This window comes from Microbacterium sp. MMO-10 (assembly GCF_037148715.1).
GTDB lineage: Bacteria > Actinomycetota > Actinomycetes > Actinomycetales > Microbacteriaceae > Microbacterium.
Map to the genome: position 1 here is coordinate 396,100 of NZ_JBBCSV010000005.1, position 46,487 is coordinate 442,586.

A 46,487-nucleotide genomic window follows, 5' to 3' on the forward strand; every position below is an offset into this window, starting at 1 on the left:
CACTTCCTGCTGATCGGGATGCTCTACTTCTGGGGCGTCCTCGGCGTCGACCCCTCGCCGAGACGCGGCGGGAACCGCATGGGCGCGGCTGCCGGCCCCGTCGCACGCATCGCGGAGATGGCGATCCCGGTCCCGTTCCATGCCTTCTTCGGCGTCGTGCTGATGATGGCGAGCACCGTCGTGGTGAGCTTCTACGCGGCACCGATGGCTTTCCTCGGGGTGACCGCCCTCGGCGACCAGCAGACCGCGGGCGGGATCGCCTGGGGCTTCACCGAACTCCCCACCCTCCTCGTGCTCACCGTGCTCTTCCTGCAGTGGCAGAGCAGCGATGCGCGACACACCGCAGCGGCGGAGCGCAAGGCGCTACGGGACGGTGATGCGGACCTCGTGGCCTACAACGAGCAGCTGCAGCAGCTGGCAGCGCGAGATGCGAGGCGAGGACGATGACGGGCGGAGTCGTCGGGTACGCGTTCGCGCTGGGGATGATCGGCCTGCTGAACCCCTGCGGATTCCCCCTGCTGCCGATCTACTTGACGGTGTTCGTGGAGACCGTCGATCGCCGCTGGGGTTCTCGCTCCCTTGGCGCGCTGCGGGCAGGCGCCGCGTTGACGATCGGCTTTCTCGCGGTGTTCGCCGTGGCGGCGGCGGTGATCGCGTCGCTGCACGGCCTCATCGAAGCCACGGCGCCGTGGATCATGCTCGCCGTCAGCGCGGGCATCATCGTGTTCGGCGGGTGGGGACTGGCGGGCAGGACGTTCTCGATCCGGAGCGCGCCGCGGTTCCGTACCGGAAGGGCCTTCCTCGCGATGATCGGCTTCGGCATCGCCTACGCGATCGGGTCCCTGAGCTGCACCCTGCCGGTCTTCGTCGCCGCGGTGAGCGGGGCGCTCGCGACATCGTCCACGCTCGGGATCGCTGCGACGGTGACGGCCTACGGGCTCGGGATGGGGCTTTTCGCCGTCGTCGCGGCACTCGTGGTGTCGTGGGCGGATGCGGCAGCGCTTCGCGTGCTGCGCCCGATCGCGTCCTTCATCCCGAGGGTCGCCGGCGGCCTGTGCATCCTCATAGGGGTGTACCTGCTCGCGTCCTGGGGCAGCCGGATCGGCGCCCCCGACATCGCCGCTCCGGTCACCCGCGTCCTCGACCGGCTGCAGAGCGCGGCCTCCTCGCTGATCGAGGCGGTGTGGATGCCGCTCGGAGCAGCACTGGTCGTGATGGTGCTGACGGTTCTGATCGTGGCGGCGGTGAGAGCGCGGACAGCGGCCGCCGTCGTCCTGCCGGCAGAGCAGGCTGAGGAAAGGAAAACGGGTGGCATCGCAGAATGAGAAGGAGCGGTCTCACGGGATCCGCGGCTGGGTCGTGCTGTGGATCCTGTCCGGGCTGCTGATCGTGGTCGTCGTGCTGCTGGTCGCGGCAGGAACGGGAGCGCCGCAGTCGACCTCGACACCGGCCGGTTCGCTGCCGCAAGGGCTCAACCAGGAGACCGCCGACCTTCTCGGAGTGGTGCCGGTACCGGGCGATTCCGTACCCGCCCCGCATTACACGCTCACCGACCAGAACGGTCACGCCTTCGACGAGCGAGACCTTCGGGGCCGGGCGGTGGTGCTCACCTTCAACGACGACGAATGCGCCGACCAGTGCGCCATGCTCGCCGCCGACATCGTCGCCGCCGATCGGGATCTGCCCGCCGCGGCACGCTCCCGGGTCGCGTTCGTCTCGATCAACGCCAACCCCTACTACCCGAACGCTTCCGACGTGAAGGCATGGTCCGACCAGCACGGACTGGGCCACCTGCCCAACTGGTACTTCCTCACCGGCACCCCGACGCAGCTCGCCAGCACCGCGAAAGCCTATGACGTCCCCATCCAGCTCGATCCTGCGACGCGCTCGGTCGCGCACGGCAGCCAGATCTTCGTCATCGACCCGTCCGGACGCATCGTCCAACAGGCGGCATTCGGCGTCGAATCGGCCGACACCGACCCCTTCGGGCACGGCCTCGCGACCCTCGCGAACGACGCACTCCCGGCGTCTGAGCGGGGAACCATCGCCGGAGCCGACCTCGTCAAGGCGATCCCCGGCGGAACCGAGATCGGCGACACCCCCGCCCCGCTGACCGGCCAGAGCCTCATCGGATCCGGCACCAGCAGTGCCGCGTCACGAGGACGGTTCACCGTGCTCGACTTCTGGTCATCGACCTGCACCGCCTGCAGCGTCCAGCTCCCCGACACGCAGGCCGAAGCCAACAGCCTCGGCACCGCCATCGCCTTTCTCGGCGTCGACGTCGGCGACGCCCCCGCGACCGGGCGCGCGGCGGCCGTGGCCAATCACTTCACGATCCCCACCGTCAGCGACCCGCAGGGAACACAAGCGGCCCGGTTCCGGGTCAGCGAGCTTCCGTACACCGTCATCCTGTCGCCGACCGGGAGCGTGCTGGTCCGCCATCCGGGCCTTTTCACGACCGAAGAACTCGACTACACCCTGCACAGCCTCGATCCCGCGCTTCCCGACGCCCACTGACACCCCGAAAGGACCGACAGTGACCGAGCACATCCTCGTCATCGGCGCCACCGGCTACCTCGGCCGCCACCTCGTCGCAGAACTGAAACGGCGCGCCTATCGCGTGCGCGTCCTGGCCCGCTCCCGAGAACGCGCCCAGGCCGACGGCCCCTTCGGATCACCCGCCCTCACGGACCTGGTCGACGACTGGATCATCGGCGACGTCACCGACCCCTCGACCACCGCGGGCATCTGCGACGGCGTGGATCGAGTCGTCTCCTCCCTCGGCGTGACGAGACAGAAGGCAGACCCCTGGGACATCGACTTCCACGGGAACCTGGCTGTGCTCCGTGACGCGGAACGCGCGAAGATCCGCTCCTTCGGCTACGTGGGCGTCCTGCACTCGGAAACAGGCACATCCGCCACGATGCGCGCGAAGACGGCCTTCTCCGAAGTCGTCCGGCGCAGCAGCGTCGCCGCGCAGATCATCAACCCCAGCGGCTACTTCTCCGACCTCACCGATCTGCTGACCATGGCCCGGGCCGGCATGTCATTGCACCCCGGGACCGGCGAGACGAAGCTGAACCCCATCCACGGCGCCGACCTCGCGCACTTCATCGCCGACCGAGTGCCCGATGCTCCCGGCCGATGGGACGTCGGAGGACCCGACACCCTCACGTATCGGCAGCTCGAAGAGCTGGCCTTCGATGCCGTCGGCAAGAAGCCGCACAGCATCGGCGTTCCTGGGCAGGTACTGCGATCCGCCGAATGGATCGCCGATCGGATCAGCCCGCGCATCAGCAACCTGATCCGCTTCTTCGGTGAGGGACTCGCCACCGACGCCGTCGGGCTCCCGACCGGCACCCACCACATCGCCAAGTACTTCCGCGAACACGCGCAGGTCGGTCGGACGACCACGAGATCGTGACCATCCTGAACCAGAACCTTGCCCTCGCGGCCTAACCAAAACCGACACCTCCGCGCAGCAGCCCCACCAGGTTCGTCGCCGACATGGCTAACAAGCCAGATGACCCTCAGTTCTTAGCCTCGGACCGTGAAAGGGACGCGCGCTCCGAGCGGGCCGCGAGATCCTACTCGAGAGGTCTCGGCGTACCTCGCCTTTTCAGGTACAAAGGTGCCACAGCCGCGCTGAGCTGGTCAGCGGAGTATCCGGCGGCCTAAGCGCGGTGTCGTCGCCGAGCGGCAACATATCGACATATAGGCCTAGTCCGCATCCCATATGTTGGTTTCGGAGTCCTGGATCCTGGATTCCGTACGACGGTAGCAGCGCGCCTAAGCCTGTTCGGGCGCGATGATCAGCAGAGGGGGGCTCATGGTCGAGGAGTTGGAGCAAGCCGGTTCGATGGACCGCGGGCTGTCGCGGCGCAGGCTGATGAAGGGCGCGGCGTGGTCGGTGCCCGCCGTCGCGATGGCCGCCGCCGCGCCGGCCGCCGTGGCGTCGGGCTGCGAGGGCGGCACGATCACGATCAGTGCGGACGCCACCGGCGCCGGGACGGGCGTCGTGACGATCCCCGCGTGCGCGACCGCGATCGCGTTCACGGTGATCGGCGGCGCGGGAGGGAACGCGGCTCAGTTCGCCGGTCACGGCGCACGGGTGACGGGAACGATCGTGCCGACCGGTCAGGCGATGGCGCTCAGCCTGGTCGCCGGTCAGGGCGGATGGGGTCGGGGCTGGCCGCTGGCGGACTACGGCGCGCCGCCGCAGGGCTACGGGGCCGGCGGCCTGGGCGGCAGCCGCACCCTCGACGGCGTGGCGACGAACGATTCCGGCGCTGGCGGCGCCGGGTCGGCGATCCTCCTCGCGGGCAGTCCGCTGGTCGTGGCCGGCGGCGGCGGTGGCGCCTCGAACGCGCAGGCGTCCTTCTTCGGTCCCTCCGGCGGCCCGTTGGAGGCCCAGTCGACGGCGTCGGCCGCGGCCGGCGGCAACGCGGGCCCGTCTCCGCTGAACGGCGCCGACGGGTCGGCCGCCTACCTCCCGATCAGCGGGAAGGAGGGCTCGGGGACGGCCGGCGGCGGCCGGAGCGCCGCCGGCGCCGTGCCCGGCGACGGCGGAACGGCGACCGGAGACTTCACGAAAACGCCCGGGAACGGCGGCGCGGGCACCGTCGGCGGCACGGGCATCACGGTTCCCGGAGACTCGGGCGCGACCTCCGGCGGCGGTGGCGGTGGCTACGCCGGAGGCGGCAGCGGCGCCGTGGTCTCCGAGTTCGACGACCACCCGGGCGCGCCGAACGGCGGCATGTACTTCGGCGCGGGCGGGGGCGGCGGTGCCGGATCCAGCTATGTCGACACGGCGCTCGCGGCGGGCGCCGTCGCCAGCGCGGGCAACCGGAGCCAGTCGTCGATCCCCGGAAACGGCAACCTGGGCGGCGGCCACGGCTCGGTGACCATCACTTGGAGCTGAGCTGAGCTGTGGCACTAGGCCGTGTTGCTAAACCCGTTCTGGTGGCTCTCGGCGATTCTGAATCTTGTGTCGCGTGATGTGATCTCCGATGAGGCTTGGTCTGTGATCGGCCCGTTGTTCTCGACCGTGAAAGCCTCGGGTCGGCCACCTGTGGATCGTCGCATGGTGGTCGAGGCGACGGCGTGGCGGTTCCGGACGGGTGCGCCGTGGCGGGACGTCCCGGAGCGGTTCGGGAACTGGAACACGATATACAAAAACTTCAACCGGTGGTCTGAGCAGGGTGTGTGGGCGCGTGCGCTGGAAAAGACGCAGACGCTTGCGCAGCAGTCCGGGGATCTGGACTGGGTCGCGTCGATCGACTCAACGATCGTGCGCGTGCATCAGCGCGGCGCGACCCTTCCCCGCACCACAGGGGGCGCTGTCGAACTACAAGAAGTTCGGTGACGAACCACCCGATCACGCGATCGGCCGCCCCCGCGGCGGGCTGACGACGAAGAATCACCTGGTCTGCGACGGGAAGGGACGTGTTCTCACGTTCATCCTCACGCCCGGTCAAGCCGCGGACACCAGCATGCTGACAGCCATGCTTGAGCAGATCCGTGTCCCGGCCGGTCGCGGCCGGCCTCGGACTCGTCCGGACCGGGTGATGGCAGACAAGGGCTACCCGTCCAGAGCGAACCGGGCATGGTTGCGTGAGCGCGGCATCGCGGCGACGATCCAAGAGCGTGAGGATCAGGTCGCGCATCGTCGGAAGAAGCAAGGCCGCCCGATTTCGGCGGCCAGCAGCGCGAACGCTACAAAGGCCGCAACGTGGTCGAGCGGTGCTTCAACAAGCTCAAGCAATGGCGCGGTATCGCGATGCGTTCAGAAAAGACGGCACGCAACTACCACGCCGGCCTCTGCCTTGCCGCAGCCCTCCACTGGGTCTCCAGCACCCCGAAGCAATAGTTGCTAATCGCCGAAAACTTCGGCTTTCGTGGTTTCAGGATCCGCAAGGCCGATCACCACGCGGCTGTAGGGTTCACCAGACAGCTCGATCCGCAGCCCGCGTGGGGTGTCGGAGTGGACAAGAGCGAGCGTGATGCCGCGGCCTTCACCCGTGCGAAAGGTTCCAACTGCGGTCGTGTTGGGAACATATCGGCCGGCGAGCTTGAAGTCTCTTCCCCACCCTTTGACCTGCTCATGAGCGTCGTCCACAACCTCTACGGAGATGACGTTACCCAACGAGAAGCGAGTCGACGCGAGCAATCCTTCGACCCTTTCGAACACCGACAGAGTGACCACGGCTTCGGAGCCATGACGGGTTAACTGCGCCATGCAGCCAGCGTAACGCGGGCGGAGAGTGGATGCCGCATGCCCTGCTCCGCCAACATCGATGCCATCGACATCTGCGCCTGCGGCGGGCGGGCGAACCGCGCTTAGCAACACAACCTAGTGGGCATTCCGGTTTTCCGGCAGTCATGACAAGAATGGGCGGGATCCGCGGATTCGGTCAGCGTTGAAGAGGCTCCCAGCCCGCCAACGTCACAAGTTCATCGATGCTGTGGCCCGTTTATCGTCGCCCTTCGAATGGATCGATGAAGGAGTTCACACCGTGGTCTGGGCAGACGAACGCGATCCGAATGCCAGCGTCCTCGATGTCGGTCGGCTCGGGCAAGCAGTCCGCCCCGCATTCGGCACATGTCCGGTAACCCTCGTTCTTCGGGACGCGGATCTCGAGGCCGTCGGCGCCGTCGAAGTACTCGTACTCCATTCGACGACTCTACGCAGAAGCTGGGACCAGTTCGCGTCTGTCGACCGACCGGGAAGATGGACCCCACGGATCAGCACCCCAGGTGCGGTCACGTCGTGCACCCCAGGAATCTGGGGCTCGAGCATCGTCGAGGTCGGCGCCGGCTCGGGGTCGATGGGCTCCAAGTATTCACGACCGACGGACGCCCACACGCGTGTACCGCTTGCCAGTTCGAGGATCGGCCCGATACGAAAGGGGTGGTCCGGCACCTCGGCATCTGCCTGTGTCATCCAGATGTTGGCCTTGGTGAGTTCGTCCCATCGGTCACGGACTTCGATGCGCTGATATCGCTCAGGAACCGACCACGGTGCGAGCGCTGCACGAGTCGCGCCGACCACGAAGGCGAGTCGTTGACCGTCGACGAAGTCCGGCGGCGTGTACTTCCAAGGTGCACGATCTGTTTCGCCCGGAAGTCGCGCTTCGGGTGACGAATGGCTTTCTGCGGTTTCGGCGGTACGCCAAGCGATCTCGCCGTGCAGGGAAGTCTTCCACTGCGGAACACCGGCGTCGGCGATGTAGGTGTCGTCACCGTGGCACCACACGCGAAACTGTCCGGCTCCGAGACCTGCGTTGTCGCCTGACGCGATGGCGAAGGTGAATCGAATCGCCTGTGATCGCGCCATGGGGTCATCATGTTGCAGAAGTCAGGACTGTGCAACATTCGCTCGGTTGTGGTCGAGAACGAGAACGGCACGGTTGTCGTGTCGCCCAGCGACTCGAGTTATGCGGGCCAGACTTCACCGTCGTACTGTCCGACTTGCTCGACGCGTGATGCGCGATCCTCGAGCCAGGCGGCAACGCTCGGGTCAGTCGCCGCGTCCGCAGCATGGCGGAGCGCCGCGGCGGCAATCTCCGCGGCGAACGCTCCATTGATCGCATTGAGGCGCGCATGGTGCTTGTGCTCGATGTGCTGTTGTCCGCCGCGCGAACTCCGGGAGCTTTTCGGCTGCCACGGCTCCGGCGCCCCGCGCCACCCGCATGCGCATACGGGCACGAGGTCTCCCTCGATCGCAGCGCGCCGTTCATTGAGCTCCTCCGTGGCCGCCAGATCGAAGTGCGGTCGCTGCGACTCGAGCGCGACGAGGATGTCGCGTTCTTTGGCTGTGAGTTCCCGAGTCGGCACCCATCCGCCGAAGCTGTGGGCGAGGATCTCGGAGTTGCCAGTCATCTAGATATTCTCGCAGTCCTGATGCCCGTGATGCTTGGACCGAGAGCTGCCCGCTACTGAGAGGACTTTGTCTTGATCACTCCGCAGCGATCCGAACCGCCCGTCGCCACGTACTGAGATCAGCCGACCGGGTTAGACAACGTACTGCCCGGTTGGATCCTCGATGTCGCCAGAGAGCGCGCTGACGAGGGTGAGATCCGAGTGGATCCGGGCCGTGTTCATCCAGTCCTCGAGTAGGTCGAAGAAGGCGTCGTATCGGCCTGCGGTCATGCACGACGAGAAGATCTCCGCCGACTCTTCAAGGAGGCGTGCTTTCTCCTCGGTCGGGAGGGACGCGGTCCATGAGGTCGAGTTCTTCATCGTCGTCCTTCGTGAATCTGCAAGCGGTGCGGGAGCGGCTTGGCGGGAGGGAGCTGCACGTTACTCCTCGGTGTTTGGATGCTCCAGTGCTTTCCGGTGGGCTCCGTCGTAAAGGTGCCGGGCGATCTCTGCAGTGACTGCGGCTGAACGCTCGATCGTTTCCTGAGGGATCGGCCTACTGGCGATCGCGGTGCGGGCGGCCTTCCGCGTCGCGTCTTCGTGTTGGTCGGCTGAGTCGAGGCTGGTCGCATCGGGAGGGTTGGTGTTCTGATGGTGATCTGCGGGGGAGCGGAGCACGTGCCGTGCATTCATGAACAGACGTTACCGGAAGCTATAACTACCTGGAAGTGATCGTTTCCTCACGAAAGCCTGAATGAGTGGGAGCGACGCTCAAGAAGGTTCTCGGCGCACGCGTGCGCGACCTTCGACGTTCCCGGGGTCTGACTCAGGAGAAGCTCGCTGAACAGCTCGCTGTAACGCCCCGATACCTGGCGGGTATCGAACGGGGAGAGCGGAACCTCACGCTTGACTCGGTTGACGCACTCGCAAAGCAACTCGGCGTTGCCTCCTTCGATCTCTTGACTCCTTCCGCTGGTGCCGCGCACTGAGTCGTAGGCAGACCCCGGCTCCCTGGGGCGCACTGCGTCTCGGTAACCAAGGTTGCTTGCCGCCCGTATCCCACTCGCTCGGAACGCGATTGCGTAAGTCAGTTCGCTTCAAATGTCGTATGCAATCCGAGCTTGCATTCGTCTAGGTATTCGACATAGGATTGAATTAGCGACTCGATCTATCACATATAGTTTCGAGGACCACCCGGGGCCGGCAAGACCATGCTGGCGCGGCGGCTTGCCGGCATACTGCCCGATCTGGACGAGGGACTCGCGCTGGAGGCCGCGTCGATCCGGTCGCTCGCCGGCGAGACGCTGAGCCGCTTGGAGCTGCGTCCGCCGTTCGTGGCCCCGCACCACAGCGCCTCCGCGGTGGCGATGATCGGCGGGGGCTCGCGCACCGCACGTCCTGGCGCGATCGCGCGGGCGCATGGCGGACTGCTCTTCCTCGATGAGGCCGCCGAAGCCCCCGGCGCGGTGCTCGATGCCCTGCGTCAGCCCCTGGAGTCGGGATCCATCGAGATCCACCGCGCGGGTTTCACAGCACGGTTCCCCGCCCGTTTCCAGTTGGTAAGCCATTGTGTACGTCTCGACACTGTCCAGTAGTCACTCGGCGACCACGGCACGTCGGACCGGCGAGCAACCTCGAACCCAGACGCAGAATCAACGAGGACGGAGCGCACTCCGGTGTCACAGCCTGCGGAAGGTTGCATGCGTCAAGCGAGCGAGAAGGCGCCCATCAGTCGGCGAAGCGGGCCGTTCTGCGGGTGGACGCTGCTCGGCGACAACGCGTCTCTGAGATCTACTGCGAGCTCTGCTTCGTGGAGTGCGTTGAGGTCAGACGTAGACTCCGCGGTCTTCCATAAATTGGATGGGGTTGGTGTATCCGCCGTCGATGTAGACCTCGAAGTGCAGGTGACATCCGAAGGAGCGTCCGGTGTCGCCGGCGTAGGCGATGACCTGCCCCGAGCTGACCTGCTGACCGCTGTCGACGATGATGCCGCCATCCATGATGTGCGCATAACCGGTGCTGATGCCTGCGCCGTGCTGGATCCGGATGTAGTTGCCGTAGTTTCCGTTGCGGCCGGCGTAGTCCACCGTGCCGGAGTTGGCGGCATAGATGGGGGCTCCGCACCCGTTCGCGAGGTCAGCGCCATAGTGGTAGCTGGAGGAGCAGCCCTGTGGACCGCAGTCGGGTGTGCGGGGGCCGTAGCTCGAGCTGCGTGCGCCGCCGTGGGGTCGGACCCATCCGCCTGATCCGGCTGCCGCGCCACCTCCGTTCGCTGCGGCTTCGGCCGCTTCGCGTTCACGTCGTGCCTGCTCTTCCGCCGCTCGGGCAGCAACGCCAGCCTGGTACCCCGCGACGGTGTTGGTCGTCGTGTCTTTCAACGCCGCGAGTTGCGCCTTCAGGGTCTCGACATTGGAAGCCTGCTCGTCCAGGGCCGCCTTGGCTGCTTGGGCTGCTGCCTGCGCGGCCTTCATCTTCTCTTCCGCGGCCTGCTTGAGCCGGTCTCTCTCGTCTCGGGCGACCTTCGCCTGGTCGGCGAGCGATTGCGCAGTATTCCGCGTCGAGACTGCGTTTTCGTAGACAGACCGGCTGTAGTCGAGGAACTTGTCCATCGTGCCCAGACGGGTGAGCAGGTCATCGGTGTTCTCCGCGTTACCGGCGAAGAAAAGGCGGAGGGAGGGGTCGTTGCCCTCGTCGCGGGCCAGCTGCGCGGCGACCTGATTCGCTTTGCGTGCCGCCTGGTCTGCGGCTTGTGCACTCGAGTCAGCTTGCGCCTGCAGGAGATCTGCTTTGGTGATCGCGGCGAAGAACTGTTGCTGAGCGGCATACAACTGGTCCGAGGCTGCGGCGGCGGCGGATTGAGTGTCGGCGACCTTCTGCGTCAGGTCGCTAATGAGCGCTTGGATGCGAGCGACCTCTGTTGCCTTGGCGCCCTCGTCGTTCATTGCGCGCTGTACGTCGTCCCAACTGGGATACGACGATGCGAACGCGGCGGGGATACCCATGCCGAGCGAGGAGAAGGCCGCGAGGCTCAGTGCTCCGATTCCCAGGGCCCCGCGTCGGCTGACGTGCAACTTCCAAACAGAGTCGCGTGCCGTCGTCGTGGAGCCGAATCCTCGCGGCTCAGCTTCCCGTCGGGGGTGTTTCGGAGTCTGGTCGTTCACTTTGCCCTTTCGGTGGGCGATTGGAGCGGCGTGTCACGTCGGGAGGGAACGGTGCTCGGTGTTCTGGCAGCCTCCGACGATTCCATAGTCCCGGGCATCGCGAAGGCTCGCGGTCGGCACGCCCAAAGGTGGTGCTTTCCCAGCTCGATGAAAGAAATGTCCCACGCTCCCGCCGTGGCACCGCAACACATCGCGTTGGGTCGACATCTGTGCGATGAGCCCTCGGAGGCTGGCCGAATCACGGACCCGCAGCCGGGGGCGGCTATTGCACGTCGACACTATCCGTGGCAAGCCTCGGCGACAGTTCGGCGAGCGGTGACATCCGGCGGTCGGGCTTGGGGCGGCGGGCCGCTCGAAGGCCATTGAGGATGATCACGATCTCTGCAAGCTCGTGCACCAACACCACGCCGGCGAGCCCGACGATACCGAGGAGCGCGAGCGGGAAGAGTCCGATGATCACGGCCAGGGCGAGACCGATGTTGGCCGTCATTATGCGGCGGCCGCGGCGGGCATGGGCAAGTGCGTCGGGTATGAGGCGGAGATCGTGTCCGGTGAATGCGACATCGGCTGACTCGATTGCGGCGGCCGAGCCGTTCACGCCTATTGCAATCCCGACCGTCGCGGCCGCGAGGGCGGGGGCATCGTTGATGCCATCGCCCACCATGGCGGTCGGCTGCGTCTCGGCAAGAGTGTCGATGGCCGCGGCCTTGTTGGCGGGGAGCTGCTCAGCGCGGACATCGATGATGCCTGCCTCCGATGCGATCGCCCGGGCGGTGCGGGCGTTGTCACCGGTGAGCATGACCGCATCGATCCCCAGCTCCTGCAGCATTCGGATCGTTTCGGCCGATTCCGGGCGCAGTTCGTCTCGCACGCCGATCAACCCGGCGATGACTCCGTCCGCTTCGACGACGACGACGGTCATGCCTCGTGCGGACATCGACTCCGCGACGTCGCGAGCAGGACCGGGATCGATCCATCGCACGTTCCCGATCCGGATCCGCCGCCCGTCCACGGTCCCGGATACACCGCGCCCGGCGTCTTCGACCACCCCCGTCGCCATTCCGGGGCAGGAGGACGCTTTGGTGATCGCCGCGGCCAGCGGGTGGGTGCTGCTCGCTTCGACGGCCGCCGCCCATGCGAGGAGCTCGTCGTTGCTGACACCGGGAGTGTGGAAGATCTCGGCGACAGCGGGCTCGTTGCGGGTCAGGGTGCCGGTCTTGTCGAAGGCAACAGTGCGGATCGTCCCGAGCTGTTCGAAGGCCTCCCCGGATTTGACCACGACACCGAACTTCGACGCGGCTCCGATCGCACTGATCACCGTGACCGGGACCGCGATCGCCAATGCACAGGGTGAGGCCGCGACGAGAACGACGAGAGCACGTTCGATCCACGTCCACGGGTCGCCAATCAGGATCCCGAACAGTGCAACGAGTGCTGACGCGACCAGAACGGCCGGGACAAGAGGTCGGGCGATCTTGTCGGCTAGACGTGCCCTGTTGCCTTTGCGAGCATGCGCCTGCTCCACCAGGGACACGATCTGGGTCAAGGAGTTGTCACGACCGTCCGCGGTCGCTTCGATCCGCAGTGTCGCCGCCCCATTCACGGATCCGGCCATGACCGAGTCGCCGGGTCCTGCCTCGACCGGGATCGACTCACCGGTGATCGCCGAGGCGTCCAGGCTGGAGCGCCCCTCGACGACAACACCGTCCGTCGGTACGCGTTCACCGGCACCGACGACCAGAATGTCCAACTCTCGGACATCCTGGGCAGGGACCGTCAGGTCTCCGCTCAGCCGGGAGATACGGGCGGTGTCGGGAATCAACGAAAGCAGGGCGCGCAGGCTCTCTTCGGCGCGGTCCATCGCCCGGTCCTCGAGTGCCTCGGCGAGGGAGAACAGGAATGCCAAGGCTGCGGCCTCACCGACGCGGCCGAGCAAGACCGCACCGATCGCGGCGATCGTCATCAGGAGGCCGACACCAAGACGACCACGCATCAGACGACGTATCGCCCCAGGGGCGAACGTGTAGGCGCCGACGAGCAGACCCGCCCATTGCAACACCAACGCAGGGATGAGCAAGCCCGCCCACTCCAGCCCGTACCCCACGGCCAGGAACGCCCCCGACAGGGCAGACGGCAGCAGCGCGGAGTCGCGCCACCACGACGGGCGGGCCACATCGGCCACCGCAGCAACCGCGGCCCCATCCGGACCACAGCAAGCATCGGCCTCAGACGACCTAGAGGCGAGATCGACGCTGTCAGTCGCCGAGCTCACCGCGCAGCAGGCGTCGCCTCCTGCCTGTGAGCGTCGCAGCTCGACACGTTTGCGCCCAACGGTTTGCCGTTGCTCATCAGAACCACAGCACTCTTCGCTCATGCGCAGCACTCGCAGTTCTCGTCGACGCAACTGACCCCTTCATCGACGGCAACCACGGCCTCGAGGAGGTGCCGCAGTCCGATCGTCAGGTGCGGGTCGGCGATCTCGTACCGGGTGCGGCGCCCCTCCGGCGCCGCGACGACCAGACCACAGCCACGCAGGCACGCCAGGTGGTTGGACACGTTGGTGCGCGTGAGGTCGAGGTCCCGCGCGAGCTCCGCGGGATACCCGGGGTGGTCCAAGAGCTCCAAAAGGATTCTGGCTCGGGTCGGGTCCGCCATCGCCCTCCCCAGCCGGTTCATCACATCTAGACGGGAAGCAATAGTCAGCATGCACTGACTATACAGCGAAGGGTGAATTCTGGATGGTCGAGATCCTGGCTGCTCTCTCACGGGAAGCCGCCGGGTGCTCGACGCAGGTCGCACGGGCGGTCTCAGCGCCGCTGCCCGTCCGATTATCGGCTCCTTCATCAGGTTCTCGTGGGACGACCGGGTATCATCTGGCATGTGACCCTCTCGGCTGGAACCCAGTGCGAGCAGCGGAGTCACGCGGCGCTGATAATGCAAATCATTAGCATCCTCGGCCTGGCGATACTGCTCGTCACCGGCATCGCCGCAGCATCGCACCTCGAGGGCGGCCAAGCCCCCTCAAACACGGCGACCAGCAGCGCACTCCCGAACTCGGCGATGACGCACGCCGCGGCGGCGGAATCGTCCTCGGACGCTCCTGCAGCGTCCGAGCGAGAGTACGGCTCCCTCAGCGCCGGGGCATTGTGCATTCTGGGGGCGCTGGGCGGCCTCATCCTTGCCCTCGCGCTGAGGGGGCTGCTGCGACGGCGTACGCTCGTCGGTCTTCTCGCCCCTCGGCGAGAGCTTCCGTTCCGTCTGTCGATGATGCGCTACCTTCTCCCGCGCACGACCGGTCCGTCCCTGTCACAGCTGGGTCTTTCCCGAACCTGAGTACGGCCATCATCCTCTGCCGATGATGCCTCGAACCCCGGAGCTTCCTCCGAGGTTTCTGCCGCCGTACCTGTGTTTGGAGTACCCCGAATGAGAACGTCCGTCAAAGCGACGATCGTGACCGCCGCCGTGATCGTCGTCCTGTTGATCATCGTGCTGGTCTTTGCCCTCACACGCCCGTCAGCTCAGGCCGCCCCGGATCCCACGGCCGGGCCGCCCCCAGTCCAGAGACCCAACTCGCACGTCCTCGACGAGGGCGGAAAGGGGGCGGTCACGCTGGTCGAGTTCCTCGACTTCGAGTGCGAGGCGTGCGGCGCCTGGTACCCAGTCGTCGAAGAGCTTCGAAAGACCTACGCCGGCAAGATCACCTACGTCGTCCGCTACTTCCCCCTGCCCGGCCACCTCAACTCGACGAACGCCGCTGTCGCCGCCGAGGCGGCTGCCCAGCAGGGACGATTCGAGGACATGTATCGCCGTCTCTTCGCGACCCAACCCGACTGGGCCGAAGCGAAAACGTCGCGCGCTGACGTGTTCCGTGGATATGCGACCGAGCTGGGCTTGGACATGGCGGCCTATGACAAGGCCGTCGCGGACCCCGCCACCATCACGCGAGTGGAGCAGGACCTCAACGACGGCCAGAACCTCGGCGTGAACAGCACCCCGACGTTCTTCCTTGACGGCAAGCGGTTGGAGCTGCAGAAGCAGAACGACCTGGAGAACGCCGTCGCCTCCGCGACGAAGAACAAGAACTGACCTCAACGTCCGGGGTGGCGAACCGTCGCCACCCCGGCCCGATCCGCCACCTGGTGAAAGGAAACCATCATGGGTGCAGGACACAGCCATGACGCAGGCGAGACGACCCCACGCAAGCGCCTCCTCATAGCGTTCGGGATCACGGTCTCGTTCTTTGTGGTCGAAGTCGTCGGCTCGATCATCACGGGGAGCCTGGCGTTGCTCGTCGACGCAGCGCACATGCTGACCGACGTCATCGGTCTCGCTCTCGCCGTCACAGCGGCGCATTTGATGAACCGTCCGCCATCCCAGAAGCACACCTGGGGTCTTCGACGGGCAGAGGTCCTTGGCGCCCTGACCCAGGCGTCGCTGCTGCTCGCGGTCGGCATCTTCGCTCTCGTGGAGGGCATCCGGCGCCTGTTCGAACCGCCCGAGATCGCATCGGGCAGCCTGCTTTTCTTCGGGATCATCGGCCTGCTCGCCAACGTGGCGTCGCTGATCGTGCTGCTCGGCGGCCGGAAGCACAACCTGAACATGCGGGCCGCGTTCCTGGAAGTGGTCAATGACGCGCTCGGCTCCGTCGCCGTGATCATCAGCGCCATCCTCATCGCCGTTTTCGGCTGGTACCAGGCGGACGCGGTCGCAGGAATCCTGATCGCCGCGCTCATCATCCCCCGGACTCTGATCCTGCTGCGCGCCTCAGCGAGCGTTCTTCTCGAAGCAACCCCTCCGGGGCTGGACCTGGACGAAGTGCGCCGCCACCTCAAGGAGCTCGACCACGTCGCGGAGGTCCACGATCTGCACGCGTCCCAGGTGTCCACCGACCTGCCCACGCTCACCGCACACGTCGTCGTCGACGACGGGCTCACCGCCCAGCAATCCGCCGATCTGCTGCGTTCCTTGCAGGAATGCGTCGCGGAACACTTCCCCGTCAGCGTCGAGCATTCGACGTTCCAGCTCGAGCCCCGCTCACACCCGGAAGAACACGTAAGCCACGCGTGACTGGCACCGACCAGGACGCGCAACCGGAAAAAACGAAGGAGTCACCATGAAATGCCCCATTGACGCCACCGACCTGCTTATCGCAGACCGGTCAGGCATCGAGATCGACTACTGTCCACAGTGCCGCGGGGTCTGGCTCGATCGCGGCGAGCTGGACAAGATCATCGAGCGCAGCACAGGCTTCACCGAGCCCGCACCGCCGGCGAGCAACGGCTACGCCCCACCCATGCCCACCTACGACCGAGGGCAGAACCGGGGCAACGGTCATCACGCCAGCCGTGAAGGGCACCATGGCGGGCGGCGGCGATTCGGTGACCTCTTTGATTTCTGAGAGTCACGCGTCGCCACGAGCGCACTCGTCCCGCCGGCAATGGCCTCGACGTGTCATTGCCGGCGGGACGGCGACGCTGCTCGGCGTCGCCCTCGCCATGTCGGCCGCCCTTCCCGCAGCCGCGGAAGACGGGCTGGAATCATCGACACCTGCCGCGGGCACCACAATCGACGTCGCACCGGCCGAGATCTCCCTGACGTTCACCGGACTCATGCACGCCCTCGACAGCAACATCGTCGTCGAAGTGACCGATGCGGCAGGTCAGGAGCTCGCCGACGGTAACCCCAGGATCCAGGATCGAACGGTCATCCAACCCGTCCGCAAGACCAGCAGCACCGGTGCCTTCACCGTGCGTTGGCGAATCATGGGGCGCGATGGCAAGACCGTCACCGACTCGTTCACCTACGACGTCACTGCGGCAACGAACACCGTTCCCGCGGCGGACGAATCACCGACCCCCTCTCCTGAACCAGACGACGTCCCCTACCAGGAGGCCCCGCCGCGGGAGGACCTGGGGCAGATCGGTGTGCTCACCGTTCTCGGTTTCGGGGCGATTCTCGGGGCCTCAGCCGGCGTCGTGATGTACGCGGGATGGCAACGCCGCAAACGAGACCGTGCCGAACAAGTCGACACGGACACACCAGCGAAGGCACAGCAATGACACACGGACAAGCACGCCGGTTCTTCATCGTCTGCGTCGTCACCGGCCTTGTCGCCGTCATCGATCAGGCCACCAAGGTAGCCGCGATGACATGGTTGAGCACCGAACAGAGGATCCCTCTGCTCGGTGACTTCCTCGGGCTGACCCTGGCTTTCAACCCGGGCGCCCTGCTCTCCCTCGGATCGGGTGTCACCGGTCTTCTCACCCTGCTCGGCGCAGGAGTCACCGTGCTGTTGTTCGTCGCAGCTCTTCGCACCCGCACACGGGCCCAGGCCATCGGCATCGGGTTCCTGCTGGGTGGAGCGATCGGGAATCTGATCGATCGTGTCTTCGCGCCCCCCGCGTTCGGCCGCGGGTATGTGACCGACTTCCTCGCCTACGGGACATGGTTCATCGGAAACCTCGCGGACATCGCGCTCGGCGTCGGCTTCTTGGTGATCGGCGTCGGCGCCTGGCTACGACGCCGATCAAGGAACCAGGCGGTCAGCGCCGCGCTCGAGCACCGTGCCACGTCCCCGAACTCAGGCCAGCGTGTATGAAACCCCGTGACCCGGCACCTTTCCAACGCAACGCGCTTGCCCCGTCCCTGATCGCGGCGGTGGTGCTGTTCCTCTCGCCGATCCTGCCGGCTGGATCCTGGAAGTTGGTGGCGCTGTTCGCGACGGCGATCCTGGCGTTGATCGTCGGATGGTTCGCATTCCGAGCCCGACAGTGGGCATGGGTGTTGATCTTCGTCGCGATCGCGGTGGTGTGGAACCCCGTGCTGCCGTTCCCGTTCTCAGGCATCGTCTGGGACATCGCTCAACCTGTCGCCGCACTGGTGTTCCTCGCCGCGGGCGCCGTGATCAAGACGAGGCACCCGTGAGTATTCGACGAGCAGCCGCGGTTGCCGGAGCAGTTCTCCTGTTCGCCCTCACCGGCTGCGCAGCAAATGGGCCGCTGACGGAGCAGTACCGCGGCGGCAACGAGAAGGGGTACATCGCGGGCAACTTCCAGGTCGTTGAGATTCCCCGTGCCGAGCGAGGAGACCCGGTCACCTTCGAAGGGAGAACCGAGCGCGGAGAGACCGTTTCCAGCCGCGACTTTGAGGGACGAGTCCTCGTCGTCAACTTCTGGTACGCGGCATGCGGTCCGTGCATCGTCGAAGCGCCGCTGCTGGAGAAGGTGTGGCAGAAGTACAAAGAGCAGGACGTGGGGTTCCTCGGCGTCAACACCTACGACCAGCCCGCCACCGCGCTGTCGTTCGCCCGCGACAACGGCATCACGTACCCCAGCGTCATGGACGTCGATGAGGGAACCGTCAAGCTCGCCTTCGCCCGGGTGACACCCATCCAGGCGACACCCACGACGGTCGTCCTCGACCGGCAAGGGCGGGTCGCCGCCCGCATCATCGGTCAGCTGCCGAGCTCCTCGATACTCGCCAGTCTGGTCAAAGACACCCTCGCGGAGTCGCGGTGAACTCCGGTCAGATCATCGTCGACGGTGCCTTGTGGATCGCACTGCCGCTCGCGGCTCTCGCCGGTCTTGTCTCCTTCGTCTCGCCCTGCGTGCTGCCGCTCGTGCCCGGATACCTCGGATACGTGGGTGCCCTCGGCGGCGACCCCTCGCCCCGAAGCTCCACCGCACCGGCAACCAGCACGCGCTCACGAGGCAGGCTTCTGCTGGGCGTGGCGCTGTTCATTCTCGGGTTCGCGGCGGTGTTCATCACCGTGACGATCCTGGGCGGCACAATCGGGCTCCTGCTGCAGCAGTACACGGCCGTGCTCGTCCGCGTTCTCGGCGGCGTGGTGATCCTGCTCGGCCTCGTCTTCGTCGGCGTGTTCGCGACCGCGCAGCGAACCATCCGACCGCGACTGCCGAAGAAGATCGGGCTCATCGGAGCGCCCCTGTTGGGTGTCGCTCTCGGCCTCGGCTGGACCCCCTGCATCGGCCCCACTCTGGCCGCGATTCTCTCCATGTCCTGGAACCTTGGCGATCCGTGGCGGGCCGGTCTGCTGGGACTGTCGTACTCTCTCGGGCTGGGCATCCCGTTCCTGCTGCTCGCCGTCGGGTGGGGATGGACGACCCGCTCCGCGGGCTTCGTGCGCCGCCATATCCGCGTTGTCAACCTCGCTGGCGGGGTCATGCTCATTCTGCTGGGCCTTCTCATGGTGACCGGCGTGTGGACGGCCCTGATGTCGGCTCTGCAACAGGTGGTGATCCGTGTTCCCCTCCCGCTCTGACACCGAAGTCGGTGTCGACCCGCACCGGCCGGACGACCACCTGGACAGCGCCCCCGTCGACGTGACGCAGCCCCAGATTGGCCTGCGGGGGATACCGATCTGGGCCTGGCGGCAGCTGACCAGCATGCGAACCGCCCTGGTGCTGCTGCTCTTCCTCGCCGTCGCAGCCGTACCCGGCTCCCTGTTCCCCCAGCGCAGCGCCGACCCGAACGGCGTCACCCAATGGAAACGGGACACCCCGGACCTGTTTGCGTTCGTCGACGGTGTCGGGCTGTTCGACGTCTACGTGTCGCCGTGGTTCTCCGCGATCTACCTGCTGCTGTTCACCTCACTGGTCGGCTGTGTCGTGCCTCGCGCCCGCCACCACTACACAGCGCTTCGGTCGCGCCCGCCACGAACTCCTGCGCGGTTGTCACGCCTCAGCGCCCACACGCAGACGACGCTCCCCGTCACCGCGGGTGAGAACGACAGCACGGAGCGGGCCATGACACTCGCCGAGGGTCTTCTCCGCAAGGCCGGCTATCGAGTCGAGCTGTACGCCGGGCCCGGGTGGAGCTCAGTCTCCGCCGAACGTGGATACCTCCGCGAAACCGGGAACCTGGTCTTTCACGTCGCGCTGGTCGGCATCATCGTCTCCGTCGCTATCGGCGGATCTTTCGCGTACACCGGCCAACGGGTGGTGGTGGAGGGGACGACGTTCGTCAACGCCCTCAGCGACTACTCCTCATTCAACCCGGGACGTTTCGTGGACGGCGCCGGCCTCACCCCGTACTCGCTCAGGCTCAACGACTTCAAGGTCGCCTACCAGTTGCCTGGCGCGCCCGGCGCCGGTCAGGCGGGGGACTTCTCGGCGAATGTGACGGTGCGGGGCGACGATACGGCCAAGAAGCAGGACCTGTCCGTACGGGTGAATGCTCCGCTGACGATCGCCGGCGACCGGATCTACTTGCTCGGCAACGGCTATGCGCCCACCCTCACAGTCCGAAACGCCCGCGGGGACGTCGTCTACCGAGACTCTCAACCGTTCCTGCCGCAAGACACGAACATGACCTCGCTCGGTGTCATCAAAGTCGTCGACGGGATGCCGGAACAACTCGGATTGGTCGGGTTTTTCTACCCCACGCAGGGCACCCTCCCTTCCGGCGCGTTCACTTCGATCTACCCGGACGTGATCAACCCGGTCCTCACCATGAACGTGTACAGCGGAGATCTCGGCATCGACGACGGCACGCCCCGCTCCGTCTACACGCTCGACACCTCAGGCCTCACCCAACGAACAGGCGGGAAGACCGGCGTCCAGGCCCTCAAACTCACCCCCGGAACCTCGGCCGACCTGCCCGACGGGCTGGGAACGGTCACCTGGGAGATCTCCTCGTCGGCCGCGCCGGTGAAGCGTTTCGCGTCGCTTCAGATCCAGCACGACCCGAGCAGCGGCTGGGTACTGGGATTCGCGATTATCGCGACCCTCGGACTGTTCGCGGGCCTGTTCCTGCCGCGCCGGCGGATGTGGGTGAAAGCACGGTCCGTGACGGACGGGATCGTGGTCGAATATGCCGGGCTCGCCCGCGGCGATGACCCCACCCTGCAGGGCGCCGTCACAGCGCTGGCGAAGCACCACGCACGGCAGTATCACGATGACCGTCGGGGCAGCGAGAACCGATGACTCCCTGGATTCCGGACGACGCGCCGACGCTGACGAACCTCCTCCTGCCCGTGCAGGGGCCGTTTCCGACCCTGCCGGTGCTCGCTGCCGTGCTCGCGATCGCGTACCTGCTCGGGGTCGTTCGTCTTCGTCGTCAGCGTCGACGGTGGCCTCTCTGGCGAACGGTGTGCTTCCTGCTCGGCTGCCTGGTGCTTGCCGCGACGACCGGGCTCGGTGTCGAAGCGTACGGGTATGCCCTGCTGTCGGTCTTCATGTTCCAGCAGCTCACGCTCATGATGACCGTCCCCCCGCTGCTCATCCTCGGATCCCCGGGAACCCTGCTCCTTCGTGCGACACCGCACCATGGGGTCGGTGTCGTGATGCTGCGCACGGCTCATGCGGGACTTCGGCACCCCGCGGCACGATGGGCGCTCAGCCCCTGGGTGACCCTGCCCCTGTACCTGGCCGCGTTCTACGGGCTCTATCTCGCCGGATTCGCCGACGTCGTCCTCGCCACCCCCGGCGGTCATCTTGCGCTGGAGATCGGCTTCCTCGTCGCGGGGATCCTCTTCACGATCCCCGTCTTGTCGTCCGATCCGCTGCCTTCGAAGTTCAGTCACCCCGGCCGCGCATTGGACGTGTTCGCCGAAGCAGCACTGCACGCGTTCTTCGGGGTGTTCCTGATGATGGCGACCAGCCTGCTCGTCGTCGACTTCACCGCCACCACGACCGCGCTCGGGATTGACCCGTTGGAGGACCAGCGCCTCGCCGGCGGTCTCGCCTGGTCCTACGGGGAGGCGCCGACGGTTCTGATGCTGCTCTACGTCATGCACCGCTGGTTCCGCGATGACACGACCCGGACCGCGGCGGACGACCGGTACAAAGACGCCCACGGAGACACCGAACTGGCCAGCTACAACGAATACCTCCGAAACCTGCACGGAAACGGACGCTGACATGGTGCTGCTCAGGCACCGTCGTGCCACCGATACGACCGCCCCGCCCACACAGCCAGGGACGGAGGGCCCGTTGATGCGACTGAGGCTGGCGCTGCCGGTTGCCGCAGTCGCCGGGCTCGCGCTAAACCTCGCCTATCAGCCGACCGGCTGGTGGCCGATGGCATTGGTCGGAGTCGGCCTGTCCCTCGCGACGCTCATCGGACGATCGGTCGGCGCAGCACTTCTCGTCGGCGTCGTCTTCGGGGCCGTGTTCTACGGGCTCCACCTGGCGTGGGTCGGCCAGTTCCTGGGGCCGATCCCGCGTCTCGCACTGTCCGGTCTCGAAGCCCTCCTCACCGCAGCAGGAGCCGTGCCGATCGTCCTCGCCTACCGGTGGACGGCCCGGGGTACGCGCCGATCAGCGGCACAGTTGATCCTGGTCCCGCTGCTGATCGGAGGAATCTGGGTCAGCCGGGAGGTCGTGATCGGAGCATGGCCCTACAACGGGTTCCCGTGGGCACGCTTGGGCATGACGCAGGTCGACGGGCCGTTCCGCGAAGTCGCCTCCTGGACCGGGGTCACCGGTCTCTCCTTCCTCATCGCTGCGGTCGCAGCAGGTTTGCTGCAATGGGCGCGCGCGGGCGGTTGGCGATTCGGCCGTGGGGCACTTCCGGCCGCGATCACAGTCTCCGTGATGCTGATCGTTCCTCAGTTCCCCACCACCGATGCCGGCACGTTCACCGTCGGGTGGGTTCAGGGCAATGGCCCGGCCGGCTATTTCGATCAGAAGAATCCCGGCGACGTGCTCGTGGCGCAGAAGACCGTCTCCGAGCGGATCAGCGGTGCCCGCATCGACCTCCTGGTGTGGCCAGAAGGCTCCGTGGACTCCGACGCGTTCGCGACCCCAGACACGGCGGCGACGCTCACCCAGGTCACGACCTCGGTCGGCGCCCCACTCCTCGCCAACGGGGCAACCACCCGCGACGGCCGCACCTTCAACACGTCCTTCCTCTGGGACCCGGACGCCACGAACCGTCAACTCCACGACAAGGTGAACCCGGTGCCTTTCGGGGAGTATGTGCCAGACCGCTGGTTCTACGAGCGGCTCGTCCCGGACCTTGTCGGACTCATCCAGCGCGAATACACCCCGGGCAGCAATGCGCCGGTCGTCAACCTGCGCGGCGTGCCCATCGGCCTCGCGATCTGCTTCGACGTCATCTTCGACCGCGTGATCTGGGACGGGTTCGACCATGGCGCCCAGCTGTATGTCTTCCAGACCAACAACGCGGACTTCCGCGGCAGCAGCGAGAACCTCCAGCAACTGGTGTTCGCCAAGATGCGGGCCATCGAAACGGGGCGCGCGGTCGTCAACATCTCCACGGTCGGAACGAGCCAAGCCCTCTCCCCAGACGGCACCGTCATCGATACCCTCCCCGTCGAAACCGCCGCAGGCACGGTCACCACCCTCCCGCTGCGCACCGGGCGAACCCCCGCCTCGGTCATCGGCCCGCGGAGCACCGGGCTATTCCCGCTCCTATCCGTGGGCGCGATGCTCAGCCTCGGGATCATCCATCGGCGACGACGTCCGCGGGATCCCGCCGATGCACCGGCGGCACCGGAAAGCCGATCACCGGTCGAGGGCCATGCCAGCTGAACACCAACCAGACCCACCCGCCGCGAGCGCGCGCGACATCCGCCCCGCCCCACCGCCAACCTTGCCCGGAGGTTCCAACATTCGCCCCGAAGCTTCACCCACAACAACACAGCACCCCGTACGGAGGCGGACCGCAGCAGGAGTCCTCATGCTGATGGTCGCCGCAGCGATGGTGACGGGCTGCACGACCACGATCGCGTTGGACCCTGCCCCGGCGGCCAACGATCCCCGATGCGCGAACGTGTCCGTGCGCCTTCCCGACACGATCGAAGGCCTGAAACGGCAATGGACTGACGCGCAGGCCACAGCCTCCTGGGGCAACAAGGCGGCCATCCTCCGATGCGGAGTCGAAGCCCCCTCGCAGACCACCCTGCAATGCCTCACCATCAAGGGCGTCGACTGGACCGTCGACGCGACGAACAGCCCCCAGCTGCGCCTCACCACGAGCGGCCGCACGCCCGCAGCGGAAGCCATCGTCGATACCCGGATCCTCTCGGCAGACAAGGTCGCTGCCGCACTCGCTTCCACCCTGCAGCAACTCCCGGCAACCACCACGGGATGTGCGACGCCCACGCCAACGCCGTCTCCTGCAGATGGGCAGAAATCGCAATGAAGTCATCGACGCTCCGAGCAGCCGGCCCCGTCATACTCGTCACCGCTGCGCTGTTCACCATGATCCTCGGGCTCGCTATCGGCGGGGGAGCAGCCCCACGCCTGGTAAACGATCCCGGCGCGCTCGTACGGTGGGGGCTCCCGGCGGCCAAGCTGGTCGCCAACCTCTCCCTGTCCGTCATGATCGGTGCACTGACCCTGGCCGCCTTCCTGCTGCGCAGCCGCGACGCGGAGTCGGCCAGGGCACTCGACACAGCCTCAGCCAGTGCCGCCGTGTTCACGGTGGCCAGCGGGGCGACAGGCTTCCTGACCTTCCTGTCGTCCTTCAACCCGAAACTGTCCCTCGGGACAGAGTTCGGTCAACAACTGGGACGGTTCCTCATCGACACGGAACTGGGCCGCGTCTGGCTCATCACCACCCTCACCGCGGCGACGATCACGATCGTGACCTTCGCCGCACGGGGCCCCTGGGTGGCCCTGTCCACATGGGCGCTTTCGGTCGCGGCGGCAGTTCCGATGGCAACACAAGGACACTCGGGAAGCCTCGCCAACCACGACGCTGCCGTCATGGCGCTGGTGCTCCACACTCTCGGTGCCGCCGTCTGGCTGGGCGGGCTCGTCGCGTTGGTGATCATCCGGCCGACGCTGCCCGCCCGCAGGTTGCCGGTGATCGTGGAACGATACTCGAGCTTCGCGTTGATCGCGTTCTGCATCGTCGTTATGTCCGGTGTCGCCCGCACCATCGCATCAATCAGTAAACCGGGCGACCTGATCAGCCCCTACGGAACGGTCCTCGCCCTCAAAGTCGTGGCCCTCCTGATCCTCGGCGCGTGCGGTGCGATGTACCGCCGGCGATTCATCAACAGAAGCGCAACGGGCGGGGGCGTCTTCTGGACGTTCATTGCCGTCGAACTCGCCGTCATGGGGATCGCCAGCGGAGCCGCCGCGGCACTCGCGCGAACACCCTCGCCCGCCGACACCACCGCGGCGCCTCTCCAGACCGCTGCGGAGATTCTCACCGAAGCGCCCGTGCCGCCCCCGCTCACCCCGATGGCCTGGCTCACCGAGTGGGACCTGGACGTCCTGTGGCTAGTCATCGCCGCCCTCACGATCATCGGATACCTCGGGGCGGCCCGGCGCCTTCGACGCCGCGGGGAGACCTGGCCGCGACTGCGCACCTGTTCCTGGGTCGCGGGAATGTCGCTGCTCGTCTGGGTCACCAGCGGTCCCATCGCTGCCTACGGTGACTACCTGCACAGCATCGACATGCTGGGACGCGCTCTGCTCCTCACACTGGTTCCGGCGCTGCTCGTCACCGCAGCCCCCTACCGCCTCGCGGTGGATGCTCTCCCGATCCGCACAGACGGGAGCGACGGCGCCCGCGAATGGTTGATCCGAATCGGCGACTCACGACCCGTCAAAGCGCTCTCACACCCACTCGTCGCCGGAGCAGTGTTCGTCCTGGTCACCGCCGCCACGTCGACCGGGCCGGGACTTCGATGGGCGCTGTCCGACCCACTCGGACACCAGACGCGCATCGTGATCACCATCCTCGCCGGCGCCATCCTGCTCCGCTCCGCCACGAGCACAGCGCTTCATCGCGGCGAGCGGCGGCTCTGGATGTTGCCGTACGCCGCCGCTCTGGCTGCGGTGGCCGGCATTGGGGCGTGGGCCCTCACAGATCACGGCCTCATACTGGCGGACTGGTTCGGCGCGATGGGACGCCAATGGGGTGTCACACCGATGACCGATCAGCGCATCGCCGGCGCGATCGCCCTCGCCGCCGCCGCCGTTCTCCTAGGGGCCACACTCCTGACGGCCAACCGCCACAGACTCGCCCGAGCACGGCACCCTGCAAGCGACCAGCCTCACCCCAACCACTAAGACCCGCAGCCCCCTCAACCCGAAAGACACACGCATGACACGCTGGACACGAACCGCCCGAACCGCGCTCATCGCGCTGACCGCTGCCGCATCGGCAGCTCTGCTGACGGCATCACCTGCAGCAGCGCACGACAACCTCTTACAGTCAAACCCCGAACCCGACTCGACCGTCACCAGCCTGGAAAACGTCGAGCTCACCTTCAGCGGTGATCTCATCGACTTCAGCCAAAGCAGCTTCGCCCAAGTCCAAGGACCCGACGGGCTCTACTACGAAAACAGCTGCTCCACCATCGACCTCAACGTCCTCACCACCCCGGTCGCCCTGGGACCAGCAGGAACCTACACAATCGTCTGGAACGCGGTCTCCAGCGACGGCCACCCGATCTCAGAGTCATACCAGTTCCAATACCAGCCAGACGCCGCAACCAAACCCGCACCCGGATGGGACCAGCCCGCATGCCGCAACAACGGTACCCGCATCCAACCCGGAGCCCCGAGCCCGTCAACGGCCCCGAGCCCCACAGCGGGACAGCCCACGACACAGCAGACCTCTCCGAGCCCCTCGGAGGCAGCTCACACTCCCGCTCCGGAAAAGCCCGCCGACCCCAACGGGGAAGCTTTCGTTGTGCTCGGGATAGTCGGAGGTGTTGTCCTCCTTGGTGCGCTAATCGCGGGCGCGTTCTGGCTGTTCCGATCTAGGACCCGCTCCTCAAGGGCAACGGAATAGGCGGCAGCGCCTCAACTGGCCTCGCTTCGGAGAGGTCGATCGATCCGATCCGAGAACAGCGCCCGCAACGATCACTGCCACGCGCCGGAACTCGAGATCCGCAGAGCCGCGCGGATCCTGGGTCCGCGGGCAGCTCGTCGATGTCGCCGGCATCAACTGAAGACTCTGGGGCCGTTGCCTTGATCGCGCTGATCTCTGGAATGGCGCTCAGCAATCGTGCTGACCGTCCCGCGGCGGGGTCAGTGCGAGTCAGGAGTAGTGGTACGAGTGCGGATGTTGACGACGTCGACGTTGGGCATGTGCGAGCGCACGGATCCTTCCGCCCTGGTGGCGACCTGATCGGCGTCGCGGGCGGACATGTCCGGGATGCGCAAGAGCGCATCGCCCTCCAGGCGGTGGCCAGTCCACCGCAGCCGCACATGCTCCACGTTCTGGACCTGGTCGACGTGGCTGAGCGCGTGCTCGAATCGGTCGACGAGTTCGGGTTCGATGCCGTCCATGAGCCGACGTCCGATGGAGCGGATCGTGCCGATCAGCAGAATGAAGATCGCGACCGAGATGATGATGCCGAAGATCGGGTCCGCAAGCGGGAAACCGAGGAGCACTCCGATCCCACCGATGACGACGGCGAGGGAGGTGAACCCGTCGGTGCGAGCGTGAACACCGTCGGCGACGAGCGCGGCGGATCCGATGCGGCGGCCGATGCGGATGCGGTAAATCGCGACGGCCTCGTTCCCAGCGAAACCGATCAAGCCGGCGACGATCACCCAACCCACGTTCTGCAGCGGCTGAGGATGGATCAACCGGTCGATCGACTGCCACGCAGCCACGACCGCAGACAGCAGCACGACGACCACGATGAACAACCCGGCGAGATCCTCGGCCCGGTTGTACCCGAACGTGTACCGGCGGGTCGCGGCACGGCGGCTGAGGATGAACGCGACCCACAGCGGGACCGCGGTCAGCGCGTCAGAGAAGTTGTGGATCGTGTCGGCGAGGAGCGCAACCGAGCCGCTGACGGCGACGACGGCGGCCTGCAGGATCGTAGTCACGAGGAGCACGAACAGGCTGATGATCAGCGCCCGCACGCCCTCCTTGCTCGCCTCCATCGCGTCATCGATCGAATCCGCCGCGTCATGCGAGTGCGGGACGAACAGACCGTAGAGGAACCCCTTGATCCCTGTCGGGTGCGAATGCCCATGCTCACCATGCGAATGGCGGTGGTCGTGGCCGTGGTCACGCCCGTGATCGTCGTGCTCGTGTTCGTGGTCGTGGGGCTTGGTTCCGTGCTCGTGGGGTTCGGGACCGTGGTCGCGGGAACCAGCGTCGGCGTGGTCATGGGATCTGGGGGCGTCGTGATCGTCGGTGTGCGGAGTGCTCATTGGGCGGCTGCTTCGGGTTCAGGGGAAAGCGCGGAAGTGCTCTCTGCGGGGGTGGGGCCGATGCGGCGGGCTGTCGCGGCCGCGACGGACGCGGCAATGGTGCCGGCGATCGCGATGACAGCCAGAGTGATCGCTGCGATGGTGAGACTTCCCGCGCCGAGCCAGCCTGCAATGGGGTAGGTGATCAGGAAGCAGGCGTGTGAGAGCGCGAACTGGGCTGTGTAGACGAGGTTGCGGTTCTGCGGGGTGGAAGCGTCCGCGAGCAGCCGCGACGAGGGCGTATTCACCAGAGACGTACCCATACCCAGGATCGCCCAGGTGCCGAGTAGCCATCCCCACCCGGTCCCGTCCGCGGTCGCGACGGTCACGACCACTGCGGTGATCATGCCGGCGGTGATGACGATCGCGCCGATGAACATGGTGCGGATCACCCCCAGTCGGTCCACGACCCACGGGATGTTGAACGCTACGAGCAGTGACCCGATGCCATAGCAAGCGAGGGTGATCGCGAGGGCCCCCGCGTCGAGGTGGAACACGCCGCGGGCGTAGACGACGGAGTTGACTAGCACGATCGCGGTGCCGGCCGCGACGACCACGTTCGCGACCATCAGGAATCGCAACGTCCGCGTCCGGGCGAACACCTTCACCCCGAGCGGGAGCCGTTGCCAGAACGTGAGCTGCGCCGGCTCCCCGGCCTGGGTGGGCAGTCGGGACCCGAGGACCAGGATCGCGGACCCGGCGAAGCCGGCCGCGGTACCCAGGAACAGGTTGTTGTAGCTGATCACCGTCAACAACGCGGCTGCGATCGTCGGGCTCAGCAATGACTCCAGGTCGTACGCGAGGCGGGACAGCGAGAGGGCGCGCGTGTAGTCACGAGCCTCGGGCAGCACCGCCGGGATCAGCGACTGGAACGCCGGCGTGAACGTCGCCGACGCGGACTGCAGCACGAACACGAGCACGTAGATCTGCCACGCCTCGGTCACGAACGGCAGCGTCAGCGCGATCCCGAGCCGCACCACATCCGCGGTGGCCAGCACCGCCTTCTTCGGCAGACGATCCACCAGAGCGGCGATCAGCGGCGCGACCCCCACGTACGCGATCATCTTGATCGTCAACGCCGTGCCCAGCACCGACCCCGCCGCATCCCCGGCGATATCGAACGCCAACAGACCCAACGCGACCGTGAGCAGCCCCGTGCCCACCAGCGCGATCACCTGCGCGGAGAACAGCTTCGCATAGGTGCCGTTGCGCAACACCCCGATCATGTGTGGTGCCCCGGGATATCGTCGACCGTGTGCTCCGCCTGGCGGATCGCCTCAACGACAAGGCGCATCGCGTGCTCATCCGTCAGCCGGTAGAACACCCGTTGGCCCTCCTGGCGGACCCGAACAAGCTTGCCCCACCGCAGCTTCGCCAGATGCTGCGATACCGCCGCAGGGCTCCGATCCACGATATCTGCGAGATGGTTCACCGACAGCTCACCCTCGCGCAACGCGAGAACGATCCGAATCCGGGTCGCATCCGCCAGCAGACGGAATACCTCCACAGCGACCTCGACGAAGGCATTGTCCGGATCTGGATTAGGCTGCTTATCTACGTGCATGCATAGATACTACAACGCCGCGCAAGTCATGGAACGGGCCAAGCGAATCGGGACGTCAAGGATGAGAGAGAAGCGCACCAGAAATACGCGAGCCCGCTCGCGACCGTCATCACCAGCCGAGTCGAGACCAGCCAGTCAGCCGGCCCGCTCGCACGTGCGGTCGCACGGGTCGGAACCCAGCGGCAGTGGAGGCGACGAGGAGCGGAGCGGTAGCCGTGAACGTGGGCGGCGCACCTGGCACCGCCGAAGGAAGCACCTGGCACCACCGAAGTAATCAGAGGGCTGCAGGGGGCTGCTTGGCATCGGCCACCCGTCAATGTCGGACCCCGAACGTAGAATGGGGGAGCACATAACTACACACAGAAGCCCCGACTTGCAGAGCCGGGGCTTGAGCAGGTCGGGGCCGAATGTCTGTGGTAGGACAGTTCGACCCTAGGCGCAAAGTCGCGCACGATCAAGCCAACGTAGACGCTGATCGTCACCTGCCTTCTTTCTCGGGACGCTCCTGAGAAATTTCGACAGAAGGTGGTCAGGCATGGTCGCATATCCGACGATCGAGAAGGTTGTTCAGGATGCTCGCCAGAGAATCCAAGTGACCGACGAGGAACTCGACGAAGCCAGGAAGCGGCGCTCCGCGATCGCGAGCGCTCTGCTGGCAGAATTCTCCGGCGCCCGAGCGTACTTCAACGGGAGCATCGCCCACGGAGACGCGCTCACACCCCTCACGGACGTCGATCTCGGAATTGTGATTCCCAACACGGACGGACGCTATGGTCCCGGGCGCAAAGGCCCGTTGGAACTGCAGGAGCGTGCAGCGGGCGCGATCCGTGACCGTCTGAATGATGCGTATGAGGGCCTCCGCATCGAGTTCCGCGACAGGAAGCGGTCGATCCTCGTCAGATTCCGTGATCCGATCCGTGCAGGTCTGCCGGACTTCACCGCGGACGTGATCACGGCCATCGACAATCCCAGCGCGCCGGGTCTGTTCATCCCGAACTACACCTCCTGGGATCGCTCGCATCCCGAAGCGCACACGCGAATGATCACAGAGGCGAACACGAGGACCAAGACAACGTTCGCCCGGACGGTGCGACTGCTGAAGCACTGGAACAGGAAGAACGGAGCGCCCCTCTGCACCTGGAACATTAAGGCGCTTGCGCTCGGCAGCGTGATGACGGAGTCGGCGCTGATCTCGTCGATGCGTAGCTGGTTTGATCACTCGATCGCCGCACTCAAGCTCGGTGAGACCGAGGACCCCGCAGGCGTGAGTGACAAGCCGATCAGCTTGAATGTGCCTCGAGCCGAGGCCGTTCAACGCCTCGAGAAGGCTGCTGACAAGCTCGAGAAGGCAATCGCCTACGACCTGGCAGGATTTCCGATCCTTGCTCAGAAGGAGCTTGCAGACCTGTTCAACGATGCTGAGATGCTCGCTCCTCCCTCTCGCACTGAGCTGCTTCGTGAAGGTGCCCGCTTCCACGCCGATCCTCCCGGGAAGCCGTCCACTCGATTTGGTGCGCCAGCGCTCGTCACCGCGGCCAGCGCCGCGACGCTTGCAACGACGGCCGCCGCCACCCCCGTGCGTTCCTGGGGAGCCCGGTGACGTGCCTCGAGACGTATCGGGTGGTGCACGCAGACCCGCGGTTCATCTTCAGGCCGTGGTGGGGCAGCTCTCCCGCCTGGCTTCTTCCGCTTGAGTCCCGTGCACGCCGACGATACGGCACAACTATGTCGCGGACCGAAGGCAGGGACTCGCTGGTCTACGAGTTCGACGCCATCGATGTGATCGCCCGAGATCCGGTCAGCGTTCGAGTCGAGTTCCACCGCAACCCCCCTTACGAGCTCTACGGCCTGCACCCGATGGACTACCCGCGAGTCTTCGCGGACGTCGGCGCAGCCTCGCCTCATCGAATGCCCGATGACAGCCTGTGTCTGTACTACCCGGGGGACCCGCGTGATCGGCGTTGGGTCGCCGACGACGGCCTCGACGAGCTCTTGAACATCACCGCGCGCCATCTCTTCGCCGAAGACTACTGGCGTTCAAACGACCAAGTCTGGCCGGTCGAACAAGCTCCACACGGAATTCCGGAGGAGGCCGCGTGAAGGTGTGCGGGATCCTCGACTGGTGCTTCTGGGGCAGTGAAGCCGGCGCAACGATCGTCGCCGCTCTCCTGGCCGCGCTGGTGGCCGTCGGCGGCTATGCGTGGCAGCAGCGGCAATCACGCGCCGACAAGCGAGCCGTCATGTACAGCGAAGCTCTCAGAGCTGTCGAAGACTACGCGGAAGCTCCGTTCATCGTCCGGCGGAGAAGCGGCAAAGACGCGCGCGCAACGGTGAGCGCACAGATCAGCGAAATCCAATCGCGTCTCGCGATGTCATGCGCCCTACTCGAAATCTCGGCGAACCATCAGATAGCAGCGGCGTACCAGCAACTAGTTCGGACGACCAGGAAGGTCGCCGGCGCCGCCATGTCAGCAGCATGGCGCGCGCCGCGCATACGTCGAGACTCCGATCTGCCGGGACACACGCCATATGACCGTTCGAGTATCGACAACGCGAGAGCAGCCTACCTAAACGCGATCCGCGAGCATGACCACAGCGCATCGCGCCGAATCAACGGATGATGTGCCACCGTCGGCCAAGGGACGCGATCCGGGCCGAATCTGCTCGGCTCAGAAGAGCCCCCAGCAGGCCAAGCGGGAGGCCCCGAGATCGTGGTCTCCGTGTGATCGGCCGCTCGCATTCTGCGCGACAAAGCTAGACGCCGCGTCCAGTGGGGGCGTCGATCGGATGCTAACCCAGACGCATCGCGCCGTCGTCCCCGGCCCTCTCGCAGTTTCACAACACCACCCCCAGTGCGGACACACAAGTCCGGCGGTCATCGGTACGGTGAGGACGTGACCACGCACGTATTCCTGTCGCACATCCATGAGGAAGAGACTCTATGGGCCACTACGACCTGAACCGTATGGGCTGGCAACAATTCGAACACATGGTCCAAGCCCTAGCTAAGGCGGAGCTGGGCAACGGTGTCCGGACGTTTGGATCAGGACCGGATGGACAGCGAGACGCGACCTTCGATGGGCCAGTCCAGTTCCCTATTGGCAGCTCGAGCACGTGGAACGGTTACGGTGTCATCCAGATAAAGCACCATGAGAAGCCGACGACCACGACAGCCGACTGGAAGTGGTTCATCGATGAAGTCCGGAGCGAGCTGCGGGGGTGGGCAGGCAAGAAGCGAATTGGGAAGCGGGGTCCGGAGTATCTGCTTTTCGCTACCAACGTCTCGCTGTCGGGCGTCGAGGACACAGGCGGCAAGGACCAGTTCGAACTCCTGCTCAATAACGCGGCAGCTGATCTTGGATTAAAGGGCTGGTTCGTCTGGGACTACAGCGAGATCCGCACGATGCTTGACCAACACTCCGCCGTTCGTCAGCGGTACCTCGAGTTGATCGTGACCGGCGACTTCCTTGTGCAGCTTGAGGCGCTTCTGTCAGAGACGACAGCTTTGGAAGCCGACCGGTTGGCGGGGCACGCCGTCGCAGAGCTGATTACCCGACAGTGGGTGCGTACGGGAGATGCCGGCTACAGCGATGCCTCTAAGGTGCGGCTGGCTGACATCGCTATCGATCTGCCCTGCACGTTGAAGGACCCTCCCATAGGCTTGTCAGCAGGTCGGTTGATGGCAGCGCGCACAACGATCGAGATCGGTGAACGCATCCTGTCGAGCGAAGAAGGCGCAGGCCCGCGAGGCGTCGTGCTGGTCGGGGGGCCGGGGCAGGGGAAGAGTACGATCGCTCAGGTAATCGCCCACGCGTATCGGGTCGCATTCCTCAGAGACACTGACATCACTCGATATGGGGCCAACGCGAAGCACGCATTCGACGGTCTTCGGGACCGCCTTGAGACTGCGGCGATTCCTGTCCCGGGCCGCCGCCGATGGCCGATCGTTGTGGAACTCGCGAAGGTGGGGACTTCGATAGCGCGCGACGAGGGCTCGTTCTCGTTGCTAAGGTACATCGCCGACTCGATCGTTGTCGAAGGGAAATCGGCAGATGCCGCTGCGCTACTGGATTGGCTGCGGAGTTGGCCATCATGCCTTGTCCTCGACGGTCTCGATGAGGTCCCGGACGCCAAAGTGAGAGCCAAGCTCATCGACGCGATCAGCGCTCTCGTGAGCGAGCTCAGCGCGCAACGAGCCGATGTCCTCGTTGTCGCCACGACGCGTCCGCAGGGCTATCGTGGCGAGTTCGGCGATGCACTACCTTGCCAGCAGCTTGAGCTTCTTGAGCTCACCGAGGATGAGGCGTTGAATTACTCTGAGGCGCTGACGGCCGTCCGGACCGCCGAAGATCCAGATCTGGCGACACAAGTTACTGAACGTCTCATCACGGCAGTGCACGAACGCGTCACTCAGAGGCTCATGACCACGCCGCTTCAGGTGACGATCATGACGGCTCTCGCCGAAGATGCCGTCGAGCTCCCCTCCGATCGATACGAGCTTTTCGACCGCTACTACAGGGTCGTGTATGAACGTGAGCTTTCGAAAAGTGAAGCATTCGTCGAATTGAGAACCCATCGGCAGCACATCGACCACCTACACGAACAAGCCGGCGTCAAGCTGCAGGCGCGTACCGAGCAGCCCGGAAAGTCAGATGCGGTCCTGACAAAGACAGAGATCGGCCGGATTCTCCGCCGTCGACTGAAGGCCGCGGGATTTGATGAGGCAGAATCAGACACGATCGCGGACAAGCTCCTCCGGCTATCGACGGAGCGGGTTGTAATGCTCGTCTCTCGGCGCCCTGCCAAGTTCGAGTTCGAAGTTCGGTCCCTTCAGGAGTACATGGCTGCCCGCGCCTTGACTGATGGGGCCGACGATACGATCCTCGCGAACCTCCGACACCTTGCCCCTTCCAGCCACTGGCGGAACGCCTGGCTCCTCGCGGCGGGCAGGCTCGTCAAGAGGAGGGAGCACCTCACCGACGAGTTGGTCAAGATCGCGACGGAATACGACATGGCCGTGGCAGAGAGTTTGGTGACAACGCTTGGGGCGTCGTTGGCCGCCGACCTATACCTCGACAATCTCGGCGTGGAGTTCCCCAACGTCAGACGAGCTCTCCTGGGTAGCGCCATGACGCAGTTCGCCGAAACCGCGCCAGAGCTCCCACGCGCCCTATCCGACCTGGTGAGTCTCGCTTTGACGCAATCTGGCCGCGAAGCCGCGATCGCACTTGAGGCGCTCCACGAACTCAGCCGCAAGAACCTGTCGAATCTCGCGACCAAGTACCTCAGCGACCGGAAGGACGGCATGAGCCCAGTCGCGAAACAGGCTCGAACCACGCTGACCGAAGGGAGGAAGTACGTCAAGCCATCCGAGCAAACTCCTCGAGCGCGCGCGCAGATGCTTGCCCGCCAGCTGGTGCGATTCGCTGGCGACATCCCTGAAGCACTTGTCCTAGTGGAACGACTCAACGACACCATTGGTGGCGGCGCCGGCGCATCGGTCGGAATTCTCCAAGCTCTTGACCAGGCGCCAGCTCGGGCCGCGCTGGATCGCACAATCAACGCGATCAGCCATACTCAACCCGACACGGCCCACTACGGCGTCAGTCTCCTCCGGCAGTACGCGACCCGAACGCTTCGCGGACAAGCGTTCAGCTAGCGTTGGTTCATGTCCGAGATGAAGCAGGTCATCGCCCCCAGCTCTCCGGCTGCGATCCGGCTCGCGCAGCTCGCTGGCTTCAACGCGGATCTCGCCGAGGCGCTGAACGGGTTCACGATCGCACTCCACCTGATCGAGTCCAAAGAGACGTGGGAGCAGAATCTTGTGCGGCCGCTCGTGTCGGACGCGACGGTTTCATACGGGCGGTGCTTCACATCATCAAACGTCCGGCCGAACCTTGAGACGATCATTGACGTGCCCGATTCGCACGCGGACGTACATCACGCACTCAAGCGGCTACGTAACCGCACTGTCGCCCATTCCGAGAGCACGCTCACACCGTCCTACGCTGTAGCGAACCTCGAGCGTGACGAATCGGCGGGAACGATACGTGCGTCGCAGGCCTTAGCGATAACCGCGCATGTCTCCTTTTCGATGGAGGCGATCCAGCAATTTCATGAGCTCACACTCGTCGTGAAAGAACTGCTCCTTCACGAGATCGAAAAGGCGAAAGCTGAGCTTCTTACCGTGCTTAACGACGGGGGTGACCTTCAGGAACTCTGGGATAGCGGCCTACTCCCGCAGCTAGTTCCCGTCCCGCTGGAGCAGTGGGACGTGGACTCTAAGCGCGCTGATTATCCTGACTCGCACATCATTCCGGTGGTGGTCACGCCGGCAAGGACCTTTCTCGCACCCTCATCAGGGAACCTCTTCGAGCCCCCGGCCCCTTAGAACGCGCCTGCCTGATCCCTCTCGCGGCGGGCGCATGCGGAGCGGACTGAGCTTGGAGTATTGGGTCGAGCGGAAGAACTTGGTGGGCTAGGCGCATCTTCGGTCGCGGCCGGGCCCACTGGTCGGCCCCGTAGAAGCCGATCCCTGCGGGCGACCTCGTCGCCGAGCAGGTCGCGCCGCCGGCGGCTGCGTGCGTGAAGACCACGGGGGCCATGCGAGGGGCAGAACCACGTTGTTGAGAGCGTTTCATCGGCGTGTCCCGGTTCGAGAGGCAATCCGCAAGAGGGGCAGTCCTTGCCGCGCGGCAGGCCGTCAGAATCGATCTCGTCGAAAGTTCCGGACAACACCGCTCCGATCGCTCGTGAGCGTTCCCGCAACAAGTCGAGGCGACACCAAACGCCGCGATTGTCCCTCGGTCAACGCGTGCGAAGATCAGGGGCGTCATCCGGGATGAGCGATGACAAAGGTGTGCCGAGAACCTGCGAAATAGCGAGGATCGTACGCAGCGTCGGATTGGACGGCGTACCAGGACGAGACTCGCCCTTCTCGTACTTCTGATAGGTGTACCGCGTGAGACCTGAGCGGTAGGCCACGTCCTCCTGGCTCAACCCAGCCCGCTCGCGCGCCGAGCGCAGCGAAGTAGCGAGACGCTGCGAGTACGCCCGCCACTGCAGCTCAGTCTCGTCGTCTCGGAAGGGCACCAATCCAGCGTGGGGAAGCGTGCACATCCGTATGGCCTTACATATATGGCATAATTTCGGAGGCCATACGAAACAATCGTCACCTTCGCGGACACCGTCCGCTGTCTCCTGCACGTGTGCTGCCCGCCTGATGCATGTCGATCGCAGCTCGGGACTGGCTCATGCGTGCGACCGTGATTGTGATGACGCCTGTGGAACGCAACCCTCACCCGATCTGGTGGAGAGGAATCTCCGTACCCCCTCCCGCCGAATGGGTATACGTCTTCGAGGACTTCACCGGCGCCGATACGGCTGCTCCCTGGGCGCTTGGGGCAGGGATCTTTGTTGCACAGGTCCGACGTCGGACTGGGCGCGGACCGACGTTCGCGGAGCTCTTCACCTACCTGCTTCCTGACACCGCCGGAATGCCGGGACCGTTCCCTGACGGTCTCGAGTTCGTCGAACGCCGTCGAGCCATATCGGGCTTCCGGGGTCACGTCGCAATCGATTGGCGACGCCGAAGCATGATCAATTGGGACCGTGACGTTACTCGCAGCCTCCGCGTGGGTAGATCGTTCCGAGAGCTGTCGCGCAGTCGCCAGCTATCCCGACGGCCAGACATGCGCCCGGCAACCAGTTCCCGACTCTTGGAGTGTTCCGTACGGCAGATCGGCGCGCCGCTCGCCGACCTTGACGCCTGATCGCTTCGCAGAAGGAGAAGGATTCGATGACGACGCAGGAGCCTGAGGAGATACGTGGCCTCATCGCGAGGATCGCACCCGGCTGGTCACCGACAATTGATGTCGGCACAGGCTGGTACCCACTTCTGGCCCAGTTGGACCGACGCTTGGCAGCGATCGCACCGCGATACATCATCCATCAGGTGAAGTCGAAGTTCGGGGCGTTGAGCTTCTATGCACAGCCTTCTGATGACCCGTACCACTACGACGATGCCTTTCGCGACGCGATCACGGCGGCGGAATGGGAGAGTACGAGAACCTGCGAAGAATGCGCGGCTCCCGCCCGTACCTACACAATCGGGATGTGGGTCTGGACGCTATGCGAGGTCCACGCGAGTGCCAAGCGCGGCAGCGACCCGAACTGATGCCACGGGAGTGTTCAAAGGGCGAGCCGCCCCTCCACAAAGTGCTTGTTGCGGTCCGCGTCGTCCAGGGGCAGACCCGTGAACTTGTCTTGGGTCGCACCACGAGCGCTGGTATACCCGTGATGTCGCGTGTGCGGCGCTGCGCGTCGGCCGGGACGCGATCGTCCCCCCATACGATTGCGGCATTGAGCGGTTCTACGGCGAAGGACGCAAGTGATCGCATTCGCCATCCGCGGCGCGGCCATCCGCGCCAGGCCACGTATTGGCTGCCGAGCATTCCCTGCAGCGGCCTTCGATCGACCATCGCCCGTGATCCTGTGGCCAGGTCGTGAACCATGCCACGTCGAACTTCGGCGTGTCGTGCGATCATGTCGAGCTGCTCGACTACCGCATCGTCGGTTCTTAGCCAGGACCGCCAGTCCTCAAACGACGAGCGAGTGGCATGCTCATGCTCCTGCAGGATCGGTGTGATGGTTCCGTCGATGTCGATGACCATGAGGACTCGCGGGTTGGTCGTGGGGCCATGCCGGTCACCGATCGCGAATCCGAATGATTGTATTCTCGGCTTCCAACTGGCGGCGGAGCGCCTCGTTCTCCAACGTGAGTCTTTGGATCTGCGCCGCAGCTACCGAGACTTGAAGCTTGAGTTCTTCGATCTGAAGCCGTAATTGTCTCTCGGGGACCACCTTCTGTTGGGTTGGGGGTTGCGTCGGTTTGGTTTCACCGCGCAATAGCCGGCGGCGATTGTCCGCGACCGACTGCGCGATGTCGGGGAAGTGGCGCCAGAACGTCCCGTTGGTGAGACCCAGATGCCGCGCAAGCTCCTTCGCCGTGAGAAGTGGCGCTGATCCCGTAGCGGACAACTCGCGAACCGTTGCCTCGACTTGTTGCCTCGTGGGCAGCTCAATCCGGTGAGACATCGGACTCTCCGTTCACCAGCTCGAGGATCCGAGCTCGCCTCTGTCGCAGTCGGTCGGCCAGGACAGGTGGGAGCTCTGGTCGTTGGGCAAGGTCTGCATCGATGAGCGCCACCTCGGCTCGCCACGCGTCGCGATTGTCGGCAGTGAGAGCGACGTTGCGGCACGTCATCGGCTGACACGTCTGGAGGTCGGGCGCCGAAGCTGAGTTGTGACACTGAGCCTTAGACGCATCAAACGTGCAAGTCACGTAGCGACCGGGATACACCTCGGGCCCACGCGCCTTGAGAAGCCGGAGGAAGCGTCGCGGATCGGTCTGCACTGTTCCGGCGAACGTGCCGTTCGAACTGAACTCCGTCAAGCGAGCGTGGGCTTCGCCAGCGGCTGGTCCGCCAAGGCGAAGGTGCTCATTGCGTTCCGTCATCTCCAATAAGTGCTGACCACGAGCAAGTGCCGCCTCGGCTTCTACTTCGGCTCTGAATCCAGAGTCGCTCGTGCCCGCGTATCCTTCGAACATCTGGACGCTGTGGTGTCGGTAGGCGATGGCGCCCGCGATCGCACCGCCCGGCCTGCGGGCAATGTACCAAGCGAGCGTGCGTCGAAATTGTCGCGTAGTGAGTCGCCAAGGCTGGCCGTTGTGGTCGGGTATGCCGTCGCTTCGACCGCGTTCCTCGCAATAGCGGGTGATCCAGTCCCGGAACCGGTTGAGCGCATGGATCGTGCCGCCGACCGTGAGAGCCTCATTGGTATTGCGGGCGCCCGAACCCCGTCCAGGCCCCGTTAGCAATGGTGCGAAGAGCCATGGACTCGATGCCCCCGAGACCAATGCAAGCCGTTCAAGAACCGCGATTGCGCGTGCCGCCGGCGCACCGACGACCCACGTGGCGGGCACGCCTGCTGCTTCTTCTTCCCCTTTGAAGGCCAAACTGTGGACTACCCAGCGGATGGGGGTGCCCTGAGAATCCGCGACGATCTTCGACGCACCGGTTCGAAGGTGTTTGATCTCGTTGTCGCGCATTCCCGAGAGGAATGCGATGACGATGTAGCACGCCGTTTGGAGAAGGAGCGACATAGTCGAGAGAGAGTCGCGCTCGACTGGATTTGTGCGGAAGCCTTCGATCCAGGGTTCGCCATCAAGTCGCCCAGAGATCGTTTGGTTGAGGTCGGCATACTCGGATACGCCGAGTTCGACCGCCAACTCGGCGAGTTCGGCCTGATAAGGCTTAAGCGCGAGGGGAGCGCACCCTACCGCTCGCCCGATGGCGGAGAGGTTCACACGGCCGTCTTTGCCTGGCAGCGGTCTGCCGGCGAAGCGAGCACGCGACAGGTAGTCACGGATAAGTGCCGGTGCTTGCCCCCATGTGAGGCCCGGGCGTCCGTCACCGGCGGTTCCCTGGCTCCTGCGCACTCGCCAAAGGTCGATTCCATTGAGGATGTCATCAGCGAAGTCATCAACGAACCGGATCGACCAGACGAGCAGCGGCGCATGAACAGCCTCCGGAATACGTGAGGTCGCATTCTCTGTGCGCTTACCGGGATAGGGCTCCGCTGACCAGTACTCAGTAAGGCGTGGATCGAAGCTCAGCGCTCGTGCTCCGAGAGTCGTTCGATACCGCCACAGAAATGCGACGGCGGTCCGAAGTGCATATCGTTGCCATGCTGATCGGACGGTAGTTGCAAGGTAGGTCTGATACGCGTCCAGATCGGCGGGGCGCAGATCTGCAATCGCCGCACCTGGCCGGTACTTGCTCATCCAGACGAAGAGATGGCGGATACGCACTTGCATAGACAGGACTGTCGCGACCATCGGCCGATCCTCGTCCTCGGGGATCTCGCCAGACAACCCCGCGTAGCAAAGCAGCTTCGCGTCTGCCCTATGCTCCGCGGGGAAGTTCGCAAAGTGGAGGCTCTGAGAACGACCGCTTCGCTGCAAGACCGCTGGTCCTACCAACCACACGTCGTCGCTAAAGCGTGACGTGTCCGAGAGCGTGATGCCCTCGACCAGAGGTCGTCCGTGAAGAACGTATGGATCGCGGGTGGCGACCTCCGTCGTCGCCTCGGCGCGCATCAGGGACGCTCCCATCGAGGCTCGACCAGGTCGAGCAAATAGTCGTCTCGCTTTTGCTCTTCCGCATGGTGGACTTCACCGTCGGTGAACTGAGGGAGCACATCGTGACGAATCGCCGTCCAGACTGGGCCGTAGCGACGCCACCAACTCTCGATCGACATGTGCGCACGGCGTTGCTCAAGCGCATCCAGTAGGGCGAGCAGGCCAGGGAGATGTTCGGCAGTCACGACGCTGTTCGCACAATGAAAGCAGTCAAGGAACGACTGAGCGCAGCGCCGCCCGGTCAACGGGTGGTGAGCGTGATCTTGGCATGACGACCAACCCGTCTCCTCCGCCGTGAGCGGCCGGTTCGTAGGGACAGAGGAAGCCTCCTCGCGCGGGTGAACTGCGAGACGCGTGCGACCGCTGGTGCTGAGCGCCTTCCGGTGGGCGTCGAATGCAGACCTCTCCATGTCCGCGACCGCATCAGACATGATGTCTTCGGCCCAGTCGATGGTCGACGGGTCACCGGCCAAATAGTTGCGGAACAGCACGGGGACGGTGTTAGACCGCGTTGCCGACGGAAGGTGCCCACCAACGGCACGTGTCCGGCGCACATCAACACTCTTCTTAAGCCGCGGGAAGCTCAACCGCAGATCGGTGCGCTCAGATCTCGTGTCACCGGCCGTTCCACATTCGGGCCGGTGCTCGTCGCTCCGAAGATTGTGGCCAGCGATCCAATCCCGATTGCTGACCTCCGTGTTCAGGGCGCCCTGGAAAGGGTTTCCTACCCGGTCCGGTCCGAACCTTCCTGCACCGAGCCAGACAGCCCAGTAAGGCCTGTCGTCGAGCAGATCCCGCGCCGGCGCCATCAGGTCGAGCAACAACAGGTATAATCCGCCAGGCGTACGAAGCTCTTGACCGGGTTTTCCGATCTCCCAGGTGGCCGAGTCATGCCACTTTCCTGGCCCCCGGCGCCGCTTGATCAAACTCACTTCGACAGCGACCCCTTCGATCACTCGATGGGCGGTGGTCAGTTCCTTGATGGTTTCCACGTTCCACCCTGTCGTGTAGACGAACAACGCAAGGATCGGTATTAGATCGCGGCGTGTTACGAAGACCTGCTCAGCCAACCGCCGACGGTGCGCCATCCGGTCAAGAAAGGGCACCCCATCTGCCGTGACGCTACCGGTTCGTCGGACCTCTGCAATCGCTGATCGGTCTCCGACTGGTGGGGGCATGCGAAGCCGGGTGCGGATCGCGGCGACGTCTCCTCGTGCCGCTGCCACGATGGACCGTAGCTCGCTGTCGGAGTAGCCCGGTGCGCTCGCACGTGTGTTCCGCGTCCGGGGACGGAACTTCGCCCGCAAGCTTTCGTCAATCTGGCCTGAGAGCGGTGGGAGATCCAACAGAACGCCCATGACATGGAGATGTTTCGCAACCGTTTGACGATTCGAACTTGCCTCCAGGCTTTGCCTGTGCGCGTTGACATGCCGCGGCCGCAGGTCGCCGGGCGTTTGTGGGGGGTCAATCGATGACGACAGCTGGTGCATGAAGCGAGACAGGATGGCCCATCCGCCCATTGCCGACGAAAGTGTCCTCAAAGTCCCCGCTGGACCGATACGCCGCGCCCAACCTTGTGCGAGGGCATCATGCCAACCCGGCAAGGGCAGGGTTCCGATGTCGAAGCTCTTCTGCCGGCCGTCTTCTCCCACGAACTGCACGACAAACGGGACCGTGGCTGGCGTTCTCGCCATCCTGGCGTAGTGGCCCGACGGCATAGGGGCAGGTCGGCCAACTCCAGTCGATCCGCGACGATCGGTCGGCTTCATGAGAGGCCTGCGGCTATGAGAGTTGGATCGCGAGGGTCTTCCCACTCCTCAGGAATGAGTGTCAGACGTGTGCTCATCTCCAGGTCTGCCAAAGCGTGCAGGTACTTCTGCGTCGTCTCGACGCTTCGGTGCCCCAACAGGCGACGGACCCAGTCGAGAGGATCCCCGAAAACCCGAACATAGTAGCCCCGTTGCTCGGGAGTCGCCGAGCGCAGCGCCGCAATATGGCCCCGTTGAAGCTGTTCCAAAGTGATGACTGCAAAGGAGTGTCGCAGCGTGTGCGGACTCGCCGACAGGGCGAGTGAGTTCCGCCGACATCGGATGTTCGCCTGCCGGAAGATGTGTTTCCACGTCGAGACCGACATCGGTTCGCCAGCCTCTGAAAGCCACAGCGATGCTGGCGCGATGCCGTCACGGCCTTCGACGAACGTTCGCCGTCGCTCCTCGAGCGACAGCAAGCCAAACGGGATTCGCTGGGATGATCCAGCCAGTCGGGCATGTCGCCCGTCAGGTTCCAGAATCAGGCTGTCCGGCGTAAGCCGGTACCGACCGGCCGATCGTGCGAGTTCGATCACTTCTCGCCGATCAGTCTCGACGTACTCGCGGACCGCGCGCAGAACGGTCGAAGGCACGTAGACCCAGCGCTCAGAACTGCCCTTGGCGATCACTCTAGGTAGGTAGAACCGATGGAAACCGTTGAGTTGGACAAGAGTTGGCAGCTCGGATTCGATGAGGTTCGACTGTTCGGAGAGGCGGAGTCCTGTTCGGACCATCATGTCCGCGAACGTGGCGTTTCGCGTCGCCCAACGTCCCCTGAATCCGTCGTCAAGGCGTCCGTCTGTTCGGTAACCGCGAAGCCCGATGTCACGCCACCGCCGGTAGGAGGATGCTGGCAGCCAGTCCACTCTGGTCCGCCCGGATCCGTGAGAGTGCGTGGCTGGTGTCGTCTCGCGAGAAACGCCACCGACTCGGCGCTGACGATGAGCGCGACGTCGTCGCTGGGGGATCGGATTCTCGGAAAGAACCCCTCGGCGTACTTGCCAATTGAAGAACCGATTGGTGGCAGCCACCTCCCGATCCCATGTTGAGGTCGCGACTCGCGGTCCTGCGGGGTCTTCACGTCTCCACGCGAAGTACGCCTCATGATCGTCGCTCGTCGCCGTTCTCCAATCTTTTCCCCCGCGGTTGACATGAAGAAAGTTGAAAAAGGCAAGGAGATCGCTGGCATATCCCGTGCGAGTTGAGATCGCGGAGCCCAACATATCTGCCGAGTGGAAGAACGCGTTCAGTTCAACGTCGTACTCAAATTCCGGGGAGACCAGGTAAGGAGTATCACGCGGGATCGAAGGGAGCGCTCGATCGAGTACTTGCATGGTCTTCGGTTCGGAGCTGACGGCGAGAGAACTGAACAGGGATGGATCGTGGCGAAACTGACGCCAGCGTCCTGAGGTCACCGAAGACGAAAGCTCCATAGGGCAAGCGAATCGGGGTTGGTAGACGTCGAACACTGGACACGCCGTGAAGTACGTCCAAAAACTGGCGACGAACCCGTGCCCGTGCGGTTCCTTCGGTGTCGTCGGCGAGGAGTGCATCTGCCCGCCTTCCACGATCCGGCGGTACGCCGCACGGCTGTCGGGACCGATCCGCGACCGGCTCGACATCGAGGTGGGCGTCGCCCGGGTATCGGCCGCGGCGGTCGCGGCGTCGTCGAGCGGCGCGCTGTCGACCGCACAGGCGCGTGCGCGGGTCGAGGAGGCGAGGGCCCGCGCCGCGCGGCGCTGGCGGGACACCCCCTGGAGGCTCAATGCGCACGCGCCGGGCACCTGGCTGCGACAGGGGGAGTTCCGTCTCCCCGCCGAGGTCCGGACTCCGCTGGATCGGGCTCTGCAGCGCGGGGCGCTGACGCTCCGCGGCTACGACCGCGTGCTGCGGCTCGCGTGGTCGATCGCGGACCTCGCCGGTGCGGCCGCTCCCACTCTCGCCCACATCGGGCGGGCGCTGTACCTGAAGGAGGGGGCGACGACGTGAGTCCGGCCGCACGTGGTGGTCGATCCGCTGCCGATGAGCCGCACGACGGGGCGACGCCCGGCCCGGCTGAGCTGCGCCGCCGGCTGCGCACGTTGCGCGATGAGCCGGGCCTCCTCGCCGAGCTGACCAGGATCCGGCCCGATGCGGCGGATCCCGCGGTTCGGGACAGCGTGATCTGGAGTCTGCTCGTCGAACCGGGGGACGGCGTGGCCGGGGCGCTCGTCGAAGCGATGGGACCGACCGAGGCACTGGAGGTCGCGTTCGGCGGATCGCACGGAGGACGGGACGACCCGGAGGGCGATGTCGCCGGGGAGCGGCCCGCCGCCGCGGCATTGCGCGATGCGCGCCGGCGCTGGGCGCCCCGCCTCGCCGTCGAGCCCCACCTGGGGGCGTTGCGGACCGCGGCACGGATCGGGGCACGGCTGCTGCTGCCCCGGGACGCGGAATGGCCGGTCGCTCTGGCGGACCTCGGAGCGCACGCGCCCCGTGCGCTCTGGCTCCGGGGGGATCCCGCGGCGCTCTCCGAGGTCGGTGATTGGCATGTCGCGGAGTTGAACCTCGCGCTTTAGCCTCGATGCACCGATGCGGCGGTCGTCTGAGCAGGGCGTGAGGAACGAATCGGTGACAACTGATCGTTAGTGCCGGGAGGCGCTGGCGGGGAGGATGTCATCATGCCCGGTCCATATCCCAGAGACTTCCGCGAGGACGTTGTCGCGGTCGCCCGCAGCCGTGAGAGCGGCGTCACTATCAAACAGATCGCCACCGATTTCGGTATCAGCGAAGCGACGCTGCAGAACTGGCTCCGCCAGGCCGACGTCGAAGACGGGAACCGGCCCGGTCAGACCGCGGCTGATGCGGCGGAGGCTCGGGAGTTGAAGAAGCGGATCCGGCTGCTCGAGCAGGAGAACGAGGTCCTGCGGCGTGCGGCGGCGTATCTGTCGCAGGCGAATCTGCGCCTCGGTGGCTCCCCAAAATGACGTACCCGCTCGTATCTGAGCTCGCCGACGCGGGGATCCCCGTGACGGTGTCGTGCCGGGTCCTGAAGCTCGCGAGACAGCCCTACTACCGGTGGCGCAACGATCCCGTCCGCGACGCGGATGTGCTCCGCGCGTATCGGATCAACGCGCTGCACGACGCGCACCACGAGGACCCGACGTTCGGATACCGATACCTCGCCGACGAAGCCCGTCGGGCGGGGTGGCGGATGAGTCGGCGGACGGCGTGGAAGCTGTGCTCGCAGGCCGGGATCCTCTCGTCGGCGCAGCGCCGGCGGCGCGGAAAGGGCAAGAAGGCCGGGCCGCCGGTGTTCGACGACCACGTCCAGCGGGTGTTCCGCGCCGATGCCCCGAACAGGCTCTGGCTCACGGACATCACGGAGCATTGGACGAGCGAAGGCAAGCTCTACTGCTGCGCGATCAAGGACGTGTTCTCCAACCGCATCGTCGGCTACTCGATCTCGGATCGGATGACCGCGAAACTCGCCGTCGACGCGGTCCGCAACGCCGTCGCCCGCCGCGGCGAGGTCGCCGGCTGCATCCTGCACGCCGACCGGGGCAGTCAGTTCCGCTCCCGGGCCATGGCCCGCGAGCTGCGCCGCCACGACATGGTCGGATCGATGGGACGAGTCGGCGCCTCCCTCTTAACCGGCTATTCCATCCTGGATCCCTTGCGGCGACACGCCGAGCGGGGCGAGGTGCGTGATGTTCTTGGGTTGCGGGTGCAACATGTGTCGCATGACGGACA

General features: G+C 65.4%; 48 protein-coding genes and 1 pseudogene (1 of these 49 running past the window's edge). 34 read left to right on the forward strand and 15 right to left on the reverse strand.

Annotation, left to right across the window (positions count from 1 at the left end; genetic code table 11):
* The 7 genes from WFJ17_RS17875 to WFJ17_RS18735 form a co-directional block, all read left to right on the forward strand.
* Window positions 1-447: the end of a cytochrome c oxidase assembly protein gene (locus WFJ17_RS17875; RefSeq protein WP_336649116.1), read on the forward strand. It extends 585 nt beyond the left edge of the window; only the last 447 of its 1,032 coding nucleotides appear in the window; its start codon lies off the left edge, out of view; its stop codon occupies window positions 445-447.
* Complete coding sequence (locus WFJ17_RS17880; RefSeq protein ID WP_336649117.1) at window positions 444-1,325, forward strand: cytochrome c biogenesis CcdA family protein; 882 nt, start codon at window positions 444-446, stop codon at window positions 1,323-1,325. The genes WFJ17_RS17875 and WFJ17_RS17880 overlap by 4 nt, the downstream gene beginning before the upstream one ends.
* Window positions 1,309-2,517 (forward strand): redoxin domain-containing protein, encoded by a 1,209-nt coding sequence (locus WFJ17_RS17885; protein ID WP_336649118.1) that lies wholly within the window; start codon window positions 1,309-1,311, stop codon window positions 2,515-2,517. Before WFJ17_RS17880 ends, WFJ17_RS17885 begins: the two co-directional genes overlap by 17 nt.
* Window positions 2,518-2,536: 19 nt before the next feature.
* On the forward strand, window positions 2,537-3,424 hold the full coding sequence (locus tag WFJ17_RS17890; RefSeq protein WP_336649119.1) for an SDR family oxidoreductase: 888 nt from the start codon (window positions 2,537-2,539) through the stop codon (window positions 3,422-3,424).
* Between the two features lie 384 nt (window positions 3,425-3,808).
* On the forward strand, window positions 3,809-4,921 hold the full coding sequence (locus tag WFJ17_RS17895) for a hypothetical protein (RefSeq protein WP_336649120.1): 1,113 nt from the start codon (window positions 3,809-3,811) through the stop codon (window positions 4,919-4,921).
* A 78-nt stretch (window positions 4,922-4,999) separates the two neighbouring features.
* Window positions 5,000-5,365, forward strand: a complete 366-nt coding sequence (locus tag WFJ17_RS17900; protein ID WP_336649153.1) for a transposase — start codon at window positions 5,000-5,002, stop codon at window positions 5,363-5,365.
* 40 nt (window positions 5,366-5,405) lie between these two features.
* Window positions 5,406-5,876 carry a transposase gene (locus WFJ17_RS18735; protein WP_442928002.1) on the forward strand — a complete coding sequence of 157 codons (471 nt, stop codon included), beginning with the start codon at window positions 5,406-5,408 and terminating at the stop codon, window positions 5,874-5,876.
* Here WFJ17_RS18735 and WFJ17_RS17905 read toward each other — a convergent pair.
* The 4 genes from WFJ17_RS17905 to WFJ17_RS17920 all read right to left on the reverse strand — a co-directional run bounded on the left by WFJ17_RS17905 (window position 5,873) and on the right by WFJ17_RS17920 (window position 8,241).
* Complete coding sequence (locus WFJ17_RS17905; protein ID WP_336649121.1) at window positions 5,873-6,238, reverse strand: hypothetical protein; 366 nt, start codon at window positions 6,236-6,238, stop codon at window positions 5,873-5,875. The two genes, WFJ17_RS18735 and WFJ17_RS17905, sit on opposite strands and share 4 nt — an antisense overlap.
* A 270-nt stretch (window positions 6,239-6,508) precedes the next feature.
* Complete coding sequence (locus WFJ17_RS17910; protein ID WP_336649122.1) at window positions 6,509-7,336, reverse strand: hypothetical protein; 828 nt, start codon at window positions 7,334-7,336, stop codon at window positions 6,509-6,511.
* Between the two features lie 98 nt (window positions 7,337-7,434).
* The gene (locus WFJ17_RS17915) at window positions 7,435-7,881 is read right to left on the reverse strand and encodes a hypothetical protein (RefSeq protein WP_336649123.1); all 447 of its coding nucleotides are present in this window, start codon (window positions 7,879-7,881) and stop codon (window positions 7,435-7,437) included.
* 132 nt (window positions 7,882-8,013) lie between these two features.
* Window positions 8,014-8,241, reverse strand: coding sequence for a hypothetical protein (locus WFJ17_RS17920; RefSeq protein WP_336649124.1), 228 nt, complete (start codon window positions 8,239-8,241; stop codon window positions 8,014-8,016).
* Between the two features lie 413 nt (window positions 8,242-8,654).
* Here WFJ17_RS17920 and WFJ17_RS17925 point away from each other — a divergent pair, with 413 nt between their 5' ends.
* Entirely contained in the window at window positions 8,655-8,849 is a 195-nt protein-coding gene (locus WFJ17_RS17925) for a helix-turn-helix domain-containing protein (RefSeq protein ID WP_336649154.1), read from the forward strand.
* A 198-nt stretch (window positions 8,850-9,047) separates the two neighbouring features.
* Window positions 9,048-9,422 (forward strand): annotated as a pseudogene (locus WFJ17_RS17930) (ATP-binding protein); the annotation flags it as partial.
* 264 nt (window positions 9,423-9,686) lie between these two features.
* On the opposite strand, the gene WFJ17_RS17935 reads toward WFJ17_RS17930, so the two are convergent.
* The 3 genes from WFJ17_RS17935 to cmtR all read right to left on the reverse strand — a co-directional run bounded on the left by WFJ17_RS17935 (window position 9,687) and on the right by cmtR (window position 13,727).
* The gene (locus tag WFJ17_RS17935) at window positions 9,687-10,862 is read right to left on the reverse strand and encodes a M23 family metallopeptidase (protein WP_292888468.1); all 1,176 of its coding nucleotides are present in this window, start codon (window positions 10,860-10,862) and stop codon (window positions 9,687-9,689) included.
* 421 nt (window positions 10,863-11,283) lie between these two features.
* Window positions 11,284-13,395: a heavy metal translocating P-type ATPase gene (locus WFJ17_RS17940; protein ID WP_336649125.1), complete on the reverse strand. Its 2,112-nt coding sequence runs from the start codon at window positions 13,393-13,395 to the stop codon at window positions 11,284-11,286.
* The gene (cmtR, locus tag WFJ17_RS17945) at window positions 13,392-13,727 is read right to left on the reverse strand and encodes a Cd(II)/Pb(II)-sensing metalloregulatory transcriptional regulator CmtR (protein ID WP_292888470.1); all 336 of its coding nucleotides are present in this window, start codon (window positions 13,725-13,727) and stop codon (window positions 13,392-13,394) included. Before cmtR ends, WFJ17_RS17940 begins: the two co-directional genes overlap by 4 nt.
* A gap of 174 nt (window positions 13,728-13,901) precedes the next feature.
* Here cmtR and WFJ17_RS17950 point away from each other — a divergent pair, with 174 nt between their 5' ends.
* The 15 genes from WFJ17_RS17950 to WFJ17_RS18740 all read left to right on the forward strand — a co-directional run bounded on the left by WFJ17_RS17950 (window position 13,902) and on the right by WFJ17_RS18740 (window position 26,759).
* Entirely contained in the window at window positions 13,902-14,354 is a 453-nt protein-coding gene (locus WFJ17_RS17950) for a hypothetical protein (protein ID WP_336649126.1), read from the forward strand.
* 90 nt (window positions 14,355-14,444) lie between these two features.
* A complete protein-coding gene (locus WFJ17_RS17955; protein ID WP_292888472.1) occupies window positions 14,445-15,107 on the forward strand; it encodes a DsbA family protein in 663 nt (220 codons plus the stop codon).
* Window positions 15,108-15,176: 69 nt separating this feature from the next.
* Window positions 15,177-16,088 (forward strand): cation diffusion facilitator family transporter, encoded by a 912-nt coding sequence (locus WFJ17_RS17960; RefSeq protein ID WP_292888474.1) that lies wholly within the window; start codon window positions 15,177-15,179, stop codon window positions 16,086-16,088.
* 46 nt (window positions 16,089-16,134) lie between these two features.
* Window positions 16,135-16,419, forward strand: coding sequence for a TFIIB-type zinc ribbon-containing protein (locus WFJ17_RS17965; RefSeq protein ID WP_251440490.1), 285 nt, complete (start codon window positions 16,135-16,137; stop codon window positions 16,417-16,419).
* Window positions 16,367-17,080, forward strand: coding sequence for a copper resistance CopC family protein (locus WFJ17_RS17970; protein ID WP_292888476.1), 714 nt, complete (start codon window positions 16,367-16,369; stop codon window positions 17,078-17,080). The genes WFJ17_RS17965 and WFJ17_RS17970 overlap by 53 nt, the downstream gene beginning before the upstream one ends.
* On the forward strand, window positions 17,077-17,619 hold the full coding sequence (locus WFJ17_RS17975) for a signal peptidase II (protein ID WP_251440485.1): 543 nt from the start codon (window positions 17,077-17,079) through the stop codon (window positions 17,617-17,619). The genes WFJ17_RS17970 and WFJ17_RS17975 overlap by 4 nt, the downstream gene beginning before the upstream one ends.
* A complete protein-coding gene (locus tag WFJ17_RS17980; RefSeq protein WP_292888479.1) occupies window positions 17,616-17,945 on the forward strand; it encodes a DUF6804 family protein in 330 nt (109 codons plus the stop codon). Before WFJ17_RS17975 ends, WFJ17_RS17980 begins: the two co-directional genes overlap by 4 nt.
* Window positions 17,942-18,538, forward strand: a complete 597-nt coding sequence (locus WFJ17_RS17985; protein ID WP_308220674.1) for a TlpA family protein disulfide reductase — start codon at window positions 17,942-17,944, stop codon at window positions 18,536-18,538. Before WFJ17_RS17980 ends, WFJ17_RS17985 begins: the two co-directional genes overlap by 4 nt.
* Window positions 18,535-19,302, forward strand: coding sequence for a cytochrome c biogenesis CcdA family protein (locus tag WFJ17_RS17990; RefSeq protein WP_292888481.1), 768 nt, complete (start codon window positions 18,535-18,537; stop codon window positions 19,300-19,302). The genes WFJ17_RS17985 and WFJ17_RS17990 overlap by 4 nt, the downstream gene beginning before the upstream one ends.
* On the forward strand, window positions 19,283-20,965 hold the full coding sequence (gene resB, locus WFJ17_RS17995) for a cytochrome c biogenesis protein ResB (RefSeq protein WP_336649127.1): 1,683 nt from the start codon (window positions 19,283-19,285) through the stop codon (window positions 20,963-20,965). Before WFJ17_RS17990 ends, resB begins: the two co-directional genes overlap by 20 nt.
* Window positions 20,962-21,900 carry a cytochrome c oxidase assembly protein gene (locus WFJ17_RS18000; protein WP_292888485.1) on the forward strand — a complete coding sequence of 313 codons (939 nt, stop codon included), beginning with the start codon at window positions 20,962-20,964 and terminating at the stop codon, window positions 21,898-21,900. Before resB ends, WFJ17_RS18000 begins: the two co-directional genes overlap by 4 nt.
* 1 nt (window position 21,901) lies before the next feature.
* A complete protein-coding gene (lnt, locus tag WFJ17_RS18005) occupies window positions 21,902-23,536 on the forward strand; it encodes an apolipoprotein N-acyltransferase (protein WP_336649128.1) in 1,635 nt (544 codons plus the stop codon).
* A gap of 148 nt (window positions 23,537-23,684) precedes the next feature.
* Window positions 23,685-24,149: a DUF3515 family protein gene (locus WFJ17_RS18010; RefSeq protein WP_336649129.1), complete on the forward strand. Its 465-nt coding sequence runs from the start codon at window positions 23,685-23,687 to the stop codon at window positions 24,147-24,149.
* Window positions 24,146-26,032 carry a cytochrome c oxidase assembly protein gene (locus tag WFJ17_RS18015; protein ID WP_336649130.1) on the forward strand — a complete coding sequence of 629 codons (1,887 nt, stop codon included), beginning with the start codon at window positions 24,146-24,148 and terminating at the stop codon, window positions 26,030-26,032. The genes WFJ17_RS18010 and WFJ17_RS18015 overlap by 4 nt, the downstream gene beginning before the upstream one ends.
* Before the next feature lie 34 nt (window positions 26,033-26,066).
* Entirely contained in the window at window positions 26,067-26,759 is a 693-nt protein-coding gene (locus WFJ17_RS18740) for a copper resistance CopC family protein (protein WP_366932887.1), read from the forward strand.
* Window positions 26,760-26,998: 239 nt separating this feature from the next.
* On the opposite strand, the gene WFJ17_RS18020 is transcribed toward WFJ17_RS18740, so the two are convergent.
* From WFJ17_RS18020 to WFJ17_RS18030, 3 genes are read right to left on the reverse strand one after another with little or no spacing between them, the layout of a single operon-like run.
* Window positions 26,999-28,141, reverse strand: coding sequence for a cation diffusion facilitator family transporter (locus WFJ17_RS18020; protein WP_336649131.1), 1,143 nt, complete (start codon window positions 28,139-28,141; stop codon window positions 26,999-27,001).
* Window positions 28,138-29,397: an MFS transporter gene (locus WFJ17_RS18025; protein WP_336649132.1), complete on the reverse strand. Its 1,260-nt coding sequence runs from the start codon at window positions 29,395-29,397 to the stop codon at window positions 28,138-28,140. The genes WFJ17_RS18020 and WFJ17_RS18025 overlap by 4 nt, the downstream gene beginning before the upstream one ends.
* Window positions 29,398-29,402: 5 nt before the next feature.
* Window positions 29,403-29,744 (reverse strand): ArsR/SmtB family transcription factor, encoded by a 342-nt coding sequence (locus WFJ17_RS18030; RefSeq protein WP_336649133.1) that lies wholly within the window; start codon window positions 29,742-29,744, stop codon window positions 29,403-29,405.
* Between the two features lie 535 nt (window positions 29,745-30,279).
* Between WFJ17_RS18030 and WFJ17_RS18035 the strand changes: the two genes are divergently transcribed.
* The 5 genes from WFJ17_RS18035 to WFJ17_RS18055 all read left to right on the forward strand — a co-directional run bounded on the left by WFJ17_RS18035 (window position 30,280) and on the right by WFJ17_RS18055 (window position 36,135).
* Entirely contained in the window at window positions 30,280-31,344 is a 1,065-nt protein-coding gene (locus WFJ17_RS18035) for a nucleotidyltransferase (protein WP_292888503.1), read from the forward strand.
* A gap of 125 nt (window positions 31,345-31,469) precedes the next feature.
* On the forward strand, window positions 31,470-31,844 hold the full coding sequence (locus tag WFJ17_RS18040) for a hypothetical protein (RefSeq protein ID WP_292888506.1): 375 nt from the start codon (window positions 31,470-31,472) through the stop codon (window positions 31,842-31,844).
* A complete protein-coding gene (locus WFJ17_RS18045; RefSeq protein WP_292888509.1) occupies window positions 31,841-32,365 on the forward strand; it encodes a hypothetical protein in 525 nt (174 codons plus the stop codon). Before WFJ17_RS18040 ends, WFJ17_RS18045 begins: the two co-directional genes overlap by 4 nt.
* A 320-nt stretch (window positions 32,366-32,685) precedes the next feature.
* Complete coding sequence (locus tag WFJ17_RS18050) at window positions 32,686-35,403, forward strand: NACHT domain-containing protein (RefSeq protein ID WP_336649134.1); 2,718 nt, start codon at window positions 32,686-32,688, stop codon at window positions 35,401-35,403.
* A gap of 9 nt (window positions 35,404-35,412) precedes the next feature.
* Complete coding sequence (locus WFJ17_RS18055; RefSeq protein ID WP_336649135.1) at window positions 35,413-36,135, forward strand: hypothetical protein; 723 nt, start codon at window positions 35,413-35,415, stop codon at window positions 36,133-36,135.
* A 416-nt stretch (window positions 36,136-36,551) separates the two neighbouring features.
* Here the strand turns inward: WFJ17_RS18055 and WFJ17_RS18060 are convergent, their stop codons facing one another.
* Window positions 36,552-36,863 (reverse strand): helix-turn-helix transcriptional regulator, encoded by a 312-nt coding sequence (locus WFJ17_RS18060; RefSeq protein ID WP_292888517.1) that lies wholly within the window; start codon window positions 36,861-36,863, stop codon window positions 36,552-36,554.
* A gap of 679 nt (window positions 36,864-37,542) precedes the next feature.
* Here WFJ17_RS18060 and WFJ17_RS18065 point away from each other — a divergent pair.
* Complete coding sequence (locus WFJ17_RS18065) at window positions 37,543-37,920, forward strand: hypothetical protein (protein ID WP_292888519.1); 378 nt, start codon at window positions 37,543-37,545, stop codon at window positions 37,918-37,920.
* Window positions 37,921-38,450: 530 nt separating this feature from the next.
* On the opposite strand, the gene WFJ17_RS18070 is transcribed toward WFJ17_RS18065, so the two are convergent.
* The 4 genes from WFJ17_RS18070 to WFJ17_RS18085 form a co-directional block, all read right to left on the reverse strand.
* Window positions 38,451-38,840, reverse strand: coding sequence for a hypothetical protein (locus tag WFJ17_RS18070; protein WP_336649136.1), 390 nt, complete (start codon window positions 38,838-38,840; stop codon window positions 38,451-38,453).
* Entirely contained in the window at window positions 38,824-40,644 is a 1,821-nt protein-coding gene (locus WFJ17_RS18075) for a hypothetical protein (RefSeq protein WP_336649137.1), read from the reverse strand. Before WFJ17_RS18075 ends, WFJ17_RS18070 begins: the two co-directional genes overlap by 17 nt.
* Window positions 40,645-40,904: 260 nt before the next feature.
* Window positions 40,905-41,939, reverse strand: a complete 1,035-nt coding sequence (locus WFJ17_RS18080; RefSeq protein ID WP_292888523.1) for a hypothetical protein — start codon at window positions 41,937-41,939, stop codon at window positions 40,905-40,907.
* Window positions 41,940-42,712: 773 nt separating this feature from the next.
* Entirely contained in the window at window positions 42,713-44,188 is a 1,476-nt protein-coding gene (locus WFJ17_RS18085) for a tyrosine-type recombinase/integrase (RefSeq protein WP_336649138.1), read from the reverse strand.
* 46 nt (window positions 44,189-44,234) lie between these two features.
* On the opposite strand from WFJ17_RS18085, the gene WFJ17_RS18090 reads away from it, so the two are divergent.
* From WFJ17_RS18090 to WFJ17_RS18105, 4 genes are all read left to right on the forward strand, one after another.
* Window positions 44,235-44,744 (forward strand): ATP-binding protein, encoded by a 510-nt coding sequence (locus WFJ17_RS18090; protein ID WP_336649139.1) that lies wholly within the window; start codon window positions 44,235-44,237, stop codon window positions 44,742-44,744.
* Window positions 44,741-45,313 (forward strand): hypothetical protein, encoded by a 573-nt coding sequence (locus tag WFJ17_RS18095; RefSeq protein ID WP_336649140.1) that lies wholly within the window; start codon window positions 44,741-44,743, stop codon window positions 45,311-45,313. The genes WFJ17_RS18090 and WFJ17_RS18095 overlap by 4 nt, the downstream gene beginning before the upstream one ends.
* 102 nt (window positions 45,314-45,415) lie before the next feature.
* The gene (locus WFJ17_RS18100) at window positions 45,416-45,721 is read left to right on the forward strand and encodes a transposase (RefSeq protein ID WP_336649141.1); all 306 of its coding nucleotides are present in this window, start codon (window positions 45,416-45,418) and stop codon (window positions 45,719-45,721) included.
* Window positions 45,718-46,487: IS3 family transposase (locus tag WFJ17_RS18105; protein WP_336649142.1), on the forward strand; the 770-nt coding region annotated here is incomplete at its 3' end. The genes WFJ17_RS18100 and WFJ17_RS18105, both read left to right, overlap by 4 nt.

Bases quoted from the DNA above. Each gene is read 5' to 3' on its own strand.
- WFJ17_RS17880 (WP_336649117.1), top strand. From the start codon at position 444: ATGACGGGCGGAGTCGTCGGGTACGCGTTCGCGCTGGGGATGATCGGC.
- WFJ17_RS17895 (WP_336649120.1), top strand. From the start codon at position 3,809: ATGATCAGCAGAGGGGGGCTCATGGTCGAGGAGTTGGAGCAAGCCGGT.
- WFJ17_RS17905 (WP_336649121.1), bottom strand. From the start codon at position 6,238: ATGGCGCAGTTAACCCGTCATGGCTCCGAAGCCGTGGTCACTCTGTCG.
- WFJ17_RS17910 (WP_336649122.1), bottom strand. From the start codon at position 7,336: ATGGCGCGATCACAGGCGATTCGATTCACCTTCGCCATCGCGTCAGGC.
- WFJ17_RS17915 (WP_336649123.1), bottom strand. From the start codon at position 7,881: ATGACTGGCAACTCCGAGATCCTCGCCCACAGCTTCGGCGGATGGGTG.
- WFJ17_RS17920 (WP_336649124.1), bottom strand. From the start codon at position 8,241: ATGAAGAACTCGACCTCATGGACCGCGTCCCTCCCGACCGAGGAGAAA.
- WFJ17_RS17935 (WP_292888468.1), bottom strand. From the start codon at position 10,862: ATGGGTATCCCCGCCGCGTTCGCATCGTCGTATCCCAGTTGGGACGAC.
- WFJ17_RS17940 (WP_336649125.1), bottom strand. From the start codon at position 13,395: ATGAGCGAAGAGTGCTGTGGTTCTGATGAGCAACGGCAAACCGTTGGG.
- cmtR (WP_292888470.1), bottom strand. From the start codon at position 13,727: ATGCTGACTATTGCTTCCCGTCTAGATGTGATGAACCGGCTGGGGAGG.
- WFJ17_RS17955 (WP_292888472.1), top strand. From the start codon at position 14,445: ATGAGAACGTCCGTCAAAGCGACGATCGTGACCGCCGCCGTGATCGTC.
- WFJ17_RS17960 (WP_292888474.1), top strand. From the start codon at position 15,177: ATGGGTGCAGGACACAGCCATGACGCAGGCGAGACGACCCCACGCAAG.
- WFJ17_RS17965 (WP_251440490.1), top strand. From the start codon at position 16,135: ATGAAATGCCCCATTGACGCCACCGACCTGCTTATCGCAGACCGGTCA.
- WFJ17_RS17975 (WP_251440485.1), top strand. From the start codon at position 17,077: ATGACACACGGACAAGCACGCCGGTTCTTCATCGTCTGCGTCGTCACC.
- WFJ17_RS17980 (WP_292888479.1), top strand. From the start codon at position 17,616: ATGAAACCCCGTGACCCGGCACCTTTCCAACGCAACGCGCTTGCCCCG.
- WFJ17_RS18000 (WP_292888485.1), top strand. From the start codon at position 20,962: ATGACTCCCTGGATTCCGGACGACGCGCCGACGCTGACGAACCTCCTC.
- lnt (WP_336649128.1), top strand. From the start codon at position 21,902: ATGGTGCTGCTCAGGCACCGTCGTGCCACCGATACGACCGCCCCGCCC.
- WFJ17_RS18010 (WP_336649129.1), top strand. From the start codon at position 23,685: ATGCTGATGGTCGCCGCAGCGATGGTGACGGGCTGCACGACCACGATC.
- WFJ17_RS18015 (WP_336649130.1), top strand. From the start codon at position 24,146: ATGAAGTCATCGACGCTCCGAGCAGCCGGCCCCGTCATACTCGTCACC.
- WFJ17_RS18740 (WP_366932887.1), top strand. From the start codon at position 26,067: ATGACACGCTGGACACGAACCGCCCGAACCGCGCTCATCGCGCTGACC.
- WFJ17_RS18020 (WP_336649131.1), bottom strand. From the start codon at position 28,141: ATGAGCACTCCGCACACCGACGATCACGACGCCCCCAGATCCCATGAC.
- WFJ17_RS18030 (WP_336649133.1), bottom strand. From the start codon at position 29,744: ATGCACGTAGATAAGCAGCCTAATCCAGATCCGGACAATGCCTTCGTC.
- WFJ17_RS18035 (WP_292888503.1), top strand. From the start codon at position 30,280: ATGGTCGCATATCCGACGATCGAGAAGGTTGTTCAGGATGCTCGCCAG.
- WFJ17_RS18040 (WP_292888506.1), top strand. From the start codon at position 31,470: ATGTCGCGGACCGAAGGCAGGGACTCGCTGGTCTACGAGTTCGACGCC.
- WFJ17_RS18050 (WP_336649134.1), top strand. From the start codon at position 32,686: ATGGGCCACTACGACCTGAACCGTATGGGCTGGCAACAATTCGAACAC.
- WFJ17_RS18055 (WP_336649135.1), top strand. From the start codon at position 35,413: ATGTCCGAGATGAAGCAGGTCATCGCCCCCAGCTCTCCGGCTGCGATC.
- WFJ17_RS18060 (WP_292888517.1), bottom strand. From the start codon at position 36,863: ATGTGCACGCTTCCCCACGCTGGATTGGTGCCCTTCCGAGACGACGAG.
- WFJ17_RS18065 (WP_292888519.1), top strand. From the start codon at position 37,543: ATGACGACGCAGGAGCCTGAGGAGATACGTGGCCTCATCGCGAGGATC.
- WFJ17_RS18070 (WP_336649136.1), bottom strand. From the start codon at position 38,840: ATGTCTCACCGGATTGAGCTGCCCACGAGGCAACAAGTCGAGGCAACG.
- WFJ17_RS18075 (WP_336649137.1), bottom strand. From the start codon at position 40,644: ATGGTCGCGACAGTCCTGTCTATGCAAGTGCGTATCCGCCATCTCTTC.
- WFJ17_RS18085 (WP_336649138.1), bottom strand. From the start codon at position 44,188: ATGGAGCTTTCGTCTTCGGTGACCTCAGGACGCTGGCGTCAGTTTCGC.
- WFJ17_RS18100 (WP_336649141.1), top strand. From the start codon at position 45,416: ATGCCCGGTCCATATCCCAGAGACTTCCGCGAGGACGTTGTCGCGGTC.